At 70.0% G+C, this 57,671-nt stretch carries 53 protein-coding genes and 2 tRNA genes (1 of these 55 only partly in view); 45 read left to right on the top strand and 10 right to left on the bottom strand.

Translation table 11 applies throughout. From position 1 onward, the window contains the following. Positions 1-12: 12 nt before the first annotated feature. Positions 13-426, bottom strand: a complete 414-nt coding sequence (locus tag ACI2LP_RS24330; RefSeq protein WP_003959770.1) for an SsgA family sporulation/cell division regulator — start codon at positions 424-426, stop codon at positions 13-15. Positions 427-616: 190 nt separating this feature from the next. Here ACI2LP_RS24330 and ACI2LP_RS24325 point away from each other — a divergent pair, with 190 nt between their 5' ends. Continuing rightward, positions 617-1,075: a TIGR02611 family protein gene (locus tag ACI2LP_RS24325; RefSeq protein ID WP_404726619.1), complete on the top strand. Its 459-nt coding sequence runs from the start codon at positions 617-619 to the stop codon at positions 1,073-1,075. Positions 1,076-1,129: 54 nt separating this feature from the next. After that, a tRNA-Val gene (locus tag ACI2LP_RS24320) sits at positions 1,130-1,201 on the top strand. 57 nt (positions 1,202-1,258) lie between these two features. Here ACI2LP_RS24320 and ACI2LP_RS24315 read toward each other — a convergent pair. Then, positions 1,259-3,889, bottom strand: coding sequence for an SCO7613 C-terminal domain-containing membrane protein (locus ACI2LP_RS24315; RefSeq protein WP_404726618.1), 2,631 nt, complete (start codon positions 3,887-3,889; stop codon positions 1,259-1,261). Between the two features lie 93 nt (positions 3,890-3,982). On the opposite strand from ACI2LP_RS24315, the gene ACI2LP_RS24310 reads away from it, so the two are divergent. Next, positions 3,983-4,429: an SRPBCC family protein gene (locus ACI2LP_RS24310; RefSeq protein WP_404726617.1), complete on the top strand. Its 447-nt coding sequence runs from the start codon at positions 3,983-3,985 to the stop codon at positions 4,427-4,429. Between the two features lie 62 nt (positions 4,430-4,491). Next, positions 4,492-4,563 (top strand) — tRNA-Val (locus ACI2LP_RS24305). Positions 4,564-4,631: 68 nt separating this feature from the next. Here ACI2LP_RS24305 and ACI2LP_RS24300 read toward each other — a convergent pair. Next, on the bottom strand, positions 4,632-6,941 hold the full coding sequence (locus tag ACI2LP_RS24300; RefSeq protein WP_404726616.1) for a glycosyl hydrolase family 18 protein: 2,310 nt from the start codon (positions 6,939-6,941) through the stop codon (positions 4,632-4,634). A 378-nt stretch (positions 6,942-7,319) separates the two neighbouring features. Here ACI2LP_RS24300 and ACI2LP_RS24295 point away from each other — a divergent pair, with 378 nt between their 5' ends. After that, a complete protein-coding gene (locus ACI2LP_RS24295; RefSeq protein ID WP_404726615.1) occupies positions 7,320-8,990 on the top strand; it encodes a carbohydrate binding domain-containing protein in 1,671 nt (556 codons plus the stop codon). Between the two features lie 70 nt (positions 8,991-9,060). Here the strand turns inward: ACI2LP_RS24295 and ACI2LP_RS24290 are convergent, their stop codons facing one another. Continuing rightward, on the bottom strand, positions 9,061-9,786 hold the full coding sequence (locus ACI2LP_RS24290; protein ID WP_404726614.1) for a 3'-5' exonuclease: 726 nt from the start codon (positions 9,784-9,786) through the stop codon (positions 9,061-9,063). 172 nt (positions 9,787-9,958) lie between these two features. On the opposite strand from ACI2LP_RS24290, the gene ACI2LP_RS24285 reads away from it, so the two are divergent. From ACI2LP_RS24285 to ACI2LP_RS24270, 4 genes are all read left to right on the top strand, one after another. Then, complete coding sequence (locus ACI2LP_RS24285) at positions 9,959-10,525, top strand: DUF4365 domain-containing protein (RefSeq protein WP_360884054.1); 567 nt, start codon at positions 9,959-9,961, stop codon at positions 10,523-10,525. Then, entirely contained in the window at positions 10,525-11,745 is a 1,221-nt protein-coding gene (locus ACI2LP_RS24280; RefSeq protein WP_404726740.1) for a hypothetical protein, read from the top strand. The genes ACI2LP_RS24285 and ACI2LP_RS24280 overlap by 1 nt, the downstream gene beginning before the upstream one ends. 181 nt (positions 11,746-11,926) lie before the next feature. After that, on the top strand, positions 11,927-13,903 hold the full coding sequence (thrS, locus tag ACI2LP_RS24275; RefSeq protein ID WP_404726613.1) for a threonine--tRNA ligase: 1,977 nt from the start codon (positions 11,927-11,929) through the stop codon (positions 13,901-13,903). Between the two features lie 145 nt (positions 13,904-14,048). Continuing rightward, the gene (locus ACI2LP_RS24270) at positions 14,049-14,606 is read left to right on the top strand and encodes an HIT family protein (RefSeq protein ID WP_404726612.1); all 558 of its coding nucleotides are present in this window, start codon (positions 14,049-14,051) and stop codon (positions 14,604-14,606) included. A 55-nt stretch (positions 14,607-14,661) separates the two neighbouring features. Here the strand turns inward: ACI2LP_RS24270 and ACI2LP_RS24265 are convergent, their stop codons facing one another. Both ACI2LP_RS24265 and ACI2LP_RS24260 read right to left on the bottom strand, forming a co-directional pair. Further along, positions 14,662-16,317, bottom strand: a complete 1,656-nt coding sequence (locus ACI2LP_RS24265; protein ID WP_404726611.1) for a hypothetical protein — start codon at positions 16,315-16,317, stop codon at positions 14,662-14,664. 211 nt (positions 16,318-16,528) lie between these two features. Beyond that, on the bottom strand, positions 16,529-18,736 hold the full coding sequence (locus ACI2LP_RS24260) for an elongation factor G-like protein EF-G2 (protein WP_404726610.1): 2,208 nt from the start codon (positions 18,734-18,736) through the stop codon (positions 16,529-16,531). Between the two features lie 261 nt (positions 18,737-18,997). On the opposite strand from ACI2LP_RS24260, the gene pgsA reads away from it, so the two are divergent. From pgsA to ACI2LP_RS24180, 16 genes are all read left to right on the top strand, one after another. Next, positions 18,998-19,663: a phosphatidylinositol phosphate synthase gene (pgsA, locus tag ACI2LP_RS24255; protein WP_404726609.1), complete on the top strand. Its 666-nt coding sequence runs from the start codon at positions 18,998-19,000 to the stop codon at positions 19,661-19,663. Continuing rightward, on the top strand, positions 19,663-20,574 hold the full coding sequence (locus tag ACI2LP_RS24250) for a phosphatidylinositol mannoside acyltransferase (protein ID WP_404726608.1): 912 nt from the start codon (positions 19,663-19,665) through the stop codon (positions 20,572-20,574). Before pgsA ends, ACI2LP_RS24250 begins: the two co-directional genes overlap by 1 nt. Further along, positions 20,571-21,731: a glycosyltransferase family 4 protein gene (locus ACI2LP_RS24245; RefSeq protein WP_404726607.1), complete on the top strand. Its 1,161-nt coding sequence runs from the start codon at positions 20,571-20,573 to the stop codon at positions 21,729-21,731. The genes ACI2LP_RS24250 and ACI2LP_RS24245 overlap by 4 nt, the downstream gene beginning before the upstream one ends. A 100-nt stretch (positions 21,732-21,831) precedes the next feature. Continuing rightward, complete coding sequence (locus ACI2LP_RS24240) at positions 21,832-22,377, top strand: hypothetical protein (RefSeq protein ID WP_404726606.1); 546 nt, start codon at positions 21,832-21,834, stop codon at positions 22,375-22,377. Between the two features lie 116 nt (positions 22,378-22,493). Beyond that, positions 22,494-23,408 (top strand): pyridoxal 5'-phosphate synthase lyase subunit PdxS, encoded by a 915-nt coding sequence (gene pdxS / locus ACI2LP_RS24235; RefSeq protein ID WP_360884024.1) that lies wholly within the window; start codon positions 22,494-22,496, stop codon positions 23,406-23,408. After that, complete coding sequence (pdxT, locus tag ACI2LP_RS24230; RefSeq protein WP_404726605.1) at positions 23,408-23,998, top strand: pyridoxal 5'-phosphate synthase glutaminase subunit PdxT; 591 nt, start codon at positions 23,408-23,410, stop codon at positions 23,996-23,998. Before pdxS ends, pdxT begins: the two co-directional genes overlap by 1 nt. Positions 23,999-24,061: 63 nt before the next feature. After that, on the top strand, positions 24,062-24,814 hold the full coding sequence (locus ACI2LP_RS24225; protein ID WP_404726604.1) for a YebC/PmpR family DNA-binding transcriptional regulator: 753 nt from the start codon (positions 24,062-24,064) through the stop codon (positions 24,812-24,814). A gap of 141 nt (positions 24,815-24,955) precedes the next feature. Then, complete coding sequence (gene ruvC, locus ACI2LP_RS24220; protein ID WP_404726603.1) at positions 24,956-25,486, top strand: crossover junction endodeoxyribonuclease RuvC; 531 nt, start codon at positions 24,956-24,958, stop codon at positions 25,484-25,486. Further along, positions 25,483-26,100: a Holliday junction branch migration protein RuvA gene (ruvA, locus tag ACI2LP_RS24215; RefSeq protein ID WP_404726602.1), complete on the top strand. Its 618-nt coding sequence runs from the start codon at positions 25,483-25,485 to the stop codon at positions 26,098-26,100. The genes ruvC and ruvA overlap by 4 nt, the downstream gene beginning before the upstream one ends. A 52-nt stretch (positions 26,101-26,152) precedes the next feature. Beyond that, entirely contained in the window at positions 26,153-27,232 is a 1,080-nt protein-coding gene (ruvB, locus tag ACI2LP_RS24210; RefSeq protein WP_404726601.1) for a Holliday junction branch migration DNA helicase RuvB, read from the top strand. A gap of 165 nt (positions 27,233-27,397) precedes the next feature. Beyond that, on the top strand, positions 27,398-27,910 hold the full coding sequence (gene yajC / locus ACI2LP_RS24205) for a preprotein translocase subunit YajC (RefSeq protein ID WP_404726600.1): 513 nt from the start codon (positions 27,398-27,400) through the stop codon (positions 27,908-27,910). A 146-nt stretch (positions 27,911-28,056) separates the two neighbouring features. Continuing rightward, complete coding sequence (gene secD, locus ACI2LP_RS24200; protein WP_404726599.1) at positions 28,057-29,817, top strand: protein translocase subunit SecD; 1,761 nt, start codon at positions 28,057-28,059, stop codon at positions 29,815-29,817. Position 29,818: 1 nt separating this feature from the next. Further along, a complete protein-coding gene (secF, locus tag ACI2LP_RS24195) occupies positions 29,819-30,916 on the top strand; it encodes a protein translocase subunit SecF (RefSeq protein WP_404726598.1) in 1,098 nt (365 codons plus the stop codon). Then, positions 30,913-31,455 carry an adenine phosphoribosyltransferase gene (locus ACI2LP_RS24190; protein ID WP_404726597.1) on the top strand — a complete coding sequence of 181 codons (543 nt, stop codon included), beginning with the start codon at positions 30,913-30,915 and terminating at the stop codon, positions 31,453-31,455. The genes secF and ACI2LP_RS24190 overlap by 4 nt, the downstream gene beginning before the upstream one ends. 173 nt (positions 31,456-31,628) lie before the next feature. Then, positions 31,629-32,081 (top strand): hypothetical protein, encoded by a 453-nt coding sequence (locus ACI2LP_RS24185; protein WP_404726596.1) that lies wholly within the window; start codon positions 31,629-31,631, stop codon positions 32,079-32,081. Positions 32,082-32,350: 269 nt separating this feature from the next. After that, positions 32,351-34,906, top strand: coding sequence for a RelA/SpoT family protein (locus tag ACI2LP_RS24180; protein WP_404726595.1), 2,556 nt, complete (start codon positions 32,351-32,353; stop codon positions 34,904-34,906). A gap of 154 nt (positions 34,907-35,060) precedes the next feature. On the opposite strand, the gene ACI2LP_RS24175 is transcribed toward ACI2LP_RS24180, so the two are convergent. After that, positions 35,061-36,290: a DUF349 domain-containing protein gene (locus ACI2LP_RS24175; protein ID WP_404726594.1), complete on the bottom strand. Its 1,230-nt coding sequence runs from the start codon at positions 36,288-36,290 to the stop codon at positions 35,061-35,063. A gap of 175 nt (positions 36,291-36,465) precedes the next feature. Then, complete coding sequence (locus ACI2LP_RS24170; RefSeq protein WP_404726593.1) at positions 36,466-37,254, bottom strand: peptidylprolyl isomerase; 789 nt, start codon at positions 37,252-37,254, stop codon at positions 36,466-36,468. A 161-nt stretch (positions 37,255-37,415) separates the two neighbouring features. Between ACI2LP_RS24170 and ACI2LP_RS24165 the strand changes: the two genes are divergently transcribed. The 4 genes from ACI2LP_RS24165 (at position 37,416) to ACI2LP_RS24150 (ending at position 41,643) form a co-directional block, all read left to right on the top strand. Continuing rightward, a complete protein-coding gene (locus ACI2LP_RS24165) occupies positions 37,416-38,123 on the top strand; it encodes an MBL fold metallo-hydrolase (protein WP_404726592.1) in 708 nt (235 codons plus the stop codon). 11 nt (positions 38,124-38,134) lie between these two features. Then, a complete protein-coding gene (gene hisS, locus ACI2LP_RS24160) occupies positions 38,135-39,397 on the top strand; it encodes a histidine--tRNA ligase (protein WP_404726591.1) in 1,263 nt (420 codons plus the stop codon). Between the two features lie 218 nt (positions 39,398-39,615). Further along, positions 39,616-40,248, top strand: coding sequence for a vitamin K epoxide reductase family protein (locus ACI2LP_RS24155; RefSeq protein ID WP_404726590.1), 633 nt, complete (start codon positions 39,616-39,618; stop codon positions 40,246-40,248). A gap of 45 nt (positions 40,249-40,293) precedes the next feature. Beyond that, on the top strand, positions 40,294-41,643 hold the full coding sequence (locus tag ACI2LP_RS24150; RefSeq protein ID WP_404726589.1) for a replication-associated recombination protein A: 1,350 nt from the start codon (positions 40,294-40,296) through the stop codon (positions 41,641-41,643). 27 nt (positions 41,644-41,670) lie between these two features. On the opposite strand, the gene ACI2LP_RS24145 is transcribed toward ACI2LP_RS24150, so the two are convergent. Beyond that, positions 41,671-42,384 carry a DUF2470 domain-containing protein gene (locus tag ACI2LP_RS24145; protein ID WP_404726588.1) on the bottom strand — a complete coding sequence of 238 codons (714 nt, stop codon included), beginning with the start codon at positions 42,382-42,384 and terminating at the stop codon, positions 41,671-41,673. Positions 42,385-42,572: 188 nt separating this feature from the next. Here ACI2LP_RS24145 and rpsD point away from each other — a divergent pair, with 188 nt between their 5' ends. The 16 genes from rpsD (at position 42,573) to nusB (ending at position 57,103) form a co-directional block, all read left to right on the top strand. Continuing rightward, on the top strand, positions 42,573-43,187 hold the full coding sequence (gene rpsD, locus ACI2LP_RS24140) for a 30S ribosomal protein S4 (RefSeq protein ID WP_360882279.1): 615 nt from the start codon (positions 42,573-42,575) through the stop codon (positions 43,185-43,187). A gap of 203 nt (positions 43,188-43,390) precedes the next feature. Further along, positions 43,391-43,822, top strand: a complete 432-nt coding sequence (locus ACI2LP_RS24135; protein ID WP_404726587.1) for a DUF948 domain-containing protein — start codon at positions 43,391-43,393, stop codon at positions 43,820-43,822. A gap of 5 nt (positions 43,823-43,827) precedes the next feature. Beyond that, positions 43,828-44,163: a DUF6167 family protein gene (locus tag ACI2LP_RS24130; RefSeq protein ID WP_404726586.1), complete on the top strand. Its 336-nt coding sequence runs from the start codon at positions 43,828-43,830 to the stop codon at positions 44,161-44,163. Next, a complete protein-coding gene (gene alaS / locus ACI2LP_RS24125) occupies positions 44,163-46,832 on the top strand; it encodes an alanine--tRNA ligase (protein WP_404726585.1) in 2,670 nt (889 codons plus the stop codon). Before ACI2LP_RS24130 ends, alaS begins: the two co-directional genes overlap by 1 nt. Then, positions 46,832-47,284, top strand: coding sequence for a Holliday junction resolvase RuvX (gene ruvX / locus ACI2LP_RS24120; protein ID WP_404726584.1), 453 nt, complete (start codon positions 46,832-46,834; stop codon positions 47,282-47,284). Before alaS ends, ruvX begins: the two co-directional genes overlap by 1 nt. Before the next feature lie 116 nt (positions 47,285-47,400). Then, positions 47,401-49,083: an endolytic transglycosylase MltG gene (gene mltG, locus ACI2LP_RS24115; RefSeq protein WP_404726583.1), complete on the top strand. Its 1,683-nt coding sequence runs from the start codon at positions 47,401-47,403 to the stop codon at positions 49,081-49,083. Then, positions 49,080-49,910: a shikimate dehydrogenase gene (locus ACI2LP_RS24110; protein WP_404726582.1), complete on the top strand. Its 831-nt coding sequence runs from the start codon at positions 49,080-49,082 to the stop codon at positions 49,908-49,910. Before mltG ends, ACI2LP_RS24110 begins: the two co-directional genes overlap by 4 nt. A 33-nt stretch (positions 49,911-49,943) precedes the next feature. After that, a complete protein-coding gene (locus ACI2LP_RS24105; RefSeq protein WP_404726581.1) occupies positions 49,944-50,219 on the top strand; it encodes a hypothetical protein in 276 nt (91 codons plus the stop codon). A gap of 132 nt (positions 50,220-50,351) precedes the next feature. Continuing rightward, positions 50,352-51,536, top strand: a complete 1,185-nt coding sequence (gene aroC, locus ACI2LP_RS24100) for a chorismate synthase (RefSeq protein ID WP_404726580.1) — start codon at positions 50,352-50,354, stop codon at positions 51,534-51,536. Further along, entirely contained in the window at positions 51,533-52,051 is a 519-nt protein-coding gene (locus ACI2LP_RS24095) for a shikimate kinase (RefSeq protein ID WP_404726579.1), read from the top strand. Before aroC ends, ACI2LP_RS24095 begins: the two co-directional genes overlap by 4 nt. Next, a complete protein-coding gene (aroB, locus tag ACI2LP_RS24090) occupies positions 52,048-53,163 on the top strand; it encodes a 3-dehydroquinate synthase (protein WP_404726578.1) in 1,116 nt (371 codons plus the stop codon). Before ACI2LP_RS24095 ends, aroB begins: the two co-directional genes overlap by 4 nt. Then, positions 53,160-53,600 carry a type II 3-dehydroquinate dehydratase gene (gene aroQ, locus ACI2LP_RS24085; RefSeq protein WP_404726577.1) on the top strand — a complete coding sequence of 147 codons (441 nt, stop codon included), beginning with the start codon at positions 53,160-53,162 and terminating at the stop codon, positions 53,598-53,600. Before aroB ends, aroQ begins: the two co-directional genes overlap by 4 nt. 123 nt (positions 53,601-53,723) lie before the next feature. After that, positions 53,724-54,869: an AAA family ATPase gene (locus tag ACI2LP_RS24080; protein ID WP_404726576.1), complete on the top strand. Its 1,146-nt coding sequence runs from the start codon at positions 53,724-53,726 to the stop codon at positions 54,867-54,869. A 69-nt stretch (positions 54,870-54,938) separates the two neighbouring features. Further along, the gene (locus tag ACI2LP_RS24075) at positions 54,939-56,045 is read left to right on the top strand and encodes an aminopeptidase P family protein (protein WP_404726575.1); all 1,107 of its coding nucleotides are present in this window, start codon (positions 54,939-54,941) and stop codon (positions 56,043-56,045) included. A 60-nt stretch (positions 56,046-56,105) separates the two neighbouring features. Then, positions 56,106-56,672 carry an elongation factor P gene (gene efp / locus ACI2LP_RS24070; RefSeq protein WP_360882253.1) on the top strand — a complete coding sequence of 189 codons (567 nt, stop codon included), beginning with the start codon at positions 56,106-56,108 and terminating at the stop codon, positions 56,670-56,672. A gap of 2 nt (positions 56,673-56,674) precedes the next feature. Next, the gene (gene nusB, locus ACI2LP_RS24065) at positions 56,675-57,103 is read left to right on the top strand and encodes a transcription antitermination factor NusB (RefSeq protein ID WP_355836572.1); all 429 of its coding nucleotides are present in this window, start codon (positions 56,675-56,677) and stop codon (positions 57,101-57,103) included. Positions 57,104-57,295: 192 nt separating this feature from the next. On the opposite strand, the gene bldD is transcribed toward nusB, so the two are convergent. Next, positions 57,296-57,671, bottom strand: the 3' portion of a protein-coding gene (gene bldD / locus ACI2LP_RS24060; protein WP_266489365.1) for a transcriptional regulator BldD. The gene runs 125 nt beyond the window's last position; only the last 376 of its 501 coding nucleotides appear in the window; its start codon lies off the right edge, out of view; it ends in the stop codon at positions 57,296-57,298.

The raw sequence follows: 57,671 nt of genomic DNA, 5'->3' as shown, positions 1-57,671 counted from the left end.
TCTCTGCCTGGCTCAGCTCTCGGCCAGGATGTGCGAGAGCTCTGTGTCGAGATCGAAGTGACGATGCTCGGTGCCGGGTGGCACCGCGGCGTCGGTCCGCTTCAGGAACGACTCCAGGGCCCGCGCCGGGGCCTCGAGCAGGGCTTCGCCCTCCGGGGAGCTCAGCGCGATGCAGACGACGCCTTGGCCGTGACTGCGGGAGGGCCAGACTCTGACGTCGCCCGTGCCGGTGGGCCGGTGCAGACCCTCGGCGAGAAGGTCGCGGGCGAAGACCCACTCGACCGTCTCTTCGGCTCCGGTGTGGAAGGTGGCGTGCACGGCATAGGGATCGGCCGTGTCATACCGCAGGCCCGCGGGTACAGGCAGTGAAGACTCGCTCGATACAACGAGGCGCAGGTGCAGCTCGCAGCTGACCGTGGTGTTCATAAGCGCCAGGGCCTTTCGCTCAGTGTGCGCTCGGGGATTCGCACGTCGGCGAAATCGACATGCCACCTACGGTGCCGTTGTAAACCCCTCTGACCGTTTTGTGATCCTTCATGTCGCTCGTACGGCGGTGCATCACTTTGTGTTATAGGGCCATTCCGGTGACCGGCCGGAATCCGGTAGGTTTGGCTTCATGAACGCGGAGAGTGACGAGCGGGGGGAGTCCGTCGCAGCGACGGCCCAGGACCCCGCGACGGGGGACGTGACGGTGGCGAAGGAGCCGGCGCTCGGCTCACGGGCGCCCCACTTCATCCAGAGGTCCCGGCCACTGCATCTGAGCTGGCAGGTCGGGGTGTTCGTGATCGGGCTCGCGGTTGTCGGCGCCGGCATCGTGATGCTGCCGCTGCCGGGTCCCGGCTGGCTGGTGATTTTCGGCGGCATGGCGATCTGGGCGACCGAGTTCGTCTGGGCGCAGCTCGTGCTCCGCTGGACCAAGCGCAAAGTGACCGAGGCGGCGCAGCGGGCACTCGATCCCAGGGTGCGCCGGAGGAACATCATCCTCACCACGATCGGTCTGGTGATCATCGCGGTGCTGGTCGGAATCTACGTCTGGAAGTTCGGCATCGTGATGCCGTGGAAGATCAAGGAGTGACCCGAAAACGGTCAGGGGTACCCGCTGACATGCGGTAACCTTTGCGGTGCGCCCGGGCGATTAGCTCAGTGGGAGAGCGCTTCGTTCACACCGAAGAGGTCACTGGTTCGAACCCAGTATCGCCCACCCGGACCGAAGGCCCCGGAGACTTCCCAGTCTCCGGGGCCTTCGGCGTTCGCCGGCTCAGTGCATCCGGCCCAGGGCGTCCCGCAGCCTGCGCGCGTCGCGCAGCCGCTGCTCGTAGGTCGCGCCGACGGCGAGGAGCAGCAGCCCGGCGAGCGCGGGCGGCAGCCAGCGGGGGAGTGCGCCGACGACCTGGACGACGTACGGGGCGAGCTCGTGCAGGGCGTCGAGAGCGAGCACGGCGCCGCCGAGCACCAGGAGCGACTGGAGGCGCAGCCGGGCGCCTGCCAGCGTGACGGCCAGGGCCGCGACGCCGAGCAGCAGCGGTCGCAGCCAGTGCTCGTCGCCCCAGGCCGCGACGAGACTGGGCAGCAGCGTCGCGGCGAGACCGGGGCCGTACGCCGTCCAGGACGAGGCCTGCGGGTCGCGGCGGCGGCGCAGCAGGCCGACGGCGAGCGCCGGGACGGTGACCGGCAGGGTGTACGCCTCGGGGACCGACACGTCCGACGCGGCCAGCCGTACCCAGGTGGCCAGCACGAACAGCACCGCCGCGAGGTATCCGGCGGCCGGGCGGCGCTCGGCCCGCACCGCGGTGCCCGCGGCGATCACGCCGCCGAGCGCGAGCACCAGGGCGAGAGTGGGACGGTCCTCGGTGGCCAGGGCGACCGCGAGGAGCCCCGCGGCGGCGCCGGTGCACTCCAGCGGGAGGGCGGCGGGGTGACGGCCCAGCCGGGCGGCGATCAGCGCGACCGCGGCGGGCACGGCGAGGATCGCCGGCGCGACCTGGTGGGGCGGGAGATCGGCGGCAGCGGCGAGAGCGCCGACGAGAGCCGTCGCGAAGCCGGCGGCGGCGCAGGCCAGGATCGCCTGCACCGCACGCCCGGCACGCGATGCGACCGCGCTCAACGCCAGCGCGACGGTCAGGGTGCCCAGGACGGTGAACGTCGCCGGTCGCGTCGCCAGAGAGAGCACGGCGACGCTCGCGGCGCCGCTGAGAGCGCAGGCGAGGGCGACGGCTGCGGTGGCCCGAGCGGGGCGCACGGCGATCAGGAGCGCGGCGGCGGTCAGGAGCAGGTGGATGGTCACGGTGGCCGCGTACGTGAGATCCAGGGCGGGCGGCACGACGAACAGTCCCACCCACGCGAGTGCGACCGCCGCGGTGAGGGCTGCGGCCCGCCGATCGACGCGCGATGCGGGGGCCCCGCCGACATGCGGAGCCCAGCCGGGCCGGACCCCCGCGGGGTGCCCCTGCGGGGGAGTTCCGGCGGGGTGTGCTGACGCGGTGGAGTGGTCCGCGGGGTGCGCTGTCGTGCCGGCAGTTGCGGCCCGGTGCTCGGGGCTCGGCTCGGACGCGCTCGGCGGCTCAGTGAACGGTCGACGGGAGGCGGCCGTGAGGGTCGCCGCCAGTATCAGCAGCACCAGCGGGGCCGCCGTCGGGCCCGACTCCGGGAGCGGTGCGCCCAGCGCCCCGCGGGCGTCCGCCGGCGTGCCCGACCAGATGTCGTCCAGGCCGGTCAGCGGGCCCACCAGCGTGAGCGCGACCAGGGGCAGCGTCCACAGCGCCGCGACGGCATGGATCACCCCCGCCGCGCCGATCAGGCCGGGCCGCAGGCGCTGCGGCACGCCCACCCGTACCAGCCCCAACAGGCCCACCGCGCACAGCAGATAGCCGAGAACCGACCAGCCCTCCGGCACCGCCGCACGGGCAACGCCGCCGATGCCGGCGATCGTCGCGAGACCGGCCGTCGCGGACGACACAGCAGCCGCCGAAGGCGACCGCCAGGCCGCGAACAGGGCCACACCCGCGGCCGCCACCAGCAGCACGGCCGGGGCGACCGCGTCCAGCGGCGAATCCGCCGTCACCGACTGCACACCGCCGATCAGCAGCGCCCAGCCGCCCGTCACCGCGGCACCGGCAGTGGCGATGCCCCGGACACCCGCGGGCTTCGCCCACAGCGCGAGCGCGACATCGAGGGCCGCGGTGGCCAGCAGGGCCCATTCCAGCGACGGCGCGCCCGCGGAAGCGGTCAGTGCCCAGAGCGGAAGCGGGAGTTGGGCGGTCAGCACGGCCACCGGCAGTGGAATCCGCAGCCGGTTCAGCGACAGCCCGTACGCCGCCCAGAGCGCGGCGAGCACGGCCGATGCCACGGCCGAGTACGCAAGGCCGCCGGTGTCCGGCAGCGCCACCACATGCAGGGCGTACGAGTCGAGCACCATGAGCACCAGACCGAGACCGGCCAGCGACTCCGCCGTCGATGCGAGCCCACGGCGCAGCAGCGCGACCGGCGCCGCGAGCGCCGCGACCGTCACCGCGCCGAGCACCAGCGAGCGCCCGCCGATACCCAAGTGGCCCCAGCTGACCAGAGTGAACGCGATCGCGGCGATGGTCAGCAGAATCCCGCCGAGAGTGAGCAGCAGGTTCTGCACGCTCGGCTGCGATGCCTCCGACGGTGATGCCGCCCGCGGCGAGGCGGCGAACGGCCGCGTGGCGAAGGGCGGCGTGGCGAAGGGCGGCGCGGCGAAGGGCGGCGCGGCGAAGGGCCGCGCGGCCGGAGCCGGCGCGGCGGGCGGCTGAAGCGCGGCGAGCAGCCAGGCTCGGCGGGCCAGCAACTGTGACCTGCGAGCATCCAGTTGGACCAGCTCGCGGTCGAGGATCGCCAGCTCCTCGGCGGGTGGCGGAACGTTCTCCATACTGCGAGAGTGTGGCCCCCGCCACACCCCGCGCCATGGGTGCGGATACTCAGATCAGCCGTGAGTACGCCCCCGCAGGGGCACACTTGGGCGATGGACTGGTGTCGTTACCGCTTCCGCAGCGTCTGGGACCTGACCGCCCGCCCCGACGCCGTGTACGCCGTGCTGGAGCGGGCCGAGCACTACCCCCGCTGGTGGCCGCAGGTGCGCGACGTGACCCCGATCGACGACGCCAGTGGTCAGGCGCGCTTCCGCTCCTTCCTCCCGTACGAACTGCTCATCACCGTCCGTGCCCAGCGGCGCGACCCGGCGCAGGGTGTGCTCGAAGTCGGGATGCAGGGGGACCTCGAGGGCTGGGCCCGGTGGACGCTGACGGCGCGCGGCGCCGGCACCCAGGCGCTGTACGAACAGGAGGTGGAGGTGTGCAAGCCGCTGATGAGGCGGCTGGCGCTGCCGTGCCGTCCGGTGTTCCGCGCGAACCACGCGGCGATGATGCGCGGGGGCCGGCGCGGGCTGACCGCATACCTGGACAGAGGCTGACCGCGTACCTGGACAGAGTTTGAAGGAAACCCGCGGAGACCTGTATGGTTCAGTGCGTTCCCGGGCGATTAGCTCAGTGGGAGAGCGCTTCGTTCACACCGAAGAGGTCACTGGTTCGAACCCAGTATCGCCCACCGGGAGAGGCCGGTCCGTCAGCTGACGGACCGGCCTCGACGCTTTTCGGGCGCCTGTGTTGGCGGTGTTACTGGAGCCCGCTGTGCAGGGCACCGAGCAGGGCTCCGTCCGGGGTGTCACCGGACATTTCCCAGATCATCCCGCCCAGCAGACCCTTCGACTTGATGTACGCCGCCTTCTGGCCGATGGACCAGGTGTCGTCGAAGGACCACCACTGGCCTCCCGCGCCCTGATATCCGTAGGTGGCCACCGACTGGGTGTCGTGGACGACCGTGAGATTCGGGACGCCGGTGACGAGGTTCTGGTACCCGCGCGTACCGGCCTCCTCCTGGAACTGGCCGGGGGCCGCGCCATTGGCGCTCTGCCATTCGCCGTTGACGCCGCCGGCGGCGACCTCCTTCCAGCCGCGGCCGTAGAAGGGGAAGCCGATGGTCAGCTTGCGCGGACTCACTCCGGCGGTGGTGTACGCCTTCACCGCGCCGTCGATGCTGAAGTCGTTGGCATACGGGGACTGGGCGTCGGGGTAGAGGTTGGCCTGGTGGCCGGTGCGGTTCGGCTCCCAGGAGTTGTCGCTGCCCGCGCCGTGGAAGTCGTAGCCCTGGACATTGGCGATGTCCAGATCGCCGAAGATCTTCGACAGGTCCCAGCCCGCGTCGATCTTCTTCGGGTCGGCCGGGGTGAAGGCGGTCAGCAGCTTGTGCTCGCCGCCCAGGGCGTCGAGCTGCCTGCGGAACTCCCCGATCAGGGCGGTGTTGTTGGCCTTGTCCGCGGTGCTCCAGCGGTTGCCGGGATGGCCGTCGGGTGAGCCGGGCCACTCCCAGTCCAGGTCGATGCCGTCGAAGATCCCTGCGGCGACGCCCGCTCCGCCGGCGCCGTTGTACGCGGGCAGGTCTCCCTTGATGTACAGGTCGATGCAGGACTTCACGAACTTCTTGCGCGAGGCGTCGGTGGCGGCGACGTCGGAGAAGTACTTGGAGTAGGTCCAGCCGCCCAGCGAGATGACGAACTTGAGGTGCGGGTGCTTGGCCTTGAGCTTCTTCAGCTGGTTGAAGTTGCCGCGCAGCTTGCCCCAGCCGTCGTCGGCCACCCCGTCCACCGACTGCGACGCGGCGAAGGCACGACCGTAGTCGGCCTCGGCGTCACCGGCTCCGTCGCCCTCATTGGGGTCCTGCGGATTGCCCGAGACGCCCTTGGTGACACCGCTCAGGCAGGTGAGGTTGACCGGATCGACGTTGCCGAAGGCGTAGTTGACGACGTCGAGCTTGGCCGCTGCCCCGGAGGTGTCGAGGTTCTTGACGAAATACTGGCGGCCGTAGATGCCCCACTGGACGAAGTATCCGACGGTCGCGTGCCCGCCGTCGCCGACCGGGTCGGCGGTGGTGACGGTCAGGGTGTTGCTCGCCGGGGATGCGTTGTCGGCGGCGTCCCGTGCCCTGACGGTGAAGCCGTACCGGGTGGCCGGGGCAAGTCCGGTGATCGTCGTGCTGAGGGAGGTCGCGGGGACGCCCGCGACCAGGGTCGTGCCCCGGTAGACGTCGTACGCGGCGACGCGGCTGTTGTCGGTGGAGGCGTTCCATGCCAGGGCGACGGTGCTGGAAGTCACGGCGGTACTGCGCAGATTGCCGGGGGCGGTGGGCGGGACGGTGTCGCTCGCCGGGTCGACGGTGGTCGCGGTGACCGCGGCGCCGACCGGTCCGGGGTTGCCTCGGGTGTCCTTGGCGCGGACGGTGAAGCTGTAGGTCGTGGCCGGGGTCAGGTCGCGGACGGTGGCCGAGGTGGTTGCGGTGGCGGCGACCACGGTGGTGCCTCTCAGCACCTCGTAGGAGGCGACGGGGAAGTCGCCGGGAGCCGCGGCGTTCCACTTCAGGCTGACCGTGCGGGCCGTGGTGTCGGTGACGGCCGGGCCGCCCGGTGCGGAGGGCGGTCGGGCGGGGCTGCCGTCGCACTTGTCGCCGTTGACCAGGCAGCCGGTGGGGGCGGTGATCGGTCCGGAGGCGACGAACCAGTAGCTGTACGGCTCGGTGGTGCCGTTCGCCGGGACGGTGGTGTTGTAGTAGGCGGGCGTCACGGTCACGTGCGAGCCGCTGACCGCCGCCGTCCCGTTGTAGTGCTGGCTGATCGTCACCCCGGGCGGCAGATCGAATTCGAGGGTCCAGCCGGTGACCGGGGTCCCGGTGCTGTTCTTGACGATGTAGGTGCCCTTCCACCAGGAGCCGTTGTCGGCGCTGGTGAACGAGGCGGTGAGCGGGCCCGCGGCCTGTGCGGGCGTGGCTGCCAGCCCGGTGAGTCCGGCAAGTGCGAGGACGAGTGCGGTGAGGACGGCGAGGAGCCGGCGGCGGGGCGGCGGCAGGGATCTTGATCCGATTGCAGTGGACACGGCTCTCCTAGGTGTGGGGTGGGGCCCCCAGGGCCTGTCTGTGCGGGGGTGGGGAGGGACGTCCCGTGTCTCTGCTTCTCAAGAAACTTAAGTGTCACGACCGCGTCAACGGGCCCGTGGGCGGGCGCGCTGTACCAATGACCTGCCGGGAAGGGATTCGCCGCGCTCCTGCCCCCGGTAAGGCATAGACCAATCTCCGGCGATTTTGCCGCTCCTTTGCCAACTGCCTTCAACTCTCCGTCGGGCGACGCCGGTTGCCCCGCGCCCTCCCTTGACGTGAGTGCGGCGCTCCGCTCTAATCCGCCTCGCAGGTCCAGACCAATCGTGGCGCCGCGTCCGGTCCGTCGACCCGCACCCCGCCCCTCACTGGGAGGTCACGTGCGTATCCGAAATCGACTACTGGCCGGCCTCGGCGCGGCACTGCTCGCAGCAGCCGCCGCAATCGCCGTGCCCGGCACGGCCCAGGCTGCCAACCTGCTCAGCAATCCCGGCTTCGAAACAGGCTCCCTGTCCGGCTGGTCCTGCACCGGCGGACTCGGCTCAGTGGTGAGCAGCCCCGTGCACAGCGGTACGAAGGCGCTGGCCGGCGCCGCGAGCGCCAGCGACAACGCCAAGTGCACCCAGACCGTCGCCGTGCAGCCCAACACCGCCTACACGCTTTCCGGTTGGGTGCGCGGCAACTATGTGTACCTCGGCGTGACCGGCGGGCCGTCGACCTGGACCCCGTCCGCCACCGCCTACACCCAGCTGTCGGTCTCCTTCACCACCGGCGCGGCCCAGACCACCGCCGAGATCTATCTCAACGGCTGGTACGCGCAGGGCACTTACTACGCCGACGACATCAGCCTCGACGGTCCCGGCGGCGGAGGCGGCGGCGACACCCAGGCACCCACCACACCCACGAATCTCCGCTCCACCGGCAAGACGTCCTCCAGTGTCTCGCTGACCTGGAACGCGTCCTCCGACAATGTCGGCGTCACCGGCTACGACGTGTACCGCGGATCCACCAACGTGACCACGGTGACCGGCACCAGCGCCACCGTCAGCGGCCTTGCGGCCAGCACCTCGTACAGCTTCACCGTCCGCGCCCGTGACGCGGCCGGCAATCTCTCCCCGGCATCCTCCGCCGTCAGTGTGACGACCGACGCGGGCGGTGGCGGCGGCACCGGCTTCAAGCAGGCGGCCCCGTACCTCTATCTGGGCTGGGGCGACCCGCCCAGTGCCACCTCGGTGATGAGCGCCACCGGCATCAAGTGGTTCACCATGGCCTTCATCCTCTCCTCCGGCGGCTGCAACCCGGCCTGGGACGGCACCCGTCCGCTCGCCGGCGGCACCGATCAGTCCACCATCGACGCGATTCGCGGCGCGGGCGGTGACATCGTCCCGTCCATCGGCGGCTGGAGCGGCAACAAGCTCGGCCCGAACTGCTCCACGCCCGAGGCCCTGGCCGGCGCCTATCAAAAGGTGATCAACGCCTATGGACTGAAGGCGATCGACGTCGACATCGAGAACAGCGACGAGTTCGAGAACGAGGTCGTCCAGGACCGGATTCTCGGCGCACTGAAGATCGTCAAGCAGAACAACCCCGGTCTGCGGACGATCCTCACCTTCGGCACGAGCACCACCGGGCCGACCTGGTGGGGCAACCGGCTCATCGAGCGGGCAGGCGCGCTCCAGGCGGACATCGACGTCTTCACCATCATGCCCTTCGACTTCGGCGGCGGCGCCGACATGTACGGCAACACCGTGAACGCCACCGAAGGGCTGAAGACCAAGCTGAAGAGCACCTTCGGCTGGTCGGACGACACCGCCTACGCCCACATCGGCATCTCGGGCATGAACGGCCTCAGCGACCAGCAGGAACTCACCAGCCCGGCGACCTGGACCCAGATCAAGGACTGGGCCAACTCCCACCACATCGCCCGCCTCGCGTACTGGTCGGTCAACCGTGACCGTCCCTGCCCCGGCGGCGGAGTGGTGAGCAACTGCTCCGGCATCAGCCAGAGCAACTGGCAGTTCACCTCCATCACCGCGGGATTCACCGGCTGACGCCGACCGGACCGGCGGCCCTCCCGACGGTCCGTCCGGGTGGCGCCCCGCTGAGGTGCGCCACCCGGAGTCAGGCCGCGGCGGGCAGTTCGGGCCGTAGCGGCCAGGCCGGGTCCACCGTCTCGGGTGTGCCGCTGCGGGCGAACCACGCCTGCAGGCCACGTGCCTGCGCCGCATGCCAGACCGCCTGCAGTGTGTGCAGCTCCGCGGGCGACAGCCGCTCCATCCGTGAGGCGAAACGGCGCCCCACCGCGCGCGTCACCTCCATCGCGGCCACCGCGTCCGCAGCCGCGTCATGCGCTTCGTCCAGCGCCACCTCGTACTGCGCGCACAGATCGGTGAGCGTGCGGCGGCCCTTGCGATAGCGGTCCAGGTGCTTGTCCAGGACCCTCGGGTCCAGCACGCACAGCGGCGCGTTCTCCAGATAGCGCCCGAGCGACGCGGCGCGGTGCCGGCGCAGTTCGCGGTCGAGGATGGTCAGATCGAAGGGCGCGTTCATCACGACGAGCGGACGGGCGGCCGCGCACTGCTCGGCCAGCGCCCTGGCTATCTCCTCCATCACCGGCGCGGGCCAGCGGCCGTTGCGCTGCAGATGGTCGTCGGTGAGCCCGTGCACCTCGATGGCCCCCGGCGGCACGGGCACCCCCGGATTGATCAGCCAACGTGTGACGCGCGGGCGGCCGCCCGCCATGTCCTGGACGACGACGGCGGCCGAAACGATGCGGTCCTCCTCGACGTCGACTCCGGTGGTCTCCGTGTCAAATGCGGCCAACGGGCCGTCATACCAGAGCGTCATCCCCGAACTCCTCGCACGAGCCTGGCAGATGGCGTGATCCCCCTGCCCGAAATGGTGATACCCGGGCCGTTTGCGCTGTACGCAGGGCGGTGACAACACAGATGACGGGTATGCAAACTGACGGCCCGTCGAGGGGACATCGATCGGCACAGCCCGGAAGGCACGAGGAGCCATGGCGCTCGCGCAGCCCGAATCTGGGGGGCTGCTGCCCCAGCGGACAGCACCGCTGCGAGGCGCACTCGCCACCACCGCCTGCATGGAGACACTCCAGGTGGGCTATCTGCACGCGGTCGCAGCCGCGGCCGGCTGCTCGCTGTCGCAGCCGTTTCCGGACAACGGAATCGACTGGCATGTCAGCCACAGCTCGGCCGGTCACACCGTCGACGACGAGGTGACCATCAAGGTGCAGCTCAAGTGCACGTACCAGCTCCCCCCGCACCCGCCGGGTCCGGCCTTCTCCTTCATCCTCGACAACGAGCATCTGGTGAAGCTGGCCCGCACCCCGGTGTCCGTACACAAGATCCTGGTCGTGATGCTCGTCCCCCGGACGCAGGACGAGTGGCTGCGCGCCAGCCACGACCGGCTCGATCTTCGGCACTGCTGCTACTGGACCAACCTGGCAGGCCACCCGGTGACGGGCAGGCGCAGGACCACCGTACGGATCCCGACCTCACGGATCTTCGACGACCGGGCGCTCTGCGAGATCATGACCCGGGTCGGGGTGGGAGGCAGACCTTGATGCACCGGCCTTTCGACGAGTCAGTACGGCCCCATCCGGCGGGCGATGTGCCGGAACCCTGGTACGAGGGCGGCGAACCGGACCCGGCGAAGGTGGACCCCGCCGTGCTCGGTGCGCTGCTCGACCGGCACGGCTGGCGGCGGCGCGGGGGAGCGGCGGGGCGCTATGCGCGGTGGACGCCGCCGGGGCATGCGGCCGGGGGTGCGAGTCTGCTGGTGCCGGAGAGCCGGTCGTTCCCCGACTGCGAGGATCTGCTGGGCGAGGCGCTGATCGCGCTGGCGCGCAGTGCCGCACCGTCGGCCCGCGAGGTACTGGTCGGGCTGACCGTTCCGAGCGACGAGATCCGGTGGTGGCGGGATGTGCCGCAAGGGCCTTCGGGAGCGGCGGCGTGGACCGTCCAGGAGCAACTGCGGGCGGCCGCACGGCAGATGCTGATGGCGGCGGCGCTGGCGGCGCGGGCCCGAGCGGGGTACTACGGCGCGCGGCACCGGCGGCAGGCGCAGGCCTCGCTGGAAGGAGTCCTGGTGGGGCCCGCCCCGGGCGGACGCAGCCTGACAGCGTTCGTACCGGTGCAAACAGGCCGGGCGGTCGTGGTCCGGCTCTACCACGCGTTGCAGGCGGCGCGCGAGGCTGCCGACTACCAGCGGGCGACGGGCGGGATGGAGGCGTTCGACGCGGCGGTCGAGGCGGGAGTGAGCCGCGAGCTGACGGAGGCGATCATCGCGCTGGTGCGCAGCGCCGAGGGAGCGCGGATCGCGCTGGAGTGGTCGCCGGCGGCGGGGGTACCGCAGGGGTGCGCGCCGCGGAACGAACCCGTGGAGTTCTCGCCCGGTGACCTGCCGGCGCTGCGCGAGGCGGGCGCGCGCTATCTCCAGGACGAGCCGTCCGTACCGGTACGGATCACCGGCACGGTGGTCCGCATGCGCCGCTCGGGACCGCGCGGCGAAGGGTCGGTACGGCTGCGGGTACTGGCGGGCGCCGAGGTGCCGCACGTCCGGGTGGCCCTGGACGAGGACTCCTACCGCACGGCGGGCCACGCCCACCTGGTCGGCCTGCCGATCCGGGTGGTGGGCCGCCTGGAGAGCCGCGGGGGCTTCCGGCGGCTGACGGACGCGTCGAATGTGGTGCCGGTGCAGGTGGACGAGTCGGAGCGGGACAGGCTGATGAAGTCGCTCCAGGAGAACCTGGACTTCTTCGAGGAGGCGTGCCAGGGGGAGTGAACGGGGGCTCCGCCCCGGGACCCCGCTCCTCAAGCGCCGGAGGGGCTGAATCTTCGGCCCGTCCGGGGTCCAGGGGCGAAGCCCTCGGCTAACCGTTTCGCAAGGCACCCCGCCGGATCGGTACGATTCCTATCGCGCGCGCAATACGATCCGCGCCGCCCCCTTCAGTCAGGAGAGACCGGTGTCAGACGTCCGTGTGATCATCCAACGCGATTCCGAGCGGGAAGAGCGCGTGGTGACGACGGGCACTACGGCGGCCGAGCTCTTCGCCGGTGAGCGCACCATCGTCGCCGCCCGCGTCGCCGGAGAGCTGAAGGATCTCGCGTACGAGGTCAAGGACGGCGAGGAGGTCGAGCCCGTCGAGATCTCCTCCGAGGACGGGCTCAACATTCTTCGGCACTCCACCGCGCATGTGATGGCGCAGGCCGTTCAGGAGCTGTTCCCGGAGGCCAAGCTCGGCATCGGCCCGCCCGTCCGGGACGGCTTCTACTACGACTTCGACGTCGAGAAGCCCTTCACCCCCGAGGATCTCAAGGCCGTCGAGAAGAAGATGCAGGAGATCCAGAAGCGCGGCCAGCGCTTCTCGCGCCGCGTCGTCACCGACGAAGCCGCCCGCGAGGAGCTTGCGAACGAGCCGTACAAGCTGGAGCTCATCGGCATCAAGGGCTCGGCCTCCAGCGACGACGGCGCGGACGTCGAGGTGGGCGGCGGTGAGCTGACCATCTACGACAACCTCGACCCCAAGACCGGCGAGCTGTGCTGGAAGGACCTCTGCCGCGGTCCGCACCTGCCCACCACCCGCAACATCCCGGCGTTCAAGCTGATGCGCAACGCCGCCGCGTACTGGCGCGGCAGCGAGAAGAACCCCATGCTGCAGCGCATCTACGGCACTGCCTGGCCGTCCAAGGACGAGCTCAAGGCCCATCTCGACTTCCTCGCCGAGGCCGAGAAGCGCGACCACCGCCGCCTCGGCACCGAGCTGGACCTCTTCTCCATCCCGGACGCGATCGGCTCCGGACTCGCCGTCTTCCACCCCAAGGGCGGCATCATCCGCCGCGTCATGGAGGACTACTCCCGCAAGCGGCACGAGGAGGAGGGCTACGAGTTCGTCTACAGCCCCCATGCCACCAAGGGAAAGCTGTTCGAGATCTCGGGCCACCTCGACTGGTACGCCGAGGGCATGTACCCGCCCATGCAGCTGGACGAGGGCGCGGACTACTACCTCAAGCCCATGAACTGCCCGATGCACAACCTGATCTTCGATGCGCGCGGCCGCTCCTACCGCGAACTGCCGCTGCGTCTCTTCGAGTTCGGGACCGTGTACCGGTACGAGAAGTCGGGCGTCGTGCACGGCCTGACCCGGGCCCGTGGCTTCACCCAGGACGACGCGCACATCTACTGCACCAAGGAGCAGATGGCGGAGGAGCTCGACAAGACGCTCACCTTCGTGCTGAACCTGCTGCGCGACTACGGTCTGAACGACTTCTACCTGGAGCTGTCCACCAAGGACCCGGAGAAGTTCGTCGGCTCGGACGAGGTCTGGGAGGAGGCCACCGACGTCCTGCGCCAGGTGGCCGAGAAGCAGGGCCTCCCACTGACCCCGGACCCGGGCGGCGCGGCCTTCTACGGCCCGAAGATCTCGGTTCAGGCGCGGGACGCCATCGGCCGTACCTGGCAGATGTCGACCGTGCAGCTGGACTTCAACCTGCCCGAGCGCTTCGACCTGGAGTACACCGGCCCGGACGGGACCAAGCAGCGGCCCGTCATGATCCACCGGGCACTGTTCGGCTCGATCGAGCGCTTCTTCGCGGTGCTCCTGGAGCACTACGCGGGCGCGATGCCGCCGTGGCTCGCGCCGGTGCAGGCGGTCGGCATCCCGGTCGGCGACGCGCACGTTCCGTATCTCCAGGAGTTCGCCGCGGAGGCGAAGAAGAAGGGCCTGCGGGTCGACGTGGACGCTTCCTCGGACCGGATGCAGAAGAAGATCAGGACCCAGCAGAAGCTCAAGGTTCCGTTCATGATCATCGTCGGTGACGACGACATGAACGCGGGCACGGTCTCGTTCCGCTACCGCGACGGTTCGCAGGAGAACGGCATTCCGCGCGAGGAGGCGTTGGCCAAGCTCGTCGATGTGGTGGAACGCCGCGTTCAGGTGTGACGTAGGCCCCGCACACGCGGGGATCGGCCCCCGGCGGCGTCAGCCCGCCGGGGGCTCCTTCGCGCAGTGGACGCCCATCGGGCCGGTAGCGCTCCGCGCCCGCCGGGGCGAACCCCGGCGACACGCCGCGTACGGGCGAAGTCATATGCTGCACAACATGACGCTTGAGCCGGAGCAGCAGATCGGAGTCGGGACGCAGGATGCGTTCCAGCGCCTGTGGACGCCCCACCGCATGGCGTACATCCAGGGTGAGAACAAGCCGACCGGGCCGGGGGCCGAAGACGGCTGTCCCTTCTGCTCCATCCCGACCAAGTCGGACGAGGACGGCCTGGTCATCGCACGCGGCTCACACGTCTACGCGGTGCTCAACCTCTACCCGTACAACGGCGGGCATCTGATGGTGGTGCCCTACCGTCACGTCGCCGACTACACCGAGCTGGACGACGCGGAGACGGCCGAGCTCGCGACACTCACCAAGCAGGCCATGACCGCGCTGCGCACGGCGGCGGGTGCGCACGGCTTCAACATCGGCATGAACCAGGGCTCGGTCGCCGGGGCGGGCATCGCGGCTCATCTGCACCAGCACGTCGTGCCGAGGTGGGGCGGGGACACCAACTTCATGCCGGTCATCGGGCACACAAAGGTGTTGCCCCAGCTGCTCGCCGACACGCGCAAGATGCTGGCGGACGCCTGGCCCGCATAGGCCCCGCCCAGCAGCGGATGCCCGGCCCGCACGGCATACGGGCCAGGCGTCCCGCCTATGCGTCGTAGAGGTCGGCCTGGCGCGGCGTCGGGTCCTGGACGAAGGTGCTGACCACCATCGAGCGGTTCCCGAAGCGCTCGGTGTCCACGCCGTTCTCCTCAAGCACCCTCATCGCTGCCGCGTGCGTCACGCGCAGCACCGGCGTGGCCGCGCGCATCGCGTCGTCCGCCATGAACCGGTGCCGCCAGGGCTTCTCCGCCCAGGCATGGCGCAGCCCGAAGGGCTCGGGGAGCACCAGCTTGCCGCCCAGGTAGTCCAGCAGCGGCGGGTACCAGGTGAAGGGTGCGCGCACCGCGAGCCGGACCACCTCGGGGGTCTCCACCAGCGGCAGCTGCCGGTCGACGGTCTCCCAGAACTTCACCGTCTTGTTCACCGTGACCGTCTTGGGCGCGGGCTTGGTGGTGAACAGCGAGTGCACCGGGCCGAGCGCATGCCCGGTCACCTCGACGCGGAGCGTCTCGTGGAGCACGGTGACGGTGATCATCATGGTGATCACCAACTGGCCGTCCCAGAGCGTGAACTGGACGCCCAGATAGTGGCGGTTGCCGCCGCCGAACTGCTGGTGATTGCAGATCCGCTGTATCTCGTGGCCCTTGACCTGGAAGGTCTCCACGTCCTGGCCCTCCGGCCGGGCCACCTCCTTGGCGTTCTCACCTACCGGCGCCACGATCCAGTGCTTGACGGACGGCGTGGGGAAGCCGCCGGAGTTCAGCGGGCCGCGCTCCAGCATCTTCAGCTTGTCGTGGACCGCCCGTATCACGTCCCAGCTGCGGAACTGGTTGATCTCCTTGCCCTGCTCCTTGGAGGTCAGCTCCTCGGCCATCTGCCAGCTGCCCCAGCGGGTGCCCATCCCGAGTATCCCCTTGGGGCCGGCGTAGAAGACGGCGTTGGACTGCTGCTCGGCGGTGAGCTTCTGAAGCCCCTGGCGCAGCTGCTCGCGCGCGGTCTCGTTGGGGTGGCCGGGCACCGCCTCGGGGACCTTGGCGCCGATGCCGCCGCCTGCCAGCAGGTTGTCCCAGCGGGCGCGCATGTCCTTTGCCGTGCTCTCGCAGATCCGCTTGGCCAGCAGCCAGCCGACGACCGGGGCGACGATCATGCCCCGTACGTAGTACGCCCAGAGACCACCGAACGGCAGCCGGACCAGGAAGATCACGGCCAGTACGCCGATGGCGATCAGCAGCAGTGTGCCGAGGGCTCCGGCGCGCTTGTTCTGTGCGCCCGCTATCGTCCGGCGGAGCTGGAAGACCCCCATCCACAGCAGCAGTCCGGGCAGGAACAGCAGCCCGAATATCGCCATCACGGCGGTGAGCCGGGTGTCGCGTTCCTTGCGGATCCGGGTCGCCGCCAGGCAGTGCTCGACCACCGCCTGCGGCTCGGTGCCGAAGGACTGGATCAGCGCTTTACGGGCACCGCCGAGCATCCGCACCTGGACGGCCCGCGAGAAGGCCTCGCCCATATTGGGCTCGAACAGCGAGAACTTGCCCGGTTTCACCTCGGACGTGTGCCACTCGCTGTTGGCCTTGAGCAGTTCGCCGACCGGGCTGTCGCGGTACGCGGCGGAGGCGAGCGCATGCGTCGCCGCCGTCTGTCCCGCCGAGCCCTGGAGCGGGACCTGTGCCCCCGGAGTGAAATCGAAACCGTCGTTCGCCACTACCGCCCCCATCGCCGCAAGCTTCCGCACTGCGGCCTGTTCCCAACTACCGCGCCCCGCACACCTTCTGAGCTGGGCACCACAGCCTATCGGGGGTGCACCGCCCACGTCAGACGAGAAAGCAATGCCGCCCACTGCCCCCGTCGGTCGAGCACGCGATGCCGCCCGCCGCGCGGCGATCGGGCGGGCGGCATCATCGACGTACCGTCAACTACGAGCCGTTCTCCGCCCGTTCGCGGACCTTGTCGGCGACCTGCGGAGGCATCGCCTCGTGCCGGGCGTACGACCGGCTGAACTGCCCCGTGCCGTGCGAGATCGACCGAAGATCGACGGCATAGCGCCCGATCTCGATCTCCGGCACCTCGGCCCGTACGAGCGTGCGGGACCCGCCCGCCTGCTCGGTGCCGACCACGCGGCCACGCCGTCCGGACAGATCGCTCATCACCGGCCCCACATATTCGTCCGAAACCAGGACCTGTATCTCGGCCACCGGCTCCAGCAGATGGATGCGTGTGTCGGCCGCCGCCTCGCGCAGCGCCAGCGCGCCCGCGGTCTGGAAGGCCGCGTCGGAGGAGTCCACCGAGTGCGCCTTGCCGTCGAGCAGCGTGACGCGTACGTCGACGAGCGGGTACCCGGCCGCGACGCCACGCGCCGCCTGGGCGCGCACCCCCTTCTCCACGGAGGGGATGAACTGCCGCGGCACCGCGCCGCCGACCACCTTGTCGACGAACTCGAGCCCGGACCCCGGCGGCAGCGGATCGACCTCGATCTCACAGATCGCGTACTGGCCGTGTCCGCCCGACTGCTTCACATGTCGTCCGCGCCCGGCCGATTTCTCGCCGAAGGTCTCCCGCAGCGACACCTTGTGGGGTACGACGTCGACCTGGACGCCGTAGCGGTTGCGCAGCCGCTCCAGCGCGACGTCCGCATGTGCCTCGCCCAGGCACCAGAGCACCACCTGATGTGTCGCCTGGTTCTGTTCGAGACGCATCGTCGGATCCTCGGCGACCAGCCGCGAAAGCCCCTGGGAGAGCTTGTCCTCGTCCGCCTTGCTGTGCGCCTGGATGGCCAGTGGCAGCAGCGGATCGGGCATCGTCCAGGGCTCCATGAGCAGCGGGTTGTCCTTGGCCGAGAGCGTGTCCCCGGTCTCGGCGCGGGCCAGCTTGGCGACACAGGCGAGGTCTCCCGCGATGACCTGGCCCAGTGGCCGCTGCTGCTTGCCGAAGGGTGCGGACAGCGCGCCGATCCGCTCGTCGACGTCATGGTCCTCGTGCCCGCGGTCGGCGAGTCCGTGCCCCGAGACATGCACTGTCTCGTCGGGGCGCAGGGTGCCGGAGAAGACACGTACGAGCGAGATCCGGCCCACATAGGGGTCGGAGGCGGTCTTGACCACCTCGGCCACCAGCGGACCGTCGGGGTCGCAGCTGATCTGCGGGCGCGCTGCGCCCTGCGGCGTGGTGACGGCCGGGGCGGCGGGCTCCAGCGGGGTCGGGAAGCCGCCGGTGATCAGCTCCAGCAGTTCGACCGTGCCGAGCCCCTGCTTGGCGCCCTCGGGCGCGGGGGCGGCAGCCAGCACCGGATGGAAGGTGCCGCGCGCGACGGCCTTCTCCAGATCCCCGATCAGTGTCTTGAGATCGATCTCCGCACCGCTGAGATAGCGGTCCATCAGGGTCTCGTCCTCGCTTTCGGCGATGATCCCCTCGATCAGCCGGTTGCGGGCCTCCTCGATCAGCGGCGCCTGGTCCGGGTCGGGCGGGGTCTCCTTCCGCTCGCCCGACGAGTAGTCGAAGATCTTCTGGCTGAGCAGCCCGACCAGGCCGGTGACCGGCGCGTGGCCGTCGGGATGCTGCGCACCGTACTGCGGCAGATACAGCGGCAGCACGGCGTCTGGGTCGTCTCCGCCGAAGATGTTCCCGCAGACCCGGGTCAGCTCCTCGAAGTCGGTGCGCGCGGTCTCCAGATGCGTGACCACGATGGCGCGCGGCATGCCGACCGCCGCGCACTCCTCCCACACCATGCGGGTCGCGCCCGCGACGGCGTCGGCCTCCTGCGCTGCCGAGACAACGAAAAGGGCCGCGTCCGCGGCTCGCAGACCGGCCCTGAGCTCCCCGACGAAGTCGGCGTATCCGGGGGTGTCCAGCAGATTGATCTTGTACCCGCCCCATTCGACGGGGACCAGGGACAGCTGGACGGAACGTTGCTGCCGGTGCTCGATCTCGTCGTAGTCGGAGACTGTCGCACCGTCCTCGACGCGGCCCGCCCGGTTGACGGCTCCCGCCGTGAGCGCGAGCGCCTCGATCAATGTCGTCTTTCCCGAACCGCTGTGGCCGACCAGCACCACGTTCCGTACGGATGACGGCTGGTCGGCCGTAGTAGCCCTGCCGGCGGCTCCGGGGTGTGCATTCGCCTTGTCGCCCATGATTCTTGCCTCCCGATCGATTGCCCGGTGAGGAGAGGGAGCCGCGGGCGCGGGGAGCATGAGGGAGTCCCGGAGGCATCCGGGGCAGCTCCGGCGATGCCCGCGGTGGTCTTTCGAGCTTTCCACTCTCGTCACGGTGCGTCCATACGTCGTACGCGACCACGGGAGGCGGGTACCCGTCGGTAGAGCGCGTCGGGCCTGGCTACGATGGGCCAGCCGGTGGCCATGGGGCCATGCGGCCCACCGACCCTCGGGAAGGCCATGCTGAACAAGTACGCGCGTGCATTCTTTACGCGTGTCCTCACACCGTTCGCCGCATTTCTGCTCCGCCGTGGGGTGAGCCCCGACGCGGTCACCCTTATCGGCACGGCCGGAGTGATGGCGGGTGCGCTGGTCTTCTTCCCCCGAGGAGAGTTCTTCTGGGGGACGATCGTCATCACGCTGTTCGTCTTTTCCGACCTCGTCGACGGAAACATGGCGCGGCAGGCGGGGATTTCGAGCCGCTGGGGGGCATTTCTCGACTCCACACTCGACCGGGTCGCAGACGGCGCCATCTTCGGCGGCTTCGCGCTCTGGTACGCGGGCCAGGGGGACGACAATGTGTTGTGTGCCGTCGCCATCTTCTGTCTGGCAAGCGGACAGGTCGTCTCGTACACCAAGGCACGTGGTGAGGCGATCGGGCTGCCGGTAGCGGTCAACGGTCTGGTCGAGCGGGCGGAGCGACTGGTGATCTCGCTGGTCGCCGCCGGGCTCGCCGGACTGCACGCGTTCGGGGTGCCGGGTATCGACATCCTGCTCCCGATTGCACTGTGGATCGTCGCCGTCGGCAGCGCGGTGACACTGGGGCAGCGGGTCGTGACGGTACGGCGGGAGGCCGCCGAGGCGGATGCCGCCGCGGGGCAGGGGAACGAGGCTGAGGCGACGTGATGCGGGACCGGGTGACCGACGCGCTGTACGGGCTGGGCTGGAGCACGGTCAAGAAGCTGCCCGAGCCGGCGGCCGCCGCGCTCGGCCGGACCATCGCGGACATCGCGTGGAAGCGGCGGGGCAAGAGCGTGCTGCGGCTGGAGTCCAACCTCGCCAGGGTGGTGCCCGACGCCGGCCCCGAGCGCCTCGCCGAGCTGTCCAAGGCCGGCATGCGCTCGTACATGCGGTACTGGATGGAGTCCTTCCGGCTGCCCACGTGGAGTGCCGAGCGCGTCGAGAACAGCGTGGAGATCAAGGACGTGCACCACCTGAAGGACGGACTGGCTTCGGGTCGCGGTGTGATTCTCGCGCTGCCGCACCTGGCGAACTGGGACCTTGCCGGAGTGTGGGTCACCAGGACCCTGGGCATTCCCTTCACCACGGTCGCCGAGCGGCTCAAGCCCGAGACGCTCTACGACCGCTTCGTGGCCTACCGCGAGAGCCTGGGCATGGAGGTGCTGCCGCACTCGGGCGGCGAGGCCTTCGGCACGCTGGCCCGGCGGCTGCGCTCCGGCGGTCTGGTCTGTCTGGTCGCCGACCGTGATCTGTCGGCCTCCGGCGTGGAGGTGAAGTACTTCGGGGAGACGGCGCGGATGCCGGCCGGTCCCGCGCTGCTGGCTCAGCAGACCGGCGCGCTGCTGCTGCCGGTGACGCTCTGGTACGGCGCGGAACCGTTCATGCAGGGGCAGATCCACCCGCCCGTCCAGGTACCCGAGACAGGTACCCGGGCCGACAAGACGTCCTCCATGACACAGGCGCTGGCCGATGCCTACGCCACGGGAATCGCCGAACACCCGGAGGACTGGCACATGCTGCAGCGGCTGTGGCTCGCGGATCTTGAGCCGCGGGGGGAGCAGGGGGAACAGACGTGAGGATCGGCATCGTCTGCCCGTACTCGTGGGACGTGCCGGGCGGCGTCCAATTCCATATCAGGGACCTGGCGGAGCATCTGATCCGGCTCGGGCACGAGGTCTCGGTACTGGCGCCGGCCGACGACGAGACTCCGCTGCCGCCGTACGTCGTCTCGGCCGGGCGGGCCGTTCCCGTCCCGTACAACGGCTCGGTCGCCCGGCTGAACTTCGGTTTCCTGTCGGCCGCGCGGGTGCGGCGCTGGCTGCACGACGGCACCTTCGACGTGATCCACATCCATGAGCCGGCCTCGCCGTCGCTGGGGCTGCTGAGCTGCTGGGCCGCGCAGGGTCCGATCGTCGCGACGTTCCACACCTCCAACCCGCGCTCGCGCGCCATGATCGCGGCGTACCCGATCCTGCAGCCCGCGCTGGAGAAGATCAGCGCGCGGATCGCGGTGAGCGAGTACGCCCGCCGCACGCTCGTCGAGCATCTCGGCGGTGACGCCGTCGTCATCCCGAACGGCGTCGATGTCGGCTTCTTCGACAAGGCCGAGCCGAAGGCGGAGTGGCAGGGCAACACGATCGGCTTCATAGGGCGCATCGACGAGCCCCGCAAGGGCCTGCCGGTGCTGATGGCGGCGTTCCCGAAGATCGTCGCGGCCTGCCCTGAGGTACGGCTGCTGGTGGCGGGGCGAGGGGACGAGGAGGAGGCGGTAGCTTCCCTGCCCGTCGAGATGCGCGAGCGGGTCGAGTTCCTCGGGATGGTCAGCGACGAGGACAAGGCGCGGCTGCTGCGCAGCGTGGATGTGTACGTCGCGCCCAACACCGGGGGCGAGAGCTTCGGCATCATCCTCGTCGAGGCGATGTCGGCGGGCGCGCCGGTGCTCGCTTCGGACCTGGACGCGTTTGCGCAGGTCCTGGACCAGGGCGCGGCGGGCGAGTTGTTCGCGAACGAGGACGCGGACGCGCTGGCATCGGCGGCGGTACGGCTGCTGGGCGACCCGGAGCGGCGTGCGGAGCTGCGGGCGCGGGGCAGCGCGCATGTGCGCCGCTTCGACTGGGCGACGGTGGGGGCGGACATTCTGTCGGTGTACGAGACGGTGACGGACGGCGCGGCGTCGGTGGCGGCGGACGAGAGGCCGGGCTTCCGCTCGAGGTTCGGCCTGGCGCGGGACTGATTTTTCCCCACCCCGCCCTCTCCCTACGGCCGCCAGGCCGTAGGGAGAGGGCGGGGTGGGGGCAAAGCCCGCCGCAGGCGCACCGGTAGCCTTGCCGCCCGTGACCGTAACCCTCATCTGGATCGCCGTCGCCCTCATCGCGATCGGCCTGTATCTGAGCTGGACCGCCGGCCGCCTCGACCGGCTGCACTCGCGCATCGACGCCGCCCGTGCCGCCCTCGACGCCCAACTCCTGCGCCGCGCCTCGGTCACCCAGGAACTCGCCACCTCCGGCGTGCTCGATCCGGCCGCCTCGATCGTGCTGTACGAGGCCGCGCACGCCGCGCGGCAGGCGGAGGAGGAGCACCGCGAAGTCGCGGAGAGCGAGCTCAGCGCGGCGCTGCGGGCCGTGTTCGGCGAGGCCGCGCAGGTCGAGGCTGTACGCGAGGTCCCGGGCGGCGAGGACGCCGCGGGCGAACTCGCGCAGGCCGTGCGCCGGGTCCCGATGGCCCGCCGCTTCCACAACGACGCTGTGCGTGCGGCGCGGGCACTGCGCCGCCACCGCAAGGTCCGCTGGTTCCGGCTGGCCGGGCACGCCCCGTTCCCGCTGGCCTTCGAGATGGACGACGAGCCGCCGGCCGCGCTGGCCGACCGCCCCGGAACCTAGGAGGGCCCAAGCGGGCCAAAACGATCCACCGGCTGTTCATTGGCCCTTGCTGTGGACTGGTCCACTCATGTTCCATGCGGTGGCAACACAACGTCTTCTTCGAGTGAGGTCCATCCGTGTCCAGCACGCTCCCCACCACCCCGCTGTCCCCTGAGACCGGCACCGCGCGCGTGAAGCGCGGCATGGCCGAGCAGCTCAAGGGCGGCGTGATCATGGACGTGGTCAACGCCGAGCAGGCGAAGATAGCCGAGGACGCCGGCGCTGTCGCGGTCATGGCCCTGGAGCGGGTCCCGGCCGACATCCGCAAGGACGGCGGCGTGGCCCGGATGTCCGACCCGAACATGATCGAAGAGATCATCGAGGCCGTTTCCATCCCGGTCATGGCCAAGTCCCGCATCGGCCACTTCGTCGAGGCCCAGGTCCTGCAGTCCCTCGGTGTCGACTACATCGACGAGTCCGAGGTGCTGACCCCGGCCGACGAGGTCAACCACAGCGACAAGTGGGCGTTCACGACCCCCTTCGTCTGTGGCGCCACCAACCTGGGTGAGGCCCTGCGCCGTATCGCCGAGGGCGCGGCCATGATCCGCTCGAAGGGCGAGGCGGGCACCGGCAACGTCGTCGAGGCCGTCCGCCACCTGCGCCAGATCAAGAACGAGATCGCCAAGCTGCGCGGCTTCGACAACAACGAGCTGTACGCCGCCGCCAAGGAGCTCCGCGCCCCGTACGAGCTGGTCAAGGAGGTCTCCGAGCTCGGCAAGCTGCCGGTCGTGCTGTTCTCCGCCGGTGGTGTGGCCACCCCCGCCGACGCCGCGCTCATGCGCCAGCTCGGCGCCGAGGGGGTCTTCGTCGGCTCCGGCATCTTCAAGTCGGGCGACCCCGCCAAGCGCGCCGCGGCCATCGTGAAGGCCACCACCTTCTACGACGACCCCAAGATCATCGCGGACGCCTCCCGCAACCTCGGCGAGGCCATGGTCGGCATCAACTGCGACACGCTCCCCGAGACCGAGCGCTACGCGAACCGAGGCTGGTAATGACCACTCCCGTCATAGGCGTCCTGGCCCTCCAGGGCGACGTACGGGAGCACCTGATCGCCCTGGCCGCGGCCGACGCCGTGGCCAGGCCGGTGAGGCGCCCCGACGAGCTCGCCGAGGTCGACGGCCTGGTGATCCCCGGCGGCGAGTCCACCACCATGTCCAAGCTCGCGGTGCTGTTCGACATGATGCAGCCGCTGCGCGAGCGGATCGCCGCGGGACTGCCCGTCTACGGCACCTGCGCCGGCCTGATCATGCTCGCCGACAAGATCCTCGACCCGCGCTCGGGCCAGGAGACGTTCGGCGGCATCGACATGATCGTCCGCCGCAATGCCTTCGGCCGGCAGAACGAGTCCTTCGAGGCCGCCGTGGAGGTCAACGGCGTGACCGAAGGGCCGGTCGAGGGTGTCTTCATCCGCGCCCCCTGGGTGGAGTCGGTCGGCGCTCAGGTCGAGGTGCTCGCCGAGCACGACGGCCACATCGTCGCAGTACGGCAGGGCAACGCCCTCGCCACCTCGTTCCACCCCGAACTCACCGGCGATCACCGGATGCACGGCCTCTTTGTGGACATGGTGCGCGCGGCCGGGTGACCTCATCCCGGTAGGATCTCTGGCGAACGCAGCAGGAATGGGTTACGCGAAGGAGACAGGCAGATGTCCGGCCACTCTAAATGGGCTACGACGAAGCACAAGAAGGCCGTGATCGACGCCAAGCGCGGCAAGCTCTTCGCGAAGCTGATCAAGAACATCGAGGTCGCGGCCCGGACCGGCGGCGCGGATGTGGACGGTAACCCGACCCTCTTCGACGCCATTCAGAAGGCGAAGAAGAGCTCGGTCCCGAACAAGAACATCGACTCCGCGGTCAAGCGCGGCGCCGGTCTCGAGGCGGGCGGCGCCGACTACGAGACGATCATGTACGAGGGCTACGGCCCGAACGGCGTCGCGGTGCTCATCGAGTGCCTCACCGACAACCGCAACCGCGCGGCCTCCGACGTACGTGTCGCGATGACCCGCAACGGCGGCTCGATGGCCGACCCGGGCTCCGTCTCGTACCTCTTCAACCGCAAGGGCGTGGTGATCGTCCCCAAGGGTGAGCTGAACGAGGACGACGTCCTGGGCGCGGTCCTGGACGCGGGCGCCGAGGAGGTCAACGACCTCGGTGAGTCCTTCGAGGTGCTCAGCGAGGCCACCGACCTGGTCGCGGTGCGCACCGCGCTCCAGGAGGCCGGCATCGACTACGACTCGGCCGAGGCCAACTTCGTGCCGACCATGCAGGTCGAGCTGGAGGAAGAGGGCGCGCGCAAGATCTTCAAGCTGATCGACGCGCTCGAGGACAGCGACGACGTGCAGAACGTCTTCGCCAACTTCGACGTCTCGGACGAGGTCATGGAGAAGGTCGACGCCTGATCCGGTTCTTCCGGTCCGGCTGCTGAACCGGCTTCCTACGACGGGCCGACGGGGACACACCCCGTCGGCCCGTCGCGTTGTCGGCCGTTGTCAGTGGGAGCCGATAGCCTGCACAAACAGATGAACGAAGGAGGGGTGGGCGTGCGCGTGCTGGGGGTGGACCCGGGGCTTACCCGATGCGGCGTCGGCGTGGTCGAAGGCGTCGCCGGCCGCCCTCTGACAATGCTCGGCGCAGGAGTCGTACGCACTCCGGCCGACGCGGAACTCGGCAGCCGGCTCGTCGCCATCGAGCAGGGCATCGAGCAGTGGCTGGACGAGCACCGGCCCCAATTCGTCGCCGTGGAGCGGGTGTTCAGCCAGCACAATGTCCGTACGGTCATGGGCACCGCACAGGCCAGTGCCATCGCCATGCTGTGCGCGACCCGCCGCGGCATCCCCGTCGCCCTGCACACCCCCAGCGAGGTCAAGGCCTCGGTCACCGGCAGCGGCCGGGCCGACAAGGCCCAGGTCGGGGCGATGGTGACGAGGCTGCTGCGGCTCGACGCGCCGCCCAAGCCCGCGGACGCGGCGGACGCCCTCGCGCTCGCCATCTGTCATATCTGGCGGGCCCCCGCCCAGAACAGGCTCCAGCAGGCCGTCGCCCTGCATGCAGCGAAAGGCCGCACGTCATGATCGCCTTTGTGAGCGGCCCGGTCGCCGCCCTCGCCCCCACCACCGCCGTCATCGAGGTCGGCGGTGTCGGCATGGCCGTCCAGTGCACGCCGAACACGCTGTCGGAGCTGAGGATCGGTCAGGAGGCCCGGCTCGCCACCTCGTTGGTGGTGCGGGAGGACTCGCTGACCCTGTACGGCTTCGCCGACGACGACGAGCGACAGATCTTCGAGCTGCTGCAGACCGCGAGCGGCGTCGGCCCGCGGCTCGCTCAGGCGATGCTCGCGGTCCATGCGCCGGACGCGCTGCGCATCGCCGTCGCCACCGGCGACGAGAAGGCGCTGACCGCGGTGCCCGGCATCGGCAAGAAGGGTGCGCAGAAGCTGCTTCTGGAGCTGAAGGACCGACTCGGCGAGCCGGTCGGCGCACATATCGGCAGACAGGGCATCGGTACCGCGGTCTCCGCATCCTGGCGGGACCAGCTGCACGCGGCACTGATCGGCCTCGGCTACGCCACTCGCGAGGCCGACGAGGCGGTCGGCGCGGTCGCCCCCCAGGCCGAGGCTGCGGGCGGCGCCCCGAATGTGGGCCGGCTGCTGAAGGCTGCCCTCCAGACCCTGAACCGCACCCGCTGACCCCGCAGCACCTGATCCGCCGAAACCCGCCGAACCCGCGAGGCAATCCACTGTGAACTGGGACGACACCGCACCCACGACCGACGACCCCGCAGCCGACCGACTCGTCGGCGCGTCCGCCGACGGCGAGGACCAGGCCGTCGAGGCGGCGCTGCGGCCGAAGTCGCTGGAGGAGTTCGTCGGCCAGGAACGCGTCCGCGAGCAGCTGGACCTCGTCCTGAAAGCGGCGCTCGCGCGGGGTGCCACCGCCGATCATGTCCTGCTCTCCGGCGCCCCCGGCCTGGGCAAGACCACCCTCTCCATGATCATCGCGGCCGAGATGAAGGCCCCGATCCGGATCACCTCGGGCCCCGCCATCCAGCACGCCGGCGATCTGGCCGCGATCCTTTCCTCCCTCCAGGAGGGCGAGGTTCTCTTCCTGGACGAGATCCACCGGATGTCCCGGCCCGCCGAAGAAATGCTGTACATGGCCATGGAGGACTTCCGGGTCGACGTGATCGTCGGCAAGGGCCCCGGCGCCACCGCCATCCCCCTCGAACTGCCTCCGTTCACGCTGGTCGGCGCCACCACCCGGGCCGGATTGCTGCCGCCCCCGCTGCGCGACCGCTTCGGCTTCACCGCGCACATGGAGTTCTACGACCCCGCCGAGCTGGAACGCGTCATCCACCGCTCCGCCCAGCTCCTCGACGTCGAGATAGAGGCCGACGGCGCCGCCGAGATCGCCGGCCGCTCCCGCGGGACACCCCGTATCGCCAACCGGCTGCTGCGCCGCGTCCGCGACTACGCGCAGGTCAAGGTGGACGGCCTGATCACCCGCGAGGTGGCAGCCGCCGCCCTGAAGGTGTACGAGGTGGACGCCCGCGGCCTTGACCGCTTGGACCGTGCCGTGCTCCAGGCGCTGCTCAAGCTGTTCGGCGGCGGCCCGGTGGGCCTGTCCACCCTGGCGGTGGCCGTGGGGGAGGAGCGCGAGACGGTCGAGGAGGTGGCCGAGCCCTTCCTGGTGCGGGAGGGGCTACTGGCCCGTACCCCGCGCGGGCGGGTCGCCACCCCGGCCGCCTGGGCCCACCTCGGACTCGTACCACCGCAGCAGGCCCCGGGCGCAAGCGGACAACAGGGCCTGTTCGGGGCGTGACGGCGCGGGTACTCGCCGGGCCCGGAACCTCGGTGGGATGCTGGGCGTTGTTCCATTGATGCGGACTCGCTTAGACTCCGCCGATGCCGCCCTTCCAGGTCGGCAGCCCACCCCCGTAGATAAGGCCGCCTCTTCAGCGCGGTCGTGCGAAGGAAGTTCCGTCCCGTGAGTCTCGTGACCCTCCTCCCCTTCATTGTGCTCATCGGGGCCATGTTCCTGATGACCCGGTCGGCCAAGAAGAAGCAGCAGCAGGCCGTGCAGATGCGTAACCAGATGCAGCCCGGCACGGGCGTCCGGACGATCGGGGGCATGTACGCCACCGTCAAGGAGCTTCACGACGACACGGTCCTCCTTGAGGTTGCCCCCGGCGTCCACGCGGTTTACGCGAAGAACTCCATCGGCGCGGTGCTCGACGACGCCGAATACAACCGCATCGTGCACGGCGACAGCGACCTCAAGGTCGACGGTGACATCGTGCCGGACGACGCTTCCTCGCTGACCGAGGCCACGACCGAGGCCACCGACTCCGACTCCGACTCCGCGGACGACGCCAAGATCGACCTGGGCAAGAAGCCCGAGGCCGACGTCGCGGACACCAAGGACGACGAGGCCGAGGCGAAGGACGACGACGCGGAGCCCAAGGACGGCAAGGCCAACGGCGAGACCGACGCGAAGTAGCCATGATCGGGGACCGCAGCGGCGCCCATAGGTGCCCGGCGGTCCCCCGGTCGTGTTGACTTCTGCGGGGGCAGGTCCCCACAACACTTCGTGGCCGCCCTTGCGCACACCCGGCGCGGGGCGGTTGGACAGGGAGAAACGAGAAGGTGGCAGCACCGAACAGGGGCCGAAGGCCCGCGGGGGCTCAGGGCAGGCCGGGGCGCGCCCTGGGTCTGATCCTGATCGCCATGATCGCGCTCACGGGCGGGATGTTCTGGGCGGGACAGCTCACGCCGCGTCTGGGTATCGATCTGGCGGGCGGTACGACCATCACGCTCAAGGCCAAGAGCGAGCCCGGCAAGCCGGACGCCGTCAACGAGACCAACATGAACACCGCGGTCAGCATCATCGAGCGCCGTGTCAATGGTCTGGGTGTCTCCGAGGCCGAGGTCCAGACTCAGGGCAAAGAGAACATCATCGTCAACATCCCCAAGGGGACGAATTCTCAGCAGGCCCGTGAGCAGGTCGGCACCACCGCCCAGCTCTACTTCCGGCCGGTTCTGACCGTCGCGGCGGGCACCCCCACCTCCCCGCAGCCCACCCCGAGCGCCTCGGCCTCCGGCAAGGGCAAGGACAAGGCGAAGGACAAGCAGACGGCCGACCCGGCGTCGTCCGGCAAGCCCACGGCGACTCCGACCACGCAGGGCCGCGCGGTGAGCGACGCCCTGAAGGCCCCCACGCCGACGCCGTCGGGCTCCGCGTCGGGCAAGCCCTCCACGACCCCGAAGCCGGACCCGTCCGCCTCCGGTGGCACCGCGGCCGCCGACAAGCTCCAGAAGCAGTTCCTGGCGCTGAACTGCACGAGCAAGACGGCCCGCGTCGCGGCCGGCGAGAACGTCAAGCCCAGCGACCCGGCCGTCGCCTGTGGCAAGGACTCCGCGGGCCAGTGGGAGAAGTACGTTCTGGGCCCGGCGGAGGTCAACGGCAAGGACGTCGACGACGCCAAGGCGACCATCGACCAGCGGACCGGTCAGTGGATCGTGCAGATGGACTTCACCAGCGGTGGTTCCAAGAAGTTCGAGAAGATCACCTCCCGGCTGTCGCAGCAGCAGCCGCCGATGAACCAGTTCGCCATCGTGCTCGACGGCGAGGTTGTCTCGGCGCCCTCGGTGCGCACGACCCTGAGCGCGAACGCCGAGATCTCCGGCAGCTTCACCCAGCAGTCCGCCCAGGACCTGGGCAACATCCTGTCGTACGGCGCGCTGCCGCTCTCCTTCGAGGAGCAGAGCGTCACCACCGTCACCGCCGCCCTCGGCGGCGAGCAGCTCAAGGCGGGCCTCATCGCGGGTGCGATCGGCCTCGCGCTGGTCATCATCTATCTGGTGGCCTACTACCGCGGCCTGGCGCTGGTCGCGATCCTCAGCCTCATCGTCTCCGCGATCCTGACGTACACGATCATGGCTCTGCTCGGCCCGGGCATCGGCTTCGCGCTGAACCTGCCCGCGGTGTGTGGTGCGATTGTCGCGATCGGCATCACCGCGGACTCGTTCATCGTGTACTTCGAGAGAATCCGCGACGAGATCCGTGAGGGCCGTACGCTCCGTCCGGCCGTCGAGCGCGCCTGGCCGCGCGCCCGGCGCACCATCCTGGTCTCCGACTTCGTGTCGTTCCTGGCCGCCGCGGTGCTGTTCATCGTCACCGTCGGCAAGGTCCAGGGCTTCGCGTTCACCCTCGGTCTGACCACCGTGCTCGACGTGGTGGTGGTCTTCCTCTTCACCAAGCCGATCATGACGCTGCTGGCTCGCAGGAAGTTCTTCGCGGACGGTCACCCGTGGTCCGGCCTCGACCCGAAGCGGCTCGGCGCCAAGCCCCCACTGCGCCGCTCCCGCCGCGTCTCCTCCGCCCCCACCGACCCGAAGGAGGCGTGAGATGTCGCGACTTGGCACTCTCGGCGCCCGTCTCTACCGCGGCGAGGTCGGCTACGACTTCGTTGCCAAGCGGAAGATCTGGTACGGGATCTCGATCCTGATCACCATCACGGCGATCGTCGGCCTGGCGGTGCGGGGCCTCAACCTCGGTATCGAGTTCAAGGGCGGCGCCGTCTTCAACACCCCGAGCACCAGCGTCTCGGTCAGCAAGGCCGAGGCGTACGCCGAAGAGGCGTCGGGCCATGTGGCGATCGTCCAGAAGCTCGGCAACGGCAGCCTGCGGATCCAGGTCAGCGAGCTCGACCAGGCCAAGGCGAACACGGTCAACAAGACCCTCGCCGACAAGCTGGACATCCCGGTAGAGAAGATGAACGCCGAGATCGTCGGCCCCAGCTGGGGTGAGCAGATCGCCAACAAGGCATGGACCGGTCTCGCGGTCTTCATGCTCCTGGTGGTGATCTATCTCGCGATCGCCTTCGAGTGGCGGATGGCCATCGCCGCCCTGGTCGCGCTGATCCACGACCTCACGATCACCATCGGTGTGTACGCACTGGTCGGCTTCGAGGTCACGCCGGGCACCGTGATCGGTCTGCTGACCATCCTCGGTTACTCCCTCTACGACACCGTCGTCGTCTTCGACGGTCTCAAGGAGGGCTCGAAGGGCATCACCAAGCAGACCCGCTACACCTACAGCGAGATCGCCAACCGCAGCCTCAACGGCACGCTGGTGCGTTCCATCAACACCACCGTCGTCGCGCTGCTGCCGGTCGCCGGTCTGCTCTTCATCGGTGGCGGCGTCCTTGGCGCGGGCATGCTCAACGACATCTCGCTGTCGCTGTTCGTCGGCCTCGCGGCCGGCGCGTACTCCTCGATCTTCATCGCCACGCCGCTCGTCGCCGATCTCAAGGAGCGCGAGCCGCAGATGAAGGCGCTGAAGAAGCGGGTGCTCGCCAAGCGCGCGGCCGCGGCCGCCAAGGGCGAGTCGGCGGACGAGTCCGGTGAGCCGCACGACGACGTCGCCGAGGACGCCGCGCCGGCCGGCGCCGTCGTCGGCCCGCGTGGCCGGGGCCGAGGCCGTCCTTCGGGCAGGCGCCGGTGACCACCACCACCCGGGAACTGCTGCTCAGCCGCATCCGTGATGTCGCCGACTATCCGAAGCCGGGGGTGATGTTCAAGGACATCACGCCCCTGCTCGCGGACCCGGAGGCCTTCACGCACCTCACCGACGTGCTCGCCGGGCTCTGTGCGCGTCACGAGGCCACGAAGGTCGTCGGACTGGAGGCGCGCGGCTTCATCCTGGGCGCACCCGTAGCCGTCCGGGCCGGGCTCGGCTTCATCCCCGTACGCAAGGCGGGCAAGCTCCCCGGAGCGACGCTCTCGCAGGCGTACGAGCTGGAGTACGGCAGCGCGGAGATCGAGGTGCACGCAGAGGACCTGGGGGCGGGCGACCGCGTCATCGTCATCGACGACGTGCTGGCCACCGGCGGCACCGCGGAGGCCTCGGTCGAGCTGATCCGTCGCGCCGGAGCCGACGTCGCCGGCGTCTGCGTCCTGATGGAGCTCGGCTTCCTCGGCGGCCGTGCCCGTTTGGAGCCTGCCCTGCGAGGGGCTCCGCTGGAGGCTCTGATCACGCTCTGACCCCATGGTCAGATCGACGAAGGGCGCCCCGGGATCTTCCCGGGGCGCCCTTCGCGCTGTCCGGTGATGATCACAAAGCTCAAATGATCCTCAGGTCCCTTGGTCCGTCGTCCCACGCTCTGCTTGGATCTTGGCGATGCCACTGACCACGGCATCCCAACCGAAGGATTCTGATGACGATTTCACGCAAGATCGCCACGGGGGCAGTCTCTCTCGTCTCGCTCGCGGCCATCGCCGCGGGCACCGCGCCGGCGACCGCCGCCCCGAGCACCACGACCACCAAGGCGAGCGCCGGCCGGAGCACCACCGTGGTGACCACCACGACGCTGTCCGCCGCGAGCGGCTGTTCCGAGTGGAAGAGGGCAGGCAGCCTCCCCCTGAAGTGGTCCACCGTCAAGGACGGCTGCGGCCACTTCGGGCGCCCGGGCATGAAGATGGGCTACTCCTGGAAGGTCTTCAGGGGCGGCAGCATCTGCGTCAAGGTCAAGGGCTTCAACGCCCATGGCAAGAAGACCTGGTACAACGCCGGCTGTGGCAAGGCCGGCGCGGTCAAGGTGCCGTGGGGCAACGTCCTCGCCGAGAAGGAGATGCAGGTCAAGGGTGCCGCGCTCTTCAACTGGCTGTGACACAGTCCGCCGCCGGCCCTGACCCGGTAGCGGTGGACCGGCCGGTCGGCTGACCGGCTCGCGGCACCGGCGGACAGGGCCCGTCCGCCGACCCGCTTCCCACCGCCGTGAGGCCACGGCACAAAGGGACGAGAGGGCACCCGAAGCGCTTCGGGTGCCCTCTTCTGTCATGTCCGGAGCGGCAGCCTCATGAGCACCGGAACTGCGAGGTCGATACCATGGCCTCTCCGGACCTGACTGGGGGACCCGGAACCGCACGAGGAGCGCTCTTGCCAGACGAGGCCCGTCCCGCCGCCGCGCAGCCCGACCAGCAGGCCGAAAAGGCCGCGGCAGCCCCTGTCACGCCCGAGAAGAAGCAGGCCGACAAGCCGAAGTCGGCAGCGCCCGAGCGTAGCGAGACGGGGGTCCCCCCGGCCGAGAGCCGGGGGAGTGCGAACGGTGCGGCCGCCGCCTCCGTCCTCAAGCCCACCACCCCGGCTCCGGTGCCGCAGGACGCTCCCCGGCCCACGCCCGCTGCCGTCCCCCGGACCGGCGGCTCGTCGAACCGGGTGCGCGCCCGCCTCGCCCGCCTCGGTGTCCAGCGCTCGTCGCCGTACAACCCCGTCCTGGAGCCGCTGCTGCGGATAGTGCGCAGCAACGATCCCAAGATCGAGACCTCCACGCTGCGCCAGATCGAGCGTGCCTACCAGGTCGCCGAGCGCTGGCACCGCGGTCAGAAGCGCAAGAGCGGCGACCCGTACATCACGCACCCGCTCGCCGTGACGACCATCCTCGCCGAGCTCGGTATGGACCCGGCGACCCTGATGGCCGGACTGCTGCACGACACCGTCGAGGACACCGAGTACGGCCTGGACACGCTGCGCCGCGACTTCGGCGACCAGGTGGCGCTGCTCGTCGACGGCGTCACCAAGCTCGACAAGGTCAAGTTCGGCGAGGCCGCGCAGGCCGAGACCGTACGCAAGATGGTCGTCGCCATGGCCAAGGACCCGCGCGTCCTGGTCATCAAGCTCGCCGACCGGCTGCACAACATGCGCACCATGCGCTATCTCAAGCGGGAGAAGCAGGAGAAGAAGGCCCGCGAGACCCTTGAGATCTACGCCCCGCTGGCGCACCGGCTGGGCATGAACACCATCAAGTGGGAGCTGGAGGACCTCGCCTTCGCGATCCTCTACCCCAAGATGTACGACGAGATCGTGCGGCTCGTCGCCGAGCGGGCGCCCAAGCGCGACGAGTACCTGGCCATAGTGACCGACGAGGTCCAGTCCGATCTGCGCGCCGCCCGGATCAAGGCCACCGTCACCGGACGGCCGAAGCACTACTACAGCGTCTACCAGAAGATGATCGTCCGCGGCCGTGACTTCGCGGAGATCTACGACCTGGTGGGCATCCGTGTCCTCGTCGACACCGTCCGCGACTGTTACGCGGCACTCGGCACGGTCCATGCGCGATGGAATCCGGTCCCCGGCCGGTTCAAGGACTACATCGCGATGCCCAAGTTCAACATGTACCAGTCGCTGCACACGACGGTGATCGGTCCCAACGGCAAGCCGGTCGAGCTGCAGATCCGCACGTTCGACATGCACCGCCGCGCCGAGTACGGCATCGCCGCGCACTGGAAGTACAAGCAGGAGCCCTCCGCCGGCGCCTCCAAGGTGCGTACCGACGTGCCGAAGAAGGCCGGCAAGGACGACCACATCAATGACATGGCGTGGCTGCGCCAGCTGCTCGACTGGCAGAAGGAGACCGAGGACCCCAGCGAGTTCCTCGAGTCGCTGCGCTTCGACCTCTCCCGCAACGAGGTCTTCGTCTTCACGCCCAAGGGCGACGTCATAGCTCTGCCCGCGGGCGCCACCCCCGTCGACTTCGCATACGCGGTCCACACGGAGGTCGGCCACCGCACCATAGGAGCGCGGGTCAACGGGCGGCTGGTGCCGCTCGAATCCACCCTCGACAACGGCGACCTGGTGGAGGTCTTCACCTCCAAGGCCGAGGGCGCGGGCCCGTCGCGCGACTGGCTCGGCTTCGTCAAGTCCCCTCGGGCGCGCAACAAGATCCGCGCGTGGTTCTCCAAGGAGCGCCGCGAGGAGGCGATCGAGCAGGGCAAGGACGCCATCGCGCGTGCCATGCGCAAACAGAACCTGCCGATCCAGCGCATCCTCACCGGCGACTCGCTGGTCACGCTCGCGCACGAGATGCGCTACCCCGACATCTCGTCCCTGTACGCGGCGATCGGCGAGGGCCATGTCGCGGCGCAGGGCGTCGTACAGAAGCTGGTGCAGGCCCTCGGCGGCGAGGAGGCCGCCAACGAGGACATCGCCGAGAGCGCACCGCCCTCGCGCGGCCGCTCCAAGCGCCGCTCCAGCGCCGACCCGGGCGTGGTCGTCAAGGGCGTCGAGGACGTGTGGGTCAAGCTCGCCCGCTGCTGTACGCCCGTCCCCGGGGACCCCATCATCGGCTTCGTCACGCGCGGCAGCGGTGTATCGGTGCACCGCAGCGACTGTGTCAACGTCGAGTCACTGTCCCGGGAGCCCGAGCGCATCCTGGAGGTCGAGTGGGCCCCCACCCAGTCCTCGGTCTTCCTGGTCGCCATCCAGGTCGAGGCGCTCGACCGCTCGCGGCTGCTCTCGGACGTCACGCGCGTGCTGTCGGACCAGCACGTCAACATCCTCTCGGCGGCCGTCCAGACCTCCCGCGACCGGGTGGCCACCTCGCGCTTCACCTTCGAGATGGGCGACCCGAAGCACCTCGGGCACGTACTGAAGGCGGTACGGGGCGTGGAGGGCGTGTACGACGTGTACCGCGTGACCTCGGCGCGCCGCCCGTAGCAAATCCAGCCCGTCCGGCGTTTGAGGACCTGGGGGTCCCCCACGCCCGCAGGGCGTAGGGGGGCGGGTCTGAGGGCGGAGCCCCCAGTCTGCACAAAGGGCCTCCCGAACCAGACGGTTCGGGAGGCCCTATGTGTGAGCCCGCGGCAGCGCGCTAGCCGCCGAACTCCTCCAGGCCCTTCAGGGCCTGGTCCAGCAGCGCCTGCCGGCCCTCGAGCTCCTTCGCGAGCTTGTCGGCCTTCGCGTTGTTGCCCGCCGCGCGCGCCGCGTCGATCTGGCCCCGCAGCTTGTCCACGGCCGCCTGCAGCTGACCGGTCAGACCCGCGGCACGCGCACGCGCCTCCGGGTTCGTCCGGCGCCACTCGTTCTCCTCGGACTCCTGCAGCGCCCGCTCCACCGCGTGCATCCGGCCCTCGACCCTGGGACGGGCGTCCCGCGGCACATGGCCGATGGCCTCCCAGCGCTCGTTGATCGACCGGAAGGCGGCACGCGCGGCCTTCAGATCGGTCACCGGCACCAGCTTCTCGGCCTCGGCGGCGAGCTCCTCCTTGAGCTTGAGGTTCTCGCCCTGCTCGGCGTCCCGCTCCGCGAAGACCTCGCTGCGGGCGGCGAAGAAGACGTCCTGGGCGCCGCGGAAACGGTTCCACAGATCGTCCTCGGCCTCACGCTGCGCACGGCCCGCGGCCTTCCACTCCGCCATCAGCTCGCGGTAGCGGGCGGCCGTGACGCCCCAGTCGGTGGAGGCGGAGAGCGACTCGGCCTCGATGACCAGCTTCTCCTTGGTCTTACGGGCCTCCTCGCGCTGCGCGTCCAGCGAGGCGAAGTGCGCCTTGCGGCGCTTGGAGAACGCCGAGCGGGCGTGCGAGAAGCGGTGCCAGAGCTCGTCGTCGGACTTCCGGTCGAGCCGCGGAAGGCCCTTCCAGGTGTCCACCAGAGCCCGCAGCCGCTCGCCGGCCGCGCGCCACTGCTCGCTCTGCGCCAGCTCCTCGGCCTCGTTGACCAGGGCCTCCTTGGCGTGCCGCGCCTCGTCGTTCTGCTTCGCCTTCTGGACCTTGCGCTCCTCGCGGCGCTTCTCGACCGACGCGACGAGCGCGTCGAGCCGCTTGCCCAGCGCCTCGAGATCACCCACGGCGTGATGCTCGTCCACCTGCTGGCGCAGATGGTCGATGGCGGTCTGGGCGTCCTTGGCCGAGAGATCGGTGGTCTTCACCCGCCGCTCGAGGAGGCCGATCTCGACCACCAAGCCCTCGTACTTGCGCTCGAAGTAGGCCAGCGCCTCCTCTGGAGTGCCGGCCTGCCACGATCCGACGACCTTTTCACCATCGGCAGTACGCACGTACACGGTGCCCGTCTCGTCGACACGGCCCCACGGGTCGCTGCTCACAGCGCCTCCTCCACCTGATGCCTGCGAAGGGGTTCGCCCCCGGGCATCGTCCACAGTTTCCTGGACGGGCCTCGCCCGTCCTGCCGCAGCGCGAAGCCGGCCCGCGCTGCACAACGCCAATCTAGGCGACCGGCCGCCCGGCTGTCCGCACTCAGCGCGGCCGAAATTCCCCGGCTCACACCTTCGGGACGGCCGCCTTCTCAATGGTGACAGCCGTCTTCGGGGCCCCGTCCTTCGCTCCGCCGGTGACGCCCGCCTTTGCCACGTCCTGCACGACCTCCAGGCCCGCGGCGTCCATCTTTCCGAACGGTGTGTAGCTCGGCGGCAGCTTTGTCTCCTTGTAGACGAGGAAGAACTGACTGCCGCCGGAGTGCGGCTGGCCGGTATTGGCCATCGCCACCGTCCCTGCCGGGAACGTCACGGTGCCGTCGGCGCCCGCCTTGCCCAGCGCGGTCAGATTCTCGTCCGGGATCGTGTAGCCGGGGCCGCCCGTCCCGTCGCCCTTCGGGTCGCCGCACTGCAGCACGAAGATGCCCTCCGTGGTCAGCCGGTGGCACTTCGTGCCGTTGAAGTAGCCCTTGTCCGCGAGGGACTTGAAGGAGTTCACCGTGTGCGGGGTCTTCGCCGCGTCCATCGCGATCTTGATCTCGCCCTGGTTCGTCGTGAGCGACATCGAGTACTTCGCCGTCTTGTCGATCGACATCGCCGGCTCGGGACTCTCGCTCTTCGACGGGGTGGCACTGGGGGACTGGCTGTCGCCCGCGGAGGAGTCATTGGCCTTGGTGTCCCCGTCGGACAGGCCGATCGAGGCATAGGCGGCTGCGCCCGCGGCGAGCACCACGGCGAGTGCGGCCGCGACGACCGTGTACTGCTGCTTCTTCTTCCGGGCCTGTACCCGGCGCTCCTGCTGGCGCTGGAACTTCTCCCTGGCGAGCTGCCGCCGTCGCTGATCGCTGCTGACCACCGAGTCTTCTCCTTGTACGTCGTACGTCGGGTGATCCCGACCGGCCGAGTTTGCCCCGTACCGTATACGGGTTGGCTGTGGGACGAGCTGCGCCGGTAGGCTCTGATCTGCTGCATTTCGACACAGCAACACCTCTCTCGACAACCACACCGAGGACGATCGTGCTTATTGCCGGGTTCCCCGCCGGGGCCTGGGGGACCAACTGTTACCTGGTCGCCCCGGCCGCAGGCGAGGAGTGCGTGATCATCGACCCGGGCCACCAGGCCACCGAAGGCGTCGAGGAAGCGCTCAAGAAGCATCGGCTCAAGCCCGTCGCCGTCATCCTCACCCATGGCCACATCGACCATGTCGCCTCCGTGGTCCCGGTGTGCGGAGCCCACGACGTGCCTGCGTGGATCCACCCCGCGGACCGGTACATGATGACCGACCCCGAGAAGGCGCTCGGCCGGTCGATCGGGATGCCGCTGATGGGTGAGCTGACCGTGGGGGAGCCGGACGACGTCAAGGAACTGGCCGACGGCGCCGAGCTGCGCCTCGCCGGTCTCGACTTCTCGGTCGCGCATGCGCCCGGCCATACCAAGGGGTCGGTGACGTTCCAGATGCCCGAGACCGATGAGATCCCGTCGGTCTTCTTCTCGGGCGATCTGCTCTTCGCCGGCTCCATCGGACGCACGGACCTGCCCGGCGGCGACATGGACGAGATGCTCGAGTCGCTGGCGCGCGTGTGCCTGCCCCTCGACGACTCGACCGTGGTGCTGTCCGGCCACGGCTCCCAGACGACCATCGGCCGCGAGCGCGCCACGAACCCGTATCTGCGGGACGTGGCCGCCGCCCTCGGGAGCGCCGAAGCTCCCCGACGAGGAATGTGACGAGAGATTCCGTGAGCACCTTTCAGGCCCCCAAGGGCACGTACGACCTGATCCCGCCGGACTCCGCGAAGTATCTGGCGGTGCGCGAGGCGATCTCCGCGCCGCTGAAGAACTCCGGCTACGGCTACATCGAGACGCCCGGTTTCGAGGACGTCGAACTGTTCGCGCGCGGTGTCGGTGAGTCCACCGACATCGTGACCAAGGAGATGTACGCCTTCGAGACCAAGGGCGGCGACAAGCTCGCGCTGCGGCCGGAGGGCACCGCGTCGGTGCTGCGCGCGGCGCTGGAGGCCAATCTGCACCGGATCGGCAATCTGCCGGTCAAGCTCTGGTACTCGGGCTCGTACTACCGCTACGAGCGCCCGCAGAAGGGCCGCTACAGGCACTTCTCGCAGGTCGGCGCCGAGGCGATCGGCGCGGAGGACCCGGCGCTCGACGCCGAGCTGATCATCCTGGCCGACCAGGCGTACCGCTCGCTCGGCCTGCGCACCTTCCGCATCCTGCTGAACTCGCTGGGCGACAAGGAGTGCCGGCCCGTCTACCGGGACGCGCTCCAGGGCTTCCTGCGCGGGCTCGACCTGGACGAGGACACCCGGCGCCGCGTCGACATCAACCCGCTGCGGGTCCTCGACGACAAGCGTTTGGAGGTCCAGAAGCAGCTGGTGGGCGCGCCCATGCTGCGCGACTACCTGTGCGATGCGTGCAAGGCGTACCACGAGGAGGTGCGCGAGCTGCTGACCGCGGCGGGTGTTGCGTACGAGGACGACGAGAAGCTGGTGCGCGGCCTCGACTACTACACGCGCACGACGTTCGAGTTCGTCCACGACGGTCTCGGCTCCCAGTCCGCGGTGGGCGGCGGCGGCCGCTACGACGGCCTCTCCGAGATGATCGGCGGCCCGGCGCTGCCGTCGGTCGGCTGGGCACTGGGCGTGGACCGTACGGTCCTGGCGCTCGAGGCGGAGGGCATCGAGCTCGAACTCCCCGCCGCCACGAGTGTGTTCGCGGTGCCGCTGGGCGAGGAGGCGCGGCGCGTGCTGTTCGGCGTGGTGACCGAGCTGCGCAGGGCGGGCGTGGCGGCGGACTTCTCGTACGGCGGGAAGGGCCTGAAGGGTGCCATGAAGAGTGCCAACCGGAGCGGCGCGCGGTTCGCGCTCGTCGCCGGTGAGCGCGATCTGGCGGAGGGCATGGTCCAGCTGAAGGACATGGAGTCCGGCGAGCAGTCGCCGGTGGCGCTGGACGCGGTGGTCGACACACTGCGCTCACGCCTGGTCTGACGTCGTAGCCAGGACCGGCCCGGGTGCGCATGGCGCACCCGGGCCGCGGCCTTTCCCTCACGCTTCCCCGAGCCAGCTCCCCGAGCCGGCGACCCGGCCACGCTGAGTCCTGCGGTACGACCGTACGTACTTCCTTATGTCCATCGAACGGTGGGCACGGGTACCGGTGCGGCAGAATGACCGTGCCCCAGCAGGCCACTTAGCGACGGAACGGCGATATGACGACTGCAGCGGTAGACGACGTGTCCTCCGAGCAGGACAACGGCTCCAAGGGCACGATCGGCGGCAGCCGCCCCTTCGCCTGGCTGCTCGTGATCACGGGGGCGGCGGGTCTGCTGGCTTCGTGGGTGATCACGATCGACAAGTTCAAGCTGCTGGAAGACCCCAGTTTCACGCCGGGGTGCAGTCTGAATCCGGTCGTTTCCTGCGGGAACATCATGAAGAGCGAGCAGGCGTCGGCGTTCGGGTTCCCGAATCCGATGCTGGGGCTTGTTGCGTACTCGATGGTGATCGCGATCGGGGTGGCGCTGCTGGCGGGGGCGCGGTACCGCCGCTGGTACTGGCTGGGCCTCAATGCCGGCTGTCTGTTCGGCGTGGGGTTCTGCACCTGGCTGCAGTACCAGTCGCTGTACGAGATCAACTCGCTGTGCCTGTGGTGCTCGCTGGCGTGGGTCGCCACGATCGTGATGTTCTGCTACGTCACGGTGCACAACATCAAACACCGGATCATCAAGGTCCCTCAGGGGCTGCGCAAGGCACTGCTGGAGTTCCACTGGGTGCCGCCGGTGCTGTGGATCGGGATCATCGGGATGCTGATCCTGACCCGCTGGTGGGACTTCTGGACCAGCTGACCCGGCCACGGGGCACTGTCAGACCCCTGGCATAGGCTTCACAGCGTGGAGCCCGACCTCTTTACCGCCGCAGCGGAAGAACGCCAGGAGAAGGATCCGTCCAGCAGCCCCCTGGCCGTACGGATGCGCCCGCGCACCCTCGACGAAGTCGTCGGTCAGCAGCATCTGTTGAAGCCCGGATCGCCGCTGCGCCGACTGGTCGGCGAGGGCGGCGGCGGCCCGGCCGGACCGTCCTCGGTGATCCTCTGGGGCCCGCCGGGCATCGGCAAGACGACCCTCGCGTACGTCGTCTCCAAAGCGACCAACAAGCGCTTTGTCGAGCTCTCCGCGATCACTGCGGGCGTGAAGGAAGTACGGGCGGTCATCGACGGCGCCCGCCGGGCCGCGGGCGGCTTCGGCAAGGAGACCGTCCTCTTCCTCGACGAGATCCACCGCTTCTCCAAGGCCCAGCAGGACTCCCTGCTGCCCGCCGTGGAGAACCGCTGGGTGACACTGATCGCCGCCACCACCGAGAATCCGTACTTCTCGATCATCTCCCCACTGCTCTCCCGCTCCCTGCTGCTCACGCTGGAGTCGCTCACCGACGAGGCCCTGAGCGGACTGCTGCGCCGCGCGCTCACAGAGGAGCGGGGCCTGGGAGGTGCCGTCGCGCTGCCCGAGGACTCCGAGGCGCATCTGCTGCGGATCGCGGGCGGCGACGCCCGCCGGGCACTGACCGCGCTGGAGGCGGGCGCCGGCGCCGCGCTCGACAAGGGCGAGAAGGAGATCAGCCTCCAGACTCTGGAGGAGACGGTCGACCGCGCCGCGGTGAAGTACGACCGGGACGGCGATCAGCACTACGACGTGGCGAGCGCCCTGATCAAGTCCATCCGCGGCTCCGACGTGGACGCGGCACTGCACTATCTGGCCCGGATGATCGAGGCGGGGGAGGACCCGCGCTTCATTGCCCGGCGGCTGATGATCTCGGCCAGCGAGGACATCGGACTCGCCGACCCGACGGCCCTGCCGACCGCGGTCGCCGCCGCCCAGGCCGTGGCCATGATCGGCTTCCCCGAGGCCGCGCTCACCCTCAGCCACGCCACCATCGCGCTGGCACTGGCCCCGAAGTCGAATGCCGCTACGACGGCGATCGGAGCGGCTCTCGCCGATGTGCGGGCCGGTCTCGCCGGCGCGGTCCCGCCGCATCTGCGCGACGGCCACTACAAGGGCGCGGCCAAGCTCGGTCATGCCCAGGGCTATGTCTATCCGCACGACGTGCCGGGCGGGATCGCCGCGCAGCAGTACGCCCCGGACGCGGTGCGGGGCAAGCGGTACTACGAACCGACGCGGTACGGCGCGGAGGCGCGGTACGCGGACGTGGTGGAGAAGGTCCGCGAGCGGCTGCGTGGGGAGTAGCCGGGCCTCGGACGCCCGGTCCCTCCTCTAATCGCCGGACGGGCCGGATGTGTGCGAGGCGGCCTCGAAGAGCGTGCGCATGGCCCGGCGCAGTTCGGTGATGTCGCGCACCGGCGTGGGGAAGTCGAAGCGCGCGTCGAAGCACCGCTCGCCGACGAAGCGCACCCGCAGCCCGAACCGGTCCAGCGCCAGCGGGACCGCCCGCCGATCCTTCGCGCACGCCCCGTCCGCCCTCTCGCCGAGCAGTTCGCACAGCCCCTGCACCTGGTCGCCGTGCGCGGAGTGCAGATGCTGAAGCAGCTCCGTCTCGTGTGCGACGAGTGGGTCGACGGACGCCCGCGCGAAGTCCTCCGGCTCGACGCCCGAGGCGCCCCACAGGTCGTCCACGTACAGATCGCCCACCTCGAGCCGCAGCATCATGCCGCCGGGCTCCGCGAGGCCGGGCACGCAGGTGAGCCAGCCGGAGACCCAGGCGCGGCCGCGGATACGCTGGGGCACCGAGACCGGCGCGACATCGGTGATCTCCAGCACAGCGGAGAGCTCGTCGTCCTGGGCGTGTGTGGCGGCGCGCACGGCCGGTGAGTCGGCCGGAAACAGCAGGAAGACCTCGCCGTCCGTGCCCACGGCCCGGGCCAGCGGCGTCGGCTGCTCGGGGCGTGCGGCCTCGACCCCCGGGATGAGCAGCACCGCGGAGCATGTACTCTGTACGAGAGTTCGTGTGCGCTCGGCTGCTGACGGCATCCGCGCGATTTCAAGCCCGCTGGGACGCGGCTGACCATGAGCTGATCGGACCTCCGTCGCCTCGATGCCTTCAGATGCATCGACGTTCTTTGTGCTGTCCGTGATGCGCTTGGTGTTCCCAGGGCGAGACATGCGATCTCCTTGAGTAAGGTGAGCCTAACCTAACCTACAACGGAGGTCTGGAGAACGTGCCTAACCAGTCGCGTCCCAAGGTCAAGAAGTCTCGCGCGCTCGGTATCGCGCTGACGCCTAAGGCCGTCAAGTACTTCGAAGCCCGCCCCTACCCGCCGGGCGAGCACGGCCGTGGCCGCAAGCAGAACTCGGACTACAAGGTCCGTCTGCTCGAGAAGCAGCGTCTGCGCGCCCAGTACGACATCAGCGAGCGCCAGATGGCGCGCGCCTACGACCGCGCCCGTAAGGCCGAGGGCAAGACGGGCGAGGCGCTGGTCATCGAGCTCGAGCGCCGCCTCGACGCCCTGGTCCTGCGTTCGGGCATCGCCCGCACCATCTACCAGGCCCGTCAGATGGTCGTCCACGGCCACATCGAGGTCAACGGCGGCAAGGTCGACAAGCCGTCCTTCCGCGTCCGTCCCGACGACGTCGTGATGGTCCGCGAGCGCTCCCGCGACAAGGCCCTCTTCCAGGTTGCGCGCGAGGGTGGCTTCGCCGCCGACGGCGAGACCCCGCGCTACCTGCAGGTCAACCTGAAGGCCCTGGCGTTCCGCCTGGACCGTGACCCGAACCGCAAGGAAGTTCCGGTCATCTGCGACGAGCAGCTGGTCGTCGAGTACTACGCCCGCTGATCCAGGCGTAGCGCTCAGCGCTTCCGCCCGCCGCTTCCCCGCCCTTTCGGTGGGGGAGCCGGCGGGCTCTCGCGTTTCCGGGTCCGTCGGGTGTACGGAGCGCTGCCGGCCCAGGGGAATGCGGTAGGGGGTGCGACCCTGGGCGCGATAGGGTCGGAGGACGATTTTCGAGGTATCCATCGACGAGCAGAGAGCGGTGCAGAGTGACCGGTGGAGAGGTTGCCGGGATCCTGGTGGCCGTCTTCTGGGCGATCCTGGTCTCCTTCCTCGCAGTGGTGCTGGTGAGGCTGGCCCAGACGCTCCGGGCGACTACCAAACTCGTGGCGGACGTGACCGAGCAGGCAGTGCCGTTGCTCGCCGACGCCTCCGCGACGTTGCGCACCGCACAGACCCAGCTCGACCGGGTGGACGCCATCGCGACGGACGTCCAGGAGGTCACCTCCAACGCCTCCGCGCTCTCCACGACGGTGGCCTCGACCTTCGGCGGCCCGCTGGTCAAGGTCGCCGCGTTCGGGTACGGCGTACGCCGGGCCCTGAGCCGCAAGAGCGACGACATGCCCGCCGCGGAGTCCCGTCGAACGGTGATCGTCGGCCGTACGGTGCCGGCCGCCCGGCGTAAGAAGGGGAAAGGCTAGGCGCGATGTTCCGCCGTACGTTCTGGTTCACCGCAGGCGCCGCAGCCGGCGTCTGGGCCACCACCAAGGTCAACCGCAAGCTCAGGCAGCTGACCCCCGAGAGCCTCGCCGCGCAGGCCGCGAACAAGGCGATCGACGCGGGCCACCGGCTCAAGGACTTCGCACTCGACGTCAGGGCCGGCATGGTCCAGCGCGAGGCCGAACTGGGCGAAGCGCTCGGCCTGGAGGGAGCGCGCGAGGCCGAACTGCCGAGGCAGCGGCGCATGGCTGCGATCGACCAGGCCAAGCCGTCCTACAACAAGCACTCCTACAACTCGAACAACCGGAATGAGGACCACTGATGGAGTCGGCTGAAATTCGCCGCCGCTGGCTGAGCTTCTTCGAGGAGCGCGGGCACACCGTCGTCCCTTCGGCGTCGCTCATCGCGGACGACCCGACTCTGTTGCTGGTCAACGCGGGCATGGTCCCCTTCAAGCCGTATTTCCTGGGAGAGGCCAAGCCGCCCGCCCCGCGCGCCACCAGCGTGCAGAAGTGCGTGCGTACACCGGACATCGAAGAGGTCGGCAAGACCACCCGGCACGGCACGTTCTTCCAGATGTGCGGCAACTTCTCCTTCGGGGACTACTTCAAGGAAGGGGCCATCACCCTCGCCTGGGAGCTCCTCACCGGCTCCGTGGAGGACGGCGGTTACGGTCTCGACCCCGAGCGCCTGTGGATCACCGTCTACCTCGACGACGACGAGGCCGAGTCGATCTGGCGCGACAAGATCGGCGTCCCGGCCGAGCGCATCCAGCGCCTGGGCAAGAAGGACAACTTCTGGTCCATGGGCGTCCCCGGCCCCTGTGGCCCCTGCTCGGAGATCAACTACGACCGGGGCCCGGAGTTCGGCGTCGAGGGCGGCCCGGCCGTCAACGACGAGCGCTACGTGGAGATCTGGAACCTGGTCTTCATGCAGTACGAGCGCGGCGCCGGCGAGGGCAAGGAGGACTTCCCGATCCTCGGCGACCTGCCCTCCAAGAACATCGACACCGGCCTCGGCCTCGAGCGCCTCGCCATGATCCTGCAGGGCGTACAGAACATGTACGAGACCGACACCCTGCGCGTCGTCATGGACAAGGCCACCGAGCTGACGGGCGTGCGCTACGGCGACAAGCACGACGCCGACGTCTCGCTGCGTGTGGTCGCCGACCACATCCGTACGTCCGTGATGCTCATCGGCGACGGCGTCACCCCCGGCAACGAGGGCCGCGGCTATGTGCTGCGCCGCATCATGCGCCGCGCCATCCGCAACATGCGGCTGATGGGCGCCACCGGCCCGGTCGTCGCCGACCTCATCGACGTCGTGATCAAGACGATGGGCCAGCAGTACCCGGAGCTGATCACCGACCGCAAGCGGATCGAGAGCGTCGCCCTCGCCGAGGAGGCCGCCTTCCTCAAGGCCCTCAAGGGCGGCACCAACATCCTCGACACCGCCGTCACCGAGACCAAGGCCGCCGGTGGCACGGTACTCCCCGGCGACAAGGCCTTCCTGCTCCACGACACCTGGGGCTTCCCGATCGACCTCACCCTGGAGATGGCCGCCGAGCAGGGCCTGTCGGTGGACGAGGACGGCTTCCGCCGTCTGATGAAGGAGCAGCGGGAGCGCGCCAAGGCCGACGCCAGGGCCAAGAAGACCGGTCACGCCGACCTGTCCGCCTATCGCGAGGTCGCCGACACCGCCGGCTCCACGCAGTTCACCGGCTACAACTACACCGAGGGCGAGGCCACCGTCGTCGGCCTGCTGGTCGACGGAGTCCCGTCGCCCGCCGCCACCGAGGGCGACGAGGTCGAGGTCGTACTCGACCGCACCCCCTTCTACGCCGAGGGCGGCGGTCAGCTCGCCGACCAGGGCCGCATCAAGCTCGACACGGGCGCCGTCATCGAGGTCCGGGACGTGCAGCAGCCGGTCCCCGGCGTCTCCGTGCACAAGGGCTCGGTGCAGGTCGGCGAGGTGACGGTCGGGGCCTCCGCCTACGCCGCCATCGACATCAGGCGCCGCCGCGCCATCGCCCGCGCCCACAGCGCCACGCACCTCACACACCAGGCGCTGCGTGACGCCCTCGGCCCGACCGCCGCCCAGGCCGGTTCGGAGAACTCGCCCGGCCGCTTCCGCTTCGACTTCGGCTCGCCCGCCGCCGTACCCGGCACGGTCCTCACCGACGTCGAGCAGAAGATCAACGAAGTGCTCGCCCGTGAACTCGACGTCCAGGCCGAGATCATGAGCATCGACGAAGCCAAGAAGCAGGGCGCCATCGCCGAGTTCGGCGAGAAGTACGGCGAGCGAGTGCGCGTCGTCACCATCGGCGACTTCTCCAAGGAGCTGTGCGGCGGCACGCACGTCCACAACACCGCCCAGCTGGGACTGGTGAAGCTGCTCGGCGAGTCCTCGATCGGCTCCGGTGTGCGCCGTATCGAAGCCCTCGTCGGCGTCGACGCCTACAACTTCCTCGCCAGGGAGCACACGGTCGTCGCCCAGCTCCAGGAGCTGGTCAAGGGCCGTCCCGAGGAGCTCCCCGAGAAGATCTCGGGCATGCTCGCCAAGCTGAAGGACGCCGAGAAGGAGATCGAGAAGTTCCGCGCGGAGAAGGTGCTCGCCGCCGCCGCCGGTCTCGCCTCGGGCGCCAAGGACGTACGGGGCGTGGCCCTGGTCACCGGTCAGGTGCCGGACGGCACCTCCGCCGACGACCTGCGCAAGCTGGTCCTCGACGTACGCGGCCGCATCCAGGGTGACCGCCCTGCCGTCGTGGCCCTGCTCACCGTCGCCAACGGCCGCCCGCTGACCGTCATCGCCACCAACGAGGCCGCCCGCGAGCGCGGTCTCAAGGCCGGTGACCTGGTCCGTACCGCCGCCAAGACCCTCGGCGGCGGCGGTGGCGGCAAGCCGGACGTCGCCCAGGGCGGCGGCCAGAACCCGGACGCCATCGGTGACGCCGTGGCCGCCGTCGAGCGTCTCGTCACCGAGACGGCCTGATGCGCAGGGGCCGTCGCCTTGCGCTCGATGTCGGGGACGCCCGTATCGGGGTCGCCTCGTGCGACCCCGACGGGGTCCTCGCCACTCCGGTGGAGACCGTGCCGGGACGTGATGTCCCGGCCGCCCACCGGCGGCTGAAGCAGCTCGTCGAGGAGTACGAACCGATCGAGGTCGTGGTCGGCCTGCCCCGCTCGCTCAGCGGCGGGGAGGGCCCGGCCGCGGTGAAGATCCGGGCATTCGCACAAGAGTTCGCCCGCAATGTCGCCCCCACGCCGGTCCGACTGGTCGACGAGAGGATGACCACAGTGACGGCCAGTCAGGGGCTGCGCGCCTCGGGGGTTAAGTCCAAAAAGGGCCGTTCCGTCATCGACCAGGCTGCCGCTGTGGTGATCCTCCAGAACGCTCTGGAGTCCGAACGGGCGTCTGGGGAGGCACCGGGTGAGGGCGTCTAACAGGTTGTCTGATCGCGATACGGTAACGTTCCGCGCGATGCGGCGGTGTTCGAACAGCTGCCGCACAGCAAAGAGGCGGGACCGTGCGATACCTGCCTCGCGGCCCTAGGGGATCGATGACTGAGTATGGCCGGAGCCCCGGCTCCGAACCGTGGCATCCCGAGGACCCTTTGTACGGGGACCAGGGATGGGAAGGACAGCAGGCCGCAGCCGGCCAGAGTCCGTACGGCGGCCAGCCGCAGCAGCAGTACCCGCAGCAGCCGCAGCAGTATGGCACCCAGGATCCGTACCAGCAGCAGTACAACGATCAGCAGCAGTACGCCCAGCAGCCGCAGCAGTATCCCCAGCAGGCGCCGCAATACCCTCAGCAGCAGTACCCCCAGCAGCAGTACAACGGCGGCTGGGACACGGGCCAGCACGCCGCCATGCCGTACGGAGCGAATCCCGCCGACCCCTACGGCGGCCAGCAGCCCGGCTACGGCAGCCAGCAGGAAGCCGACTACTACGCCACCCCCGAGGCCTACCCGCCGCCGCAGCCTCCCGGCCGGCGCGCGCCGGAGCCGGAGACGGACTGGGAGGCCGAGGCGCAGCAGGAGGAGACCCACCCCTTCTTCACCGGCGACGACGGCCGTGACGACGACAGCGAGTACGACGACGACCCGAAGGAGTCGCGCCGGGGCGGCGGCCGCGAGCGCCGAGGCAAGACCAAGAAGAAGAGCAAGAACGGCTGCGCCTGCCTGGTCGTCGCGCTCGTCCTGACGGGCGGCCTGGGCGGCGTCGGCTACTTCGGCTACCAGTTCTGGCAGGGCCAGTTCGGTGCGCCCGAGGACTACGCGGGCAAGGGATCCGGCTCGGCGCAGGTCGAGATCCCCAAAGGCGCGGGTCTGAGCGAGATCGGTGCCATCCTCAAGGAGGCCGGTGTCGTCAAGAGCGCGGGTGCCTTCGTCGCGGCGGCCAACAACGACCCCAAGGGCAAGTCGGTCCAGGCGGGCGTCTACCTCCTGAAGAAGCAGATGTCGGGAGCGAGCGCCTTCGCGTTGATGCTCGACCCGGTCAGCCGCAACAACCTGATCATTCCCGAGGGCAAACGCAATCTCTGGGTCTACGAACAGATCGACAAGCGCCTCGAGGTCAAGGCCGGCACCACCAAGGCTGCCGCCGAGGCCAACGCCAAGAAGCTCGGCCTGCCGTCCTGGGCCGACGACAACCCGGACATCAAGGATCCGCTCGAAGGCTTCCTGTTCCCGGCGAGCTATCCCGTCGCCAAGGGCATGAAGCCCGAGGACGTACTGCGGAAGATGGTGACCCGCGCCAACGAGGAGTTCGGAAAGACGGACCTCAAGGCCGAGGCCGCCAGGCTGGGCCTGAAGTCGCCGCTCCAGGTGATCACCGTCGCCAGCCTCGTCCAGGCCGAGGGCAAGTACAAACACGACTTCGTCAAGGTCTCGCGGGTCGTCTACAACCGGCTCAAGCCCAACAACGCCGAGACGGTCGGGCGGCTGGAGTTCGACTCGACGATCAACTACATCAAGAACGACAGCAAGCTCGACCTCGGTGCCGTCGACAATCTGCGGAAGATCAAGGATCCGTACAACACGTACAAGATCAAGGGGCTGCCGCCGGGACCGATCGGGAACCCGGGCCAGGTCGCCTTCAACGCGGCTCTGAAGCCCACGCCTGGCCCGTGGTACTACTTCGTGTCCGTCACCGAGGACAGGACGCTCTTCGCGGTCACCAACGAGGAGCACGAGGCCAACCGCAAGAAGTACGAAGCACAGCAGGAGAAGAACGGCCAGTGAGCACTCCGACGCGGCGGGCGGCGGTTCTTGGATCGCCGATCGCCCACTCGCTCTCCCCGGTGCTGCACCGCGCGGCTTACGCGGAACTCGGCCTCACCCACTGGTCGTACGACCGGTTCGAGGTGGACGAGGCCGCGCTGCCCGGGTTCCTGGACGGGCTCGACGGCTCCTGGGCCGGTCTTTCGCTGACCATGCCGCTCAAGCGCGCGATCCTGCCGCTGCTCGACGGCATCAGCGACACCGCGGCCTCGGTGGAGGCCGTCAACACCGTCGTCTTCACCGATGACGGCCGCCGCATCGGCGACAACACCGATATCCCCGGCATGATCGCCGCGCTGCGCGAGCGCGGAGTCGACAAGGTCGACTCGGCCGCCGTGCTGGGCGCCGGAGCGACGGCTTCGTCCGCGCTCGCCGCGCTCTCGCGGATCTGTACGGGACCGGTCACCGCGTATGTCCGCAGCGCCGCCAGAGCCGACGAAATGCGCGGTTGGGGCGAGCGGCTCGGCGTCGAGGTGCATATCGCCGACTGGGCCGAGGCGGACCTGGCGCTGCGGGCGCCACTGGTCATCGCCACCACCCCGGCCGGCACCACGGACGACCTCGCAGCCGAGGTGCCCGAGCGGCCGGGGACGCTGTTCGACGTGCTCTACGAGCCGTGGCCGACGGCCTTGGCCGCCGCGTGGTCCGCACGGGGCGGAGCCGTCGTCGGTGGCCTCGATCTCCTGGTTCACCAGGCGGTACTCCAGGTCGAGCAGATGACGGGCCGCGCACCCGCCCCGCTGGCGGCCATGCGGGCCGCCGGGGAGCGGGCGCTCGCGGCCCGTTAGGATCCCCTCGATCCGCAATGAACCGGGGGACAGATGGAGTACGGGCAGCCGCAGGCGTCGGCGGGCGGAAGTGTCGTCCGCGCGATCCTGTCCTTGCTGCCGGACTGGCTCGAGTGGACCGTGCTCTCGTTGATCGTGGCGTGGTTCGGTTATCTCGGTGCCGTGAACGTCTGGCGCCGGATCCAGTACCGCAGGGCCGTCCGTGCGGGCCGGCCCATCCATGCCGCCGCGCAGTACGGACAGGGCCGCGGTGCCGACTATCTCGGCTCGTACGCGCCCCCGAGGCGTCCCGACGGCGACGGGGACTGACCGCACGGGCGTCCGGTTGCTGGACCGTAGACCGGGTCACGGCCCCGGACGTGGGAGGATCGGGGGTGGCGGGCCAGGGCCGCGCACCCGGTCGCGCCGTCGCAGTTCCAGGCGCGAGCAGGAGGAGCACCGTTGAGCAGGTTGCGTTGGCTGACGGCGGGGGAGTCGCACGGACCCGCACTGGTGGCGACGCTGGAGGGTCTTCCCGCCGGTGTGCCCATCACCACGGAGATGGTGGCGGACCACCTGGCCCGGCGGCGCCTGGGCTATGGGCGCGGCGCACGGATGAAGTTCGAGCGCGACGAGGTCACCTTCCTGGGCGGGGTGCGGCACGGGCTGACGATGGGCTCGCCGGTTGCGGTCATGGTGGGCAACACGGAGTGGCCGAAGTGGGAAAAGGTCATGGCCGCGGACCCGGTCGATCCGGACGAGCTCGCTCAGCTGGCGCGTAACGCGCCGCTGACCCGGCCGCGTCCCGGGCACGCGGACCTGGCAGGCATGCAGAAGTATGCGCTGGACGAGGCGCGGCCGATCCTGGAGCGGGCGAGCGCCCGCGAGACGGCAGCGCGCGTCGCACTCGGCGCGGTGGCCCGCTCGTACCTGAAGGAGACCGCCGGGATCGAGATCGTCTCCCACGTCATCGAGCTGGCGTCGGCGAAGGCTCCGTACGGCGTGTACCCGACCCCGGCCGATGTCGAGCAGCTGGACGCGGATCCGGTGCGCTGCCTGGATGCGGACGCGTCGAAGGCGATGGTCGCGGAGATCGACCAGGCGCACAGGGACGGCGACACCCTGGGTGGTGTGGTGGAGGTCCTCGCGTACGGAGTACCGGTGGGCCTGGGCTCTCATGTGCACTGGGACCGTCGTCTCGACGCTCGACTCGCTGCCGCCCTGATGGGCATCCAGGCGATCAAGGGTGTCGAGGTCGGGGACGGGTTCGAACTGGCGCGGGTGCCGGGCTCGAAGGCGCACGACGAGATCGTGCCGGGCGAGGACGGCATCCGGCGCGCGTCGGGCCGTTCCGGCGGCACCGAGGGCGGTATGTCGACGGGTGAGCTGCTGCGCGTACGGGCGGCGATGAAGCCGATCGCGACGGTGCCGCGTGCCCTGGCCACGGTGGATGTGGCCACGGGCGAGGTGGCTCAGGCTCACCACCAGCGCTCCGACGTGTGCGCGGTGCCGGCGGCGGGGATCGTCGCAGAGGCGATGGTCGCGCTGGTGCTGGCGGACGCGGTCGGCGAGAAGTTCGGCGGCGACAGCGTGACCGAGACCCGCCGCAACGTCCAGTCCTACCTCGACAACCTCCACATCCGGTGAACGTCCCGCTGATCGTCCTGGTCGGGCCCATGGGCTCGGGCAAGTCCACGGTGGGCGAGCTGCTCGCGCAGCGGCTCGGCGTGCCCTACCGGGACACCGACGCCGACATCGTCGCGGCCCAGGGCCGGGAGATCTCGGACATCTTCGTCGACGAGGGCGAGCCGTACTTCCGTGAGCTCGAGCGGGAGGCCGTACAGGACGCGGTCGCCGAGCACCGGGGCGTGCTCGCCCTCGGCGGTGGCGCGATCCTCGACGACTCGACCCGAAAGCTGCTGACCGGGCTGCCCGTCGTCTATCTCTCGCTGGACGTGGAGGAGGCGGTCAGGCGGGTCGGCCTCAACCAGGCGCGACCGCTGCTCGCCGTCAATCCGCGGCGCCAGTGGCGCGAGCTGATGGACGCCCGCCGCCCGCTGTACACGGAGGTGGCCCGCGCCGTCGTGGCCACCGACGACCGCACCCCCGAAGAGGTCGCTCAGGCGGTCCTCGACGCCCTGAAGCTGGAGAAGCAGGCATGACGGACCAGGCTGTGACCCGTATCCAGGTCGGCGGTACGGACGGTTCCGACCCGTACGAGGTACTGGTCGGCCGACAGCTCCTCGGCGAGCTGCCGGGGCTCATCGGCCGGGCTGGGGGTCCCCCCGCCGGAGGTAGGGGGCGCGTGGCGGTCATTCACCCCGAGGCGCTTGCCGAGACCGGTGAGGCAGTCCGCCAGGACCTCGCCGACCAGGGGTACGAGGCCGTGGCCATCCAGGTGCCCAACGCCGAGGAGGCCAAGACCGTCGAGGTCGCTGCGTACTGCTGGAAGGCGCTCGGCCAGACCGGCTTCACCCGCAGCGATGTCATCGTCGGGGTCGGTGGCGGGGCCACCACCGACCTGGCCGGGTTCGTCGCCGCCACCTGGCTGCGCGGAGTGCGCTGGATCGCCGTGCCGACCACGGTGCTCGCCATGGTCGACGCGGCCGTCGGCGGCAAGACGGGCATCAACACCGCCGAGGGCAAGAACCTCGTCGGGGCCTTCCACCCGCCGGCCGGGGTGCTGTGCGACCTCAGCGCGCTGGACTCGCTCCCCGTCCACGACTACGTCAGTGGCATGGCCGAGATCATCAAGGCGGGCTTCATCGCCGACCCGGCCATCCTCGAGCTGGTCGAGGCGGACCCCGAGGGCGCTCGCACACCGGCCGGGCCGCACACGGCCGAGCTGATCGAGCGCTCCATCCGGGTCAAGGCGGAGGTCGTCTCCAACGACCTGAAGGAATCCGGACTTCGCGAGATCCTCAACTACGGCCACACGCTCGCCCACGCGATCGAGAAGAACGAGCGCTACAAGTGGCGTCACGGCGCGGCGGTCTCGGTCGGCATGGTCTTCGCCGCCGAACTCGGCCGTCTCGCGGGGCGGTTGGACGACGCGACCGCCGACCGGCACCGTTCGGTCCTCGAGTCGGTCGGACTGCCGCTCACCTACCGCGGCGACCAGTGGCCCAAGCTTCTGGAGACCATGAAGGTCGACAAGAAGTCGCGCGGCAACCTGCTCCGGTTCATCGTGCTCGACGGACTCGCCAAGCCGACCGTGCTCGAGGGCCCGGATCCGGCCGTCCTGCTGGCCGCGTTCGGAGAGGTGTCCGCATGACCCGTCAGGTACTGGTCCTCAACGGCCCCAACCTGGGGCGGCTCGGCTCCAGGGAGCCCGACGTCTACGGCGCGACCTCCTACGCCGGTCTGGTGGAGGCGTGCCAGGCGCTCGGCAAGGAGCTCGGCTTCGAGGTCGACGTACGGGAGACGAACGACGAGGGCGAGATGATCCGCTGGCTGCACGAGGCCGCGGACGGCTCGATTCCGGTCGTTCTCAACCCCGGTGCCTTCACGCACTATTCGTACGGGATGCGTGATGCGGCCGCCCAGCGGACCGCGCCGCTGATCGAGGTGCACATTTCGAATCCGTACGCACGAGAGGCATTTCGGCACACATCGGTCGTCGCGGCGATCGCCAGCGGCACGATTGCGGGCTTCGGAATCGGCTCGTACCGACTTGCGCTGCGTGCCCTGGCCGAAGAATTGACGGCCTGACAGGGCACTTCGGGCCCTCCCCGGCCGTTCCCCAAGTGGCGGCCGGGGGAGGTACCGTTCGGTAGCACGGCGGCCGAACAGCCGCCTGACCAGCGTCAGTCGTACGAGACGGAGTGGCACCGGATGCAGCACGCAGTGGGGGCTCCGCTGCCGCCGCCCCAGGGACCGGGGCACGGACAGACCGGATGGACGCACAGCGCCCAGCACCCCGGGCCACCGCCGGGAGCACCCGGTGGCCCACCGCCGCCTCAGCCGCCCGCCGGCCCGCCGCACCCGCAAGGCCGGCCCCCTGCCGGCCCGCCGCATCCTGCGGCTCCCCCGCAGGGCCGGCCGCCGGCCGGGCCCCCGCACCCGCAGGGTCAGCCGCCTGCCGGTCCGCCTGCCGGCCGTCCGCACCCCCCGGCTCCCGCCGGAACTCCGCCCGGTGCGCCCGCGGGACCTCCGCCGCCCCCGGGCCCGCAGCCCGGCAGCCCGCGCCCCTCGGGGTCTCCGCAGGGCCGGCCGCCCGCCGGTCCGCCGCACCCGCAGGGGCAGCCGCCCGCCGGGCCTCCGCAGCCCCGTGGCGGGCACCCCGCCCCCGGCTGGACCGATCCCTCCCCCCGGCACGCCTCCGCGCGGCCGCCCTCCCGCGAAACGACCGGACACATCCCGCTGCCGCCCGGCGGACCGGTTCCCATACCCGCCCCGCCGCCGGCCGACAGCGGCACCGGCGCGGCCACCCTCGCCGTCCTGCTCATCGGCCCGGCCGGCGCGGGCAAGACCACCGTCGCCCGGCACTGGGCCGCCGGCCGCCGCGTCCCCACCGCGCACATCAGCCTCGACGACGTACGTGAATGGGTCTGCTCCGGCTTTGCCGACCCCCAGTCCGGCTGGAACAACCACTCCGAGGCCCAGTACCGCCTGGCCCGCCGCACCTGCGGCTTCGCCGCCCGGAACTTCCTGGCCAACGGCATCTCCTGCATCCTCGACGACGCCGTCTTCCCCGACCGCCCGGTCGTCGGCCTCGGCGGCTGGAAGCGCCATGTCGGCCCCGGACTGCTGCCCGTCGTCCTGCTCCCGGGCCTTGAGATCGTGCTGGAGCGCAACGCCGAGCGCAGTGGCAACCGCCGTCTCTCGGACGAGGAAGTCGCCAGCATCCACGGCCGGATGGCCGGCTGGTACGGATCGGGACTGCCCATCATCGACAACTCGAAGTACGACGTGGAGACCACGGCTCGCGTCCTGGACGAGGTGCTCGCCCGGTCCGTCGCCAGCCCGCCGAACTGGTAGCCCGCGGGCCCACCCCCGGTCGGACGCGCTGACCAGGCCGGGCCGGGCCTGCGCTCGTAGGCTCGGAACATGTCAGAGGTGTTTGGGGTCCGCCGCAGCCGACTGCGCGACCGGTGCGCAGCCACCGGCAGCGCCGGAGTCCTGATCTCCCGTCCCGCCAATGTGCGCTATCTGGCCGGCGGGGCGCCGCACGGGGCTGTCCTGCTGCTCGGCTCCGGCGAAGACAGCTTGCTCTGCCCCCGTACGCCCACCGGCGATCCCGCGGACGGCCGCCTGGACGAACAGCTGCGGCTGACCGTGCTGTCCACCTCGGCCGGTGATCCCGCGGTCGCCGCCGTCGAGCTGGCGCGCACCGCGGGCGTGGAGTCGCTCGCAGTCGAGGAGCACCATCTGACGGTCGCCAGGCACCGGGCGATCGGCTCGGTCGCGCCCCGGCTGCGCCTCGCCGACCTCGGTCTCGCCGTGGAGCAGCAGCGGATCGTCAAGGACGAGGAAGAGATCGCCTGCCTGCGGATCGCGGCCGAGATCACCGACCAGGCCCTCGGCGAGCTGCTGGAGTCGATTCTGGTCGGCCGCACCGAGCGGCATCTCGCCCTGGAGCTGGAGCGGCGGCTCGTCGACCACGGAGCCGACGGACCTGCCTTCGCGACCTCGGTCGCCACCGGGCCCAATTCCGGCCGCGGCGGGCACCGTCCCACCGACCGCCGCGTCGAAGAGGGTGACTTCCTCTCGGTCTGCGTCGGCGCGAACTACCGCGGCTACCGGTGCGAGATCGGGCGTACGTTCGTCATCGGGACGACTCCGGCGGACTGGCAGATCGAGCTGTACGACCTTGTCTTCGCCGCTCAGCGGGCCGGCCGCCAGTCCCTCGCACCGGGCGCCGCGTATCGCGACGTGGACCGTGCGGCCCGCCAAGTCCTGGACGCGGCGGGCCATGGTGAGGGCCTCGCGCCGCTCACCGGGCACGGCGTCGGGCTCGAAATCGACGAGGACCCGCAGCTGGCGCCTGCGGCCATGGGTAAACTGGACGCTTGCGTGCCGGTCACCGTCGAACCGGGGGTCCACATCCCGGGACGGGGCGGGGTCCGGATCGATGACACGCTCGTCGTGCGCCAGGAGGCGGACGGCGGACCCGAGCTACTCACCATCACGACCAAGGAGCTGCTCGCGCTCTAGCTCCGCTGCAGCGCGCTTCCTCGGTCGTCCACCAGCGTCAGTCCAGGAGATTCCGCAACCGTGGCTTCCACGAACGACCTCAAGAACGGCATGGTGCTCAAGCTCGACGGAGGCCAGCTCTGGTCCGTCGTCGAGTTCCAGCACGTCAAGCCCGGCAAGGGCCCCGCCTTTGTGCGCACCAAGCTCAAGAACGTGCTCTCCGGCAAGGTCGTCGACAAGACGTTCAACGCCGGCGTGAAGGTCGAGACGGCCACCGTTGACCGCCGCGACATGCAGTTCTCGTACATGGATGGCGAGTACTTCGTCTTCATGGACATGCAGACGTACGACCAGCTGCACATCGACCGCAAGGCCGTGGGCAACGCCGCCAACTTCCTGATCGAGGGCTTCACCGCCAGCGTCGCCCAGCACGAGGGCGAGGTGCTCTACGTCGAGCTGCCCGCCGCCGTCGAGCTGACCATTCAGCACACCGACCCCGGTGTCCAGGGCGACCGCTCCACGGGTGGCACCAAGCCCGCCACGCTGGAGACCGGCTTCGAGATCGGTGTCCCGCTCTTCATCACCACCGGTGAGAAGATCAAGGTCGACACCCGCTCCGGCGAGTACCTCGGCCGGGTGAACAGCTAACCGTGGCTGCCCGGAACAAGGCCCGTAAGCGTGCCTTCCAGATCCTCTTCGAGGCCGACCAGCGCGGGGCGTCCGTGCAGACGGTCCTCGCGGACTGGGTGCGGCACTCACGGACCGACGACCGGCAGCCGCCGGTCGGCGAGTACACGATGGAGCTCGTCGAGGGGTACGCGCAGTACGCGGACCGGATCGACGACCTCATCGCCACCTACGCGGTCGGCTGGACCCTGGACCGGATGCCGGTCGTCGACCGCAACATCATCCGGCTCGGTGCGTACGAACTCGTGTGGGTCGACGAGACCCCCGACGCGGTGGTGATCGACGAGGCGGTGCAGCTCGCCAAGGAGTTCTCCACCGACGAGTCCCCGTCGTTCGTGAACGGCCTGCTCGGCCGCTTCAAGGACCTCAAGCCGAGCCTGCGCCGCGACTAGCGGACCGTCGGGGCTCTGCCCCGAAGCCCTTCTTTGCCCTCGACCGCCGGGCGGACCGACCTTCGGTCCGTCCGGCGTTTGAGCACACAGGGGTTATGGGGACGAAGCCCCCAGGGGCTCACCAACGCATCGGAGGGCGGACCCGCACACAGCGGGTCCGCCCTCCGACGTGACGTTTCTCCTGGAGTGGTGTCAGCCCTCTTCGTGGGTGACCGCGCGCCGCGCGTCCGCGTCCAGCACGCCCCAGCTGATGAGCTGCTCGGTCAGGACCGAAGGCGACTGGTCGTAGATCACGGCAAGCGTGCGCAGGTCGTCCTGGCGGATCGACAGCACCTTGCCGTTGTAGTCGCCGCGCTGGGACTGGATCGTGGCGGCGTAACGCTGCAGCGGGCCCGCCTTCTCCTGCGGCACATGGGCAAGCCGCTCCAGGTCGAGAACGAGCTTCGGCGGCGGCTCGGCGGCCCCGCCCGGCGTGGTGCCAGGAAGCAGCTCCTGCACCGGGACGCCGTAGAAGTCCGCAAGCTCGGCAAGGCGCTGCACGGTCACCGCGCGGTCGCCACGCTCGTAC

Source organism: Streptomyces sp. NPDC019890, from assembly GCF_044903445.1.
Classification (GTDB): Bacteria; Actinomycetota; Actinomycetes; order Streptomycetales; family Streptomycetaceae; genus Streptomyces.
This window is presented reverse-complemented; position numbering and strand designations above follow the sequence as displayed.

Coding starts and splice junctions, on each gene's coding strand:
- ACI2LP_RS24330 (WP_003959770.1), bottom strand. CDS start 426: ATGAACACCACGGTCAGCTGCGAGCTGCACCTGCGCCTCGTTGTATCG.
- ACI2LP_RS24325 (WP_404726619.1), top strand. CDS start 617: ATGAACGCGGAGAGTGACGAGCGGGGGGAGTCCGTCGCAGCGACGGCC.
- ACI2LP_RS24315 (WP_404726618.1), bottom strand. CDS start 3,889: ATGGAGAACGTTCCGCCACCCGCCGAGGAGCTGGCGATCCTCGACCGC.
- ACI2LP_RS24310 (WP_404726617.1), top strand. CDS start 3,983: ATGGACTGGTGTCGTTACCGCTTCCGCAGCGTCTGGGACCTGACCGCC.
- ACI2LP_RS24290 (WP_404726614.1), bottom strand. CDS start 9,786: ATGACGCTCTGGTATGACGGCCCGTTGGCCGCATTTGACACGGAGACC.
- ACI2LP_RS24285 (WP_360884054.1), top strand. CDS start 9,959: ATGGCGCTCGCGCAGCCCGAATCTGGGGGGCTGCTGCCCCAGCGGACA.
- ACI2LP_RS24280 (WP_404726740.1), top strand. CDS start 10,525: ATGCACCGGCCTTTCGACGAGTCAGTACGGCCCCATCCGGCGGGCGAT.
- ACI2LP_RS24270 (WP_404726612.1), top strand. CDS start 14,049: ATGCTGCACAACATGACGCTTGAGCCGGAGCAGCAGATCGGAGTCGGG.
- ACI2LP_RS24260 (WP_404726610.1), bottom strand. CDS start 18,736: ATGGGCGACAAGGCGAATGCACACCCCGGAGCCGCCGGCAGGGCTACT.
- pgsA (WP_404726609.1), top strand. CDS start 18,998: ATGCTGAACAAGTACGCGCGTGCATTCTTTACGCGTGTCCTCACACCG.
- ACI2LP_RS24250 (WP_404726608.1), top strand. CDS start 19,663: ATGCGGGACCGGGTGACCGACGCGCTGTACGGGCTGGGCTGGAGCACG.
- pdxT (WP_404726605.1), top strand. CDS start 23,408: ATGACCACTCCCGTCATAGGCGTCCTGGCCCTCCAGGGCGACGTACGG.
- ACI2LP_RS24225 (WP_404726604.1), top strand. CDS start 24,062: ATGTCCGGCCACTCTAAATGGGCTACGACGAAGCACAAGAAGGCCGTG.
- ruvA (WP_404726602.1), top strand. CDS start 25,483: ATGATCGCCTTTGTGAGCGGCCCGGTCGCCGCCCTCGCCCCCACCACC.
- secF (WP_404726598.1), top strand. CDS start 29,819: ATGTCGCGACTTGGCACTCTCGGCGCCCGTCTCTACCGCGGCGAGGTC.
- ACI2LP_RS24185 (WP_404726596.1), top strand. CDS start 31,629: ATGACGATTTCACGCAAGATCGCCACGGGGGCAGTCTCTCTCGTCTCG.
- ACI2LP_RS24155 (WP_404726590.1), top strand. CDS start 39,616: ATGACGACTGCAGCGGTAGACGACGTGTCCTCCGAGCAGGACAACGGC.
- ACI2LP_RS24145 (WP_404726588.1), bottom strand. CDS start 42,384: ATGCCGTCAGCAGCCGAGCGCACACGAACTCTCGTACAGAGTACATGC.
- ACI2LP_RS24130 (WP_404726586.1), top strand. CDS start 43,828: ATGTTCCGCCGTACGTTCTGGTTCACCGCAGGCGCCGCAGCCGGCGTC.
- alaS (WP_404726585.1), top strand. CDS start 44,163: ATGGAGTCGGCTGAAATTCGCCGCCGCTGGCTGAGCTTCTTCGAGGAG.
- ruvX (WP_404726584.1), top strand. CDS start 46,832: ATGCGCAGGGGCCGTCGCCTTGCGCTCGATGTCGGGGACGCCCGTATC.
- mltG (WP_404726583.1), top strand. CDS start 47,401: ATGACTGAGTATGGCCGGAGCCCCGGCTCCGAACCGTGGCATCCCGAG.
- ACI2LP_RS24105 (WP_404726581.1), top strand. CDS start 49,944: ATGGAGTACGGGCAGCCGCAGGCGTCGGCGGGCGGAAGTGTCGTCCGC.
- aroB (WP_404726578.1), top strand. CDS start 52,048: ATGACGGACCAGGCTGTGACCCGTATCCAGGTCGGCGGTACGGACGGT.
- aroQ (WP_404726577.1), top strand. CDS start 53,160: ATGACCCGTCAGGTACTGGTCCTCAACGGCCCCAACCTGGGGCGGCTC.
- ACI2LP_RS24080 (WP_404726576.1), top strand. CDS start 53,724: ATGCAGCACGCAGTGGGGGCTCCGCTGCCGCCGCCCCAGGGACCGGGG.
- ACI2LP_RS24075 (WP_404726575.1), top strand. CDS start 54,939: ATGTCAGAGGTGTTTGGGGTCCGCCGCAGCCGACTGCGCGACCGGTGC.